Source organism: Flavobacterium kochi (genome assembly GCF_048286715.1).
In the GTDB taxonomy this organism is placed as follows: domain Bacteria; phylum Bacteroidota; class Bacteroidia; order Flavobacteriales; family Flavobacteriaceae; genus Flavobacterium.
Genome location: NZ_JBLVPW010000010.1, coordinates 1 through 57,671 on the forward strand (window position 1 = coordinate 1; position 57,671 = coordinate 57,671).

Annotated in this window: 58 protein-coding genes (1 of these 58 running past the window's edge); 16 read left to right on the plus strand and 42 right to left on the minus strand. The window is 35.1% G+C overall.

The window, feature by feature from the left end; translation table 11 throughout:
• The first annotated feature begins 147 nt into the window (after nucleotides 1-147).
• Nucleotides 148-534, plus strand: a complete 387-nt coding sequence (locus ACNQGH_RS10320) for a nucleotidyltransferase substrate binding protein (RefSeq protein ID WP_417955924.1) — start codon at nucleotides 148-150, stop codon at nucleotides 532-534.
• Nucleotides 535-834 (plus strand): nucleotidyltransferase domain-containing protein, encoded by a 300-nt coding sequence (locus ACNQGH_RS10325; protein ID WP_417955925.1) that lies wholly within the window; start codon nucleotides 535-537, stop codon nucleotides 832-834.
• 33 nt (nucleotides 835-867) lie between these two features.
• Here ACNQGH_RS10325 and ACNQGH_RS10330 read toward each other — a convergent pair whose 3' ends face one another.
• Nucleotides 868-1,053, minus strand: a complete 186-nt coding sequence (locus tag ACNQGH_RS10330) for a hypothetical protein (RefSeq protein WP_417955926.1) — start codon at nucleotides 1,051-1,053, stop codon at nucleotides 868-870.
• Between the two features lie 275 nt (nucleotides 1,054-1,328).
• Here ACNQGH_RS10330 and ACNQGH_RS10335 point away from each other — a divergent pair, with 275 nt between their 5' ends.
• From ACNQGH_RS10335 to ACNQGH_RS10345, 3 genes are all read left to right on the plus strand, one after another.
• Nucleotides 1,329-4,844, plus strand: a complete 3,516-nt coding sequence (locus ACNQGH_RS10335) for an SNF2-related protein (RefSeq protein ID WP_417955927.1) — start codon at nucleotides 1,329-1,331, stop codon at nucleotides 4,842-4,844.
• 696 nt (nucleotides 4,845-5,540) lie between these two features.
• Nucleotides 5,541-5,735, plus strand: coding sequence for a hypothetical protein (locus ACNQGH_RS10340; protein ID WP_417955928.1), 195 nt, complete (start codon nucleotides 5,541-5,543; stop codon nucleotides 5,733-5,735).
• Between the two features lie 188 nt (nucleotides 5,736-5,923).
• On the plus strand, nucleotides 5,924-8,614 hold the full coding sequence (locus ACNQGH_RS10345; RefSeq protein ID WP_417955929.1) for a DNA gyrase/topoisomerase IV subunit A: 2,691 nt from the start codon (nucleotides 5,924-5,926) through the stop codon (nucleotides 8,612-8,614).
• A gap of 56 nt (nucleotides 8,615-8,670) precedes the next feature.
• Here the strand turns inward: ACNQGH_RS10345 and ACNQGH_RS10350 are convergent, their stop codons facing one another.
• From ACNQGH_RS10350 to ACNQGH_RS10395, 10 genes are all read right to left on the minus strand, one after another.
• Entirely contained in the window at nucleotides 8,671-9,330 is a 660-nt protein-coding gene (locus ACNQGH_RS10350) for a 3'-5' exonuclease (protein WP_417955930.1), read from the minus strand.
• A complete protein-coding gene (locus ACNQGH_RS10355; protein WP_417955931.1) occupies nucleotides 9,330-11,249 on the minus strand; it encodes a DUF294 nucleotidyltransferase-like domain-containing protein in 1,920 nt (639 codons plus the stop codon). Before ACNQGH_RS10355 ends, ACNQGH_RS10350 begins: the two co-directional genes overlap by 1 nt.
• Nucleotides 11,250-11,411: 162 nt before the next feature.
• Nucleotides 11,412-12,182 (minus strand): TerC family protein, encoded by a 771-nt coding sequence (locus tag ACNQGH_RS10360; RefSeq protein ID WP_417955932.1) that lies wholly within the window; start codon nucleotides 12,180-12,182, stop codon nucleotides 11,412-11,414.
• Nucleotides 12,183-12,215: 33 nt separating this feature from the next.
• The gene (locus ACNQGH_RS10365; protein WP_417955933.1) at nucleotides 12,216-12,590 is read right to left on the minus strand and encodes a DNA topoisomerase IV; all 375 of its coding nucleotides are present in this window, start codon (nucleotides 12,588-12,590) and stop codon (nucleotides 12,216-12,218) included.
• A gap of 107 nt (nucleotides 12,591-12,697) precedes the next feature.
• Complete coding sequence (locus ACNQGH_RS10370; RefSeq protein WP_417955934.1) at nucleotides 12,698-13,273, minus strand: DUF1572 family protein; 576 nt, start codon at nucleotides 13,271-13,273, stop codon at nucleotides 12,698-12,700.
• A gap of 2 nt (nucleotides 13,274-13,275) precedes the next feature.
• Entirely contained in the window at nucleotides 13,276-13,848 is a 573-nt protein-coding gene (locus ACNQGH_RS10375) for a pentapeptide repeat-containing protein (RefSeq protein WP_417955935.1), read from the minus strand.
• Entirely contained in the window at nucleotides 13,848-14,069 is a 222-nt protein-coding gene (locus ACNQGH_RS10380; protein ID WP_417955936.1) for a DUF6095 family protein, read from the minus strand. Before ACNQGH_RS10380 ends, ACNQGH_RS10375 begins: the two co-directional genes overlap by 1 nt.
• An 89-nt stretch (nucleotides 14,070-14,158) precedes the next feature.
• On the minus strand, nucleotides 14,159-14,974 hold the full coding sequence (gene murQ / locus ACNQGH_RS10385) for an N-acetylmuramic acid 6-phosphate etherase (protein ID WP_417955937.1): 816 nt from the start codon (nucleotides 14,972-14,974) through the stop codon (nucleotides 14,159-14,161).
• A 173-nt stretch (nucleotides 14,975-15,147) separates the two neighbouring features.
• Entirely contained in the window at nucleotides 15,148-15,816 is a 669-nt protein-coding gene (locus tag ACNQGH_RS10390; RefSeq protein ID WP_417955938.1) for a ZIP family metal transporter, read from the minus strand.
• 122 nt (nucleotides 15,817-15,938) lie between these two features.
• Nucleotides 15,939-16,703, minus strand: coding sequence for a class I SAM-dependent methyltransferase (locus ACNQGH_RS10395; RefSeq protein ID WP_417955939.1), 765 nt, complete (start codon nucleotides 16,701-16,703; stop codon nucleotides 15,939-15,941).
• 69 nt (nucleotides 16,704-16,772) lie between these two features.
• On the opposite strand from ACNQGH_RS10395, the gene ACNQGH_RS10400 reads away from it, so the two are divergent.
• Nucleotides 16,773-17,957 (plus strand): THUMP domain-containing class I SAM-dependent RNA methyltransferase, encoded by a 1,185-nt coding sequence (locus tag ACNQGH_RS10400; protein ID WP_417956077.1) that lies wholly within the window; start codon nucleotides 16,773-16,775, stop codon nucleotides 17,955-17,957.
• 61 nt (nucleotides 17,958-18,018) lie between these two features.
• Nucleotides 18,019-18,255, plus strand: coding sequence for a hypothetical protein (locus tag ACNQGH_RS10405; protein ID WP_417955940.1), 237 nt, complete (start codon nucleotides 18,019-18,021; stop codon nucleotides 18,253-18,255).
• A gap of 116 nt (nucleotides 18,256-18,371) precedes the next feature.
• Here ACNQGH_RS10405 and ACNQGH_RS10410 read toward each other — a convergent pair whose 3' ends face one another.
• From ACNQGH_RS10410 to rlmD, 3 genes are all read right to left on the minus strand, one after another.
• Nucleotides 18,372-19,187 (minus strand): DUF6048 family protein, encoded by an 816-nt coding sequence (locus ACNQGH_RS10410; protein ID WP_417955941.1) that lies wholly within the window; start codon nucleotides 19,185-19,187, stop codon nucleotides 18,372-18,374.
• Nucleotides 19,159-19,698 (minus strand): DUF6452 family protein, encoded by a 540-nt coding sequence (locus ACNQGH_RS10415; protein WP_417955942.1) that lies wholly within the window; start codon nucleotides 19,696-19,698, stop codon nucleotides 19,159-19,161. The genes ACNQGH_RS10410 and ACNQGH_RS10415 overlap by 29 nt, the downstream gene beginning before the upstream one ends.
• A 79-nt stretch (nucleotides 19,699-19,777) precedes the next feature.
• Nucleotides 19,778-21,190, minus strand: coding sequence for a 23S rRNA (uracil(1939)-C(5))-methyltransferase RlmD (rlmD, locus tag ACNQGH_RS10420; RefSeq protein WP_417955943.1), 1,413 nt, complete (start codon nucleotides 21,188-21,190; stop codon nucleotides 19,778-19,780).
• 315 nt (nucleotides 21,191-21,505) lie between these two features.
• On the opposite strand from rlmD, the gene ACNQGH_RS10425 reads away from it, so the two are divergent.
• Nucleotides 21,506-22,105: a DedA family protein gene (locus ACNQGH_RS10425; RefSeq protein WP_417955944.1), complete on the plus strand. Its 600-nt coding sequence runs from the start codon at nucleotides 21,506-21,508 to the stop codon at nucleotides 22,103-22,105.
• Nucleotides 22,106-22,159: 54 nt separating this feature from the next.
• Here ACNQGH_RS10425 and ACNQGH_RS10430 read toward each other — a convergent pair whose 3' ends face one another.
• Nucleotides 22,160-22,603 (minus strand): hypothetical protein, encoded by a 444-nt coding sequence (locus tag ACNQGH_RS10430; RefSeq protein WP_417955945.1) that lies wholly within the window; start codon nucleotides 22,601-22,603, stop codon nucleotides 22,160-22,162.
• A gap of 552 nt (nucleotides 22,604-23,155) precedes the next feature.
• On the opposite strand from ACNQGH_RS10430, the gene ACNQGH_RS10435 reads away from it, so the two are divergent.
• Together ACNQGH_RS10435 and ACNQGH_RS10440 are read left to right on the plus strand one after the other, a co-directional pair.
• Nucleotides 23,156-23,335, plus strand: coding sequence for a hypothetical protein (locus tag ACNQGH_RS10435; protein WP_417955946.1), 180 nt, complete (start codon nucleotides 23,156-23,158; stop codon nucleotides 23,333-23,335).
• Nucleotides 23,336-23,418: 83 nt separating this feature from the next.
• Entirely contained in the window at nucleotides 23,419-23,829 is a 411-nt protein-coding gene (locus ACNQGH_RS10440; RefSeq protein ID WP_417955947.1) for an OsmC family peroxiredoxin, read from the plus strand.
• Between the two features lie 126 nt (nucleotides 23,830-23,955).
• Here ACNQGH_RS10440 and ACNQGH_RS10445 read toward each other — a convergent pair whose 3' ends face one another.
• Nucleotides 23,956-26,985, minus strand: a complete 3,030-nt coding sequence (locus tag ACNQGH_RS10445; RefSeq protein WP_417955948.1) for a PAS domain S-box protein — start codon at nucleotides 26,983-26,985, stop codon at nucleotides 23,956-23,958.
• A 626-nt stretch (nucleotides 26,986-27,611) separates the two neighbouring features.
• Here ACNQGH_RS10445 and ACNQGH_RS10450 point away from each other — a divergent pair.
• The gene (locus tag ACNQGH_RS10450) at nucleotides 27,612-28,577 is read left to right on the plus strand and encodes an alpha/beta hydrolase fold domain-containing protein (protein ID WP_417955949.1); all 966 of its coding nucleotides are present in this window, start codon (nucleotides 27,612-27,614) and stop codon (nucleotides 28,575-28,577) included.
• 13 nt (nucleotides 28,578-28,590) lie between these two features.
• A complete protein-coding gene (locus ACNQGH_RS10455) occupies nucleotides 28,591-29,676 on the plus strand; it encodes a pectinesterase family protein (RefSeq protein ID WP_417955950.1) in 1,086 nt (361 codons plus the stop codon).
• Here ACNQGH_RS10455 and ACNQGH_RS10460 read toward each other — a convergent pair.
• The 6 genes from ACNQGH_RS10460 to ACNQGH_RS10485 form a co-directional block, all read right to left on the minus strand.
• Nucleotides 29,664-30,650 carry an aldo/keto reductase gene (locus tag ACNQGH_RS10460; RefSeq protein ID WP_417955951.1) on the minus strand — a complete coding sequence of 329 codons (987 nt, stop codon included), beginning with the start codon at nucleotides 30,648-30,650 and terminating at the stop codon, nucleotides 29,664-29,666. The two genes, ACNQGH_RS10455 and ACNQGH_RS10460, sit on opposite strands and share 13 nt — an antisense overlap.
• Before the next feature lie 25 nt (nucleotides 30,651-30,675).
• Nucleotides 30,676-31,368 carry an SGNH/GDSL hydrolase family protein gene (locus tag ACNQGH_RS10465; RefSeq protein ID WP_417955952.1) on the minus strand — a complete coding sequence of 231 codons (693 nt, stop codon included), beginning with the start codon at nucleotides 31,366-31,368 and terminating at the stop codon, nucleotides 30,676-30,678.
• 138 nt (nucleotides 31,369-31,506) lie between these two features.
• The gene (gene cysM, locus ACNQGH_RS10470) at nucleotides 31,507-32,394 is read right to left on the minus strand and encodes a cysteine synthase CysM (protein WP_417955953.1); all 888 of its coding nucleotides are present in this window, start codon (nucleotides 32,392-32,394) and stop codon (nucleotides 31,507-31,509) included.
• A gap of 1 nt (nucleotide 32,395) precedes the next feature.
• On the minus strand, nucleotides 32,396-33,187 hold the full coding sequence (gene epsC, locus ACNQGH_RS10475) for a serine O-acetyltransferase EpsC (protein WP_417955954.1): 792 nt from the start codon (nucleotides 33,185-33,187) through the stop codon (nucleotides 32,396-32,398).
• Nucleotides 33,188-33,398: 211 nt separating this feature from the next.
• On the minus strand, nucleotides 33,399-34,700 hold the full coding sequence (locus tag ACNQGH_RS10480; RefSeq protein WP_417955955.1) for an ATP-binding protein: 1,302 nt from the start codon (nucleotides 34,698-34,700) through the stop codon (nucleotides 33,399-33,401).
• A gap of 323 nt (nucleotides 34,701-35,023) precedes the next feature.
• Nucleotides 35,024-35,302: a DUF2752 domain-containing protein gene (locus tag ACNQGH_RS10485; protein ID WP_417955956.1), complete on the minus strand. Its 279-nt coding sequence runs from the start codon at nucleotides 35,300-35,302 to the stop codon at nucleotides 35,024-35,026.
• A gap of 102 nt (nucleotides 35,303-35,404) precedes the next feature.
• On the opposite strand from ACNQGH_RS10485, the gene ACNQGH_RS10490 reads away from it, so the two are divergent.
• Nucleotides 35,405-35,587: a hypothetical protein gene (locus ACNQGH_RS10490; protein WP_417955957.1), complete on the plus strand. Its 183-nt coding sequence runs from the start codon at nucleotides 35,405-35,407 to the stop codon at nucleotides 35,585-35,587.
• A complete protein-coding gene (locus ACNQGH_RS10495) occupies nucleotides 35,580-36,131 on the plus strand; it encodes a Smr/MutS family protein (RefSeq protein WP_417956078.1) in 552 nt (183 codons plus the stop codon). Before ACNQGH_RS10490 ends, ACNQGH_RS10495 begins: the two co-directional genes overlap by 8 nt.
• Before the next feature lie 129 nt (nucleotides 36,132-36,260).
• Here ACNQGH_RS10495 and ACNQGH_RS10500 read toward each other — a convergent pair whose 3' ends face one another.
• Complete coding sequence (locus ACNQGH_RS10500) at nucleotides 36,261-37,217, minus strand: hypothetical protein (RefSeq protein WP_417955958.1); 957 nt, start codon at nucleotides 37,215-37,217, stop codon at nucleotides 36,261-36,263.
• A 193-nt stretch (nucleotides 37,218-37,410) separates the two neighbouring features.
• Here ACNQGH_RS10500 and ACNQGH_RS10505 point away from each other — a divergent pair, with 193 nt between their 5' ends.
• Both ACNQGH_RS10505 and ACNQGH_RS10510 read left to right on the plus strand, forming a co-directional pair.
• Nucleotides 37,411-38,331 (plus strand): EamA family transporter, encoded by a 921-nt coding sequence (locus ACNQGH_RS10505; protein ID WP_417955959.1) that lies wholly within the window; start codon nucleotides 37,411-37,413, stop codon nucleotides 38,329-38,331.
• 18 nt (nucleotides 38,332-38,349) lie between these two features.
• Nucleotides 38,350-39,474 (plus strand): cysteine desulfurase family protein, encoded by a 1,125-nt coding sequence (locus ACNQGH_RS10510; protein WP_417955960.1) that lies wholly within the window; start codon nucleotides 38,350-38,352, stop codon nucleotides 39,472-39,474.
• A gap of 75 nt (nucleotides 39,475-39,549) precedes the next feature.
• Here the strand turns inward: ACNQGH_RS10510 and ACNQGH_RS10515 are convergent, their stop codons facing one another.
• The 19 genes from ACNQGH_RS10515 to ACNQGH_RS10605 form a co-directional block, all read right to left on the minus strand.
• Nucleotides 39,550-41,772, minus strand: coding sequence for a glycosyltransferase (locus tag ACNQGH_RS10515; protein ID WP_417955961.1), 2,223 nt, complete (start codon nucleotides 41,770-41,772; stop codon nucleotides 39,550-39,552).
• 9 nt (nucleotides 41,773-41,781) lie between these two features.
• On the minus strand, nucleotides 41,782-42,819 hold the full coding sequence (locus ACNQGH_RS10520) for a glycoside hydrolase family 130 protein (RefSeq protein WP_417955962.1): 1,038 nt from the start codon (nucleotides 42,817-42,819) through the stop codon (nucleotides 41,782-41,784).
• A gap of 45 nt (nucleotides 42,820-42,864) precedes the next feature.
• On the minus strand, nucleotides 42,865-43,842 hold the full coding sequence (locus ACNQGH_RS10525; RefSeq protein WP_417955963.1) for an MlaD family protein: 978 nt from the start codon (nucleotides 43,840-43,842) through the stop codon (nucleotides 42,865-42,867).
• An 8-nt stretch (nucleotides 43,843-43,850) separates the two neighbouring features.
• Nucleotides 43,851-44,603 carry an ABC transporter ATP-binding protein gene (locus ACNQGH_RS10530; protein ID WP_417955964.1) on the minus strand — a complete coding sequence of 251 codons (753 nt, stop codon included), beginning with the start codon at nucleotides 44,601-44,603 and terminating at the stop codon, nucleotides 43,851-43,853.
• Nucleotides 44,604-44,609: 6 nt separating this feature from the next.
• Nucleotides 44,610-45,392, minus strand: a complete 783-nt coding sequence (locus ACNQGH_RS10535) for an MlaE family ABC transporter permease (RefSeq protein WP_417955965.1) — start codon at nucleotides 45,390-45,392, stop codon at nucleotides 44,610-44,612.
• A 199-nt stretch (nucleotides 45,393-45,591) separates the two neighbouring features.
• Nucleotides 45,592-47,502, minus strand: coding sequence for an SPFH domain-containing protein (locus ACNQGH_RS10540; RefSeq protein ID WP_417955966.1), 1,911 nt, complete (start codon nucleotides 47,500-47,502; stop codon nucleotides 45,592-45,594).
• 186 nt (nucleotides 47,503-47,688) lie between these two features.
• Nucleotides 47,689-47,982: a chaperone modulator CbpM gene (locus ACNQGH_RS10545; protein ID WP_417955967.1), complete on the minus strand. Its 294-nt coding sequence runs from the start codon at nucleotides 47,980-47,982 to the stop codon at nucleotides 47,689-47,691.
• The gene (locus ACNQGH_RS10550) at nucleotides 47,979-48,887 is read right to left on the minus strand and encodes a DnaJ C-terminal domain-containing protein (protein ID WP_417955968.1); all 909 of its coding nucleotides are present in this window, start codon (nucleotides 48,885-48,887) and stop codon (nucleotides 47,979-47,981) included. The genes ACNQGH_RS10545 and ACNQGH_RS10550 overlap by 4 nt, the downstream gene beginning before the upstream one ends.
• A 213-nt stretch (nucleotides 48,888-49,100) precedes the next feature.
• Nucleotides 49,101-49,535: a universal stress protein gene (locus ACNQGH_RS10555; RefSeq protein WP_417955969.1), complete on the minus strand. Its 435-nt coding sequence runs from the start codon at nucleotides 49,533-49,535 to the stop codon at nucleotides 49,101-49,103.
• A gap of 236 nt (nucleotides 49,536-49,771) precedes the next feature.
• Complete coding sequence (locus ACNQGH_RS10560) at nucleotides 49,772-50,371, minus strand: YceI family protein (protein WP_417955970.1); 600 nt, start codon at nucleotides 50,369-50,371, stop codon at nucleotides 49,772-49,774.
• A 99-nt stretch (nucleotides 50,372-50,470) separates the two neighbouring features.
• Nucleotides 50,471-51,064 (minus strand): ester cyclase, encoded by a 594-nt coding sequence (locus ACNQGH_RS10565; RefSeq protein ID WP_417955971.1) that lies wholly within the window; start codon nucleotides 51,062-51,064, stop codon nucleotides 50,471-50,473.
• Nucleotides 51,065-51,325: 261 nt separating this feature from the next.
• On the minus strand, nucleotides 51,326-52,387 hold the full coding sequence (locus tag ACNQGH_RS10570) for a reverse transcriptase domain-containing protein (protein ID WP_417955972.1): 1,062 nt from the start codon (nucleotides 52,385-52,387) through the stop codon (nucleotides 51,326-51,328).
• A 185-nt stretch (nucleotides 52,388-52,572) separates the two neighbouring features.
• Nucleotides 52,573-52,698 (minus strand): hypothetical protein, encoded by a 126-nt coding sequence (locus ACNQGH_RS10575; protein WP_417955973.1) that lies wholly within the window; start codon nucleotides 52,696-52,698, stop codon nucleotides 52,573-52,575.
• A 197-nt stretch (nucleotides 52,699-52,895) separates the two neighbouring features.
• Nucleotides 52,896-54,053: a phospholipase D-like domain-containing protein gene (locus ACNQGH_RS10580; protein WP_417955974.1), complete on the minus strand. Its 1,158-nt coding sequence runs from the start codon at nucleotides 54,051-54,053 to the stop codon at nucleotides 52,896-52,898.
• Nucleotides 54,040-55,143 carry a site-2 protease family protein gene (locus tag ACNQGH_RS10585; protein WP_417955975.1) on the minus strand — a complete coding sequence of 368 codons (1,104 nt, stop codon included), beginning with the start codon at nucleotides 55,141-55,143 and terminating at the stop codon, nucleotides 54,040-54,042. The genes ACNQGH_RS10580 and ACNQGH_RS10585 overlap by 14 nt, the downstream gene beginning before the upstream one ends.
• 99 nt (nucleotides 55,144-55,242) lie before the next feature.
• Nucleotides 55,243-56,232 carry an NAD(P)-dependent oxidoreductase gene (locus ACNQGH_RS10590; RefSeq protein WP_417955976.1) on the minus strand — a complete coding sequence of 330 codons (990 nt, stop codon included), beginning with the start codon at nucleotides 56,230-56,232 and terminating at the stop codon, nucleotides 55,243-55,245.
• Between the two features lie 12 nt (nucleotides 56,233-56,244).
• Nucleotides 56,245-56,370 carry a hypothetical protein gene (locus ACNQGH_RS10595; protein ID WP_417955977.1) on the minus strand — a complete coding sequence of 42 codons (126 nt, stop codon included), beginning with the start codon at nucleotides 56,368-56,370 and terminating at the stop codon, nucleotides 56,245-56,247.
• Nucleotides 56,367-57,521, minus strand: coding sequence for a dihydrolipoamide acetyltransferase family protein (locus ACNQGH_RS10600; protein WP_417955978.1), 1,155 nt, complete (start codon nucleotides 57,519-57,521; stop codon nucleotides 56,367-56,369). Before ACNQGH_RS10600 ends, ACNQGH_RS10595 begins: the two co-directional genes overlap by 4 nt.
• Nucleotides 57,514-57,671 carry the final stretch of an alpha-ketoacid dehydrogenase subunit beta gene (locus ACNQGH_RS10605; RefSeq protein WP_417955979.1) on the minus strand. It continues 841 nt past the right edge of the window, so only the last 158 of its 999 coding nucleotides appear in the window; the start codon falls outside the window, past its right edge; it ends in the stop codon at nucleotides 57,514-57,516. The genes ACNQGH_RS10600 and ACNQGH_RS10605 overlap by 8 nt, the downstream gene beginning before the upstream one ends.

Below are 57,671 nucleotides of genomic sequence, written 5' to 3' on the forward strand. Positions count from 1 at the left end.
TATATATTAAATTTAATCCCCCAAAAGGAGTGACATTCTTCGAAGATGTTATAACTTTGTCCATAGTCGCATTTTGAATTTTCGCAAATACAATTTACACCTTTTTGGTGAGACTATGACTGCCCTAAAGCTTGATTTATCAACACTTTGGGGCTTTTTATTTTATTCAGTTGCGACTACTGGGAGCAATTAAAAAATGCTTTTGAAATATATAAAACAAGAGAGTTAACAGTATTGGAAAATCAAGGTGTTATTCAGGCATTTGAAGTTACACAGGGACTTTCTTGGAAAGTGATGAAGGATTTTCTAGAATATCAAGGATATGATGAAATTTACGGAAGTAAAAATGCCGTTAGATTAGCCTTTAATGTTAAGATAATTAACAATGGTGAAATATGGATGGATATGATAAAATCACGAAATTTAATGTCTCATACATATGATGAAGATGAGATGCTAAAAATAATCAAAATAATTTTTGAGGATTATATTCAAGAATTTGAAAATTTTAAAGTAACAATGTTAGCTATATAAATGTTTGGAATTACTCAAAATATAATAAACGAATTGAATAATATTTTCTATAAATATGAAAATATTGAGAAAGTAATTATTTTTGGTTCACGAGCGAAAGGTAATTTTAGGGAAGGATCAGATATTGATTTGACTATAATTGGAGATATTGAAAGAAAAGATTTAATGAAAATTAAAGATGAAATAGACGATAGCTACATCCCTTATTTATTTGACATTTCAATTTATAATCAATTAACTTCTGAAAGTTTAAAAGACCATATCAACCGAGTAGGAAAAATTTTTTATAAAAGAATTTGAAATGGTTCAGGGTTAAATTAGAATTCGGCTGTCCTACAAAACGTAATCATATTGTTGGAGCAATTTGTAAATATCTTCAAAAAACTCAACTTTTCTATTTTTGTTTGCATCGGACAAAATGCTTCGTTTGGGAATATGACTCAACTGAAAATGTTCTGTTTTTCCAGACAATCCAAGCATTCCACCTGCAACTTCACGTAAAGAATTACACTTAACCAAACTACATAAATTATGCTAAACAAATGGTCTTTTATTTTTGAAACGTTTTACATATCTATCTGAATCATGCTTCTTAACAGCGTCTTTTATTATCGAATCATCTATTAAAGAAATCATCTATTAAAGAAATCAGCTGTCCGAAAACCGATTTAGTCGAAAAACACTTATTTTTGCTCATCTTTTTAATTTTGCAAAGCTAAAATCCGATATTTCTAGAGCCATTAATTTTATCGGACAATAATGAAAACAAATAATAAATTATAACAAATAAAAATATGTCAAGTAATTTCGGAAAAACCTGGTGGGGTCAGCAATGGCTTCAATCGTTGAGCAATATTGATTACGAAAACAGGTTGGATCGGGGAAAAAGTTATGCCAAGAAAGGTGCTGTTACCAAAATTATTTTTAAGACCAACAGAATAGAAGCCAAGGTTGCGGGAAGCAGACCGAAACCTTATAATGTGGACATTACTTTACCTCCGTTTTTCGAACCACAATTGGGGGAGTTTATCATTGCTTTGGCAAAGAAACCAACCATTATTTCTAAATTGTTAAACAGGGAACTCGACCCCGAAGTATTGACCATTGCCGAAAATTTGGGCTTGAAAGTATTTCCAAAACAATGGACTGATTTTAAGATGCAATGCAGTTGTCCTGATTGGGCGGTGCCTTGCAAACACTTGGCGGCAGTAGTGTATAAAGTAAGTGCCGAGATTGATAATAATCCGTTTTTGGTGTTTGAGTTACACCAAATGAATTTGATTGAAGAATTGAATAAATTGGGGATTTTTGTAAACGCCACGACGTCTGAAATCCCAAAGATTACCGATTTGTATTTTGATGCCAAAAAGAAAAAAACAGCTAACTACAATCCCGAAAATGCCTATAAGAAATTATCATTTTCTAAATTGTCTCCCATACACGAACCGTTAACGACCTTGCTAGCCGACTTTCCTGCGTTCTATCAAGGTGCTGGGAATTTTAAGGAAAAATACAGTTCTAAAATTGCCAGAACGGTAAAAGTAGCCCAAAAAGTAGTTCAAGGCAAAATATCGCTAGAGAATTTGTTTTTAAAAGCGAGTCTTCAAGATCAAAAAATAAATCCACACAGTCACAACAAAATCACGATAGATGAAACCTATCAATCGAAAATTTTTGTAAATGAAACCCAGTTTTCGTTTCTTTGTTTTTTACAACAAATAGCCCAAATTAATTCGTCTAAAACGCTAGATTACCAACCTTCCACGGCTTCGTTGCATACAATTCTGCATTTCTCGGTGCATCTTTTGGCAAATGGTGCGGTAATACCCCAAATTGTGCAATTGAAAAACAAGGAATTTGCAATACGTTGGTTGCCCGCAATGTTGAGCAAGGATGTTCGAAGTTTGGTCGAAAAATTAGAAGAAATTTTGCCGCCAGCCATTTTTCTTTGGGAAGAAAAAAAAGGGCAAAAAGCGATTAATAACAATCAAGCATTCAATTTACTGTCGTTGTTTCTGACCGAAATGATACACATTCTGGAGGATGTACCTAATCAAGACTTGTTTTTGAATTTGTTTTTTAGAAATGAAATTTACGGGTTTAAAAAACCTGGGGAAGATGCCTTGAGTGGTGGTATTTCGGCTTGGATTCAAAAATATTTCATTACCCAAGGCAATTACAAACCGCAAATTGTGGTCAGTGAACTAGCAAATGATGATTTTTTGATTACGCTAAAGATCAAAGACAATCAACAGCAGCCCGACGAAACACCTTATGGTTTACATGATATTTTAAATTTGAAAAAATTCAATAAAAACAGGTACGAAATCCTTCAAAGTCTTACCCAATTAAGTCCATTTATTGCAGGATTAGATGGATATATCAACAGTCAAGGTGCAGATAAGATGATTATGAACAATGCTGTTTTTACTCCTTTTTTGATGGAAATGATTCCGGCCATTCAGCTTTTGGATATTGATATTTTGTTACCAAAAGCCTTGCAGGAAATTTTGAAACCCAAATCGAGCCTTAAAATTAAACGGAAATCAGAAGGGAAATCGTTTATTAATCTCGGACAATTGTTCGATTTTGATTGGCAAATTGCCATTGGTGACAAGCTGATGAGCGAAGAAGAATTCAATAAATTGCTTAAAAAATCAGACGGATTACTTAAATATAAATCCAGATATATTTATGTAAATCAAAAAGAATTAGAAAAAATACACAAGCATTTTACATCAACCAAAGAACTTTCGGCTTTTGAAATGTTACGAGCGGCTTTGAGTGGCGAATACCAAGGAGCAATAATTGGCTTGACCGATGGAGTACGAGATTTGATTGCCGAACTGACTAATTTTTCCGAAATCGAATTGCCAAAAGGTATCAATGCCCAACTGCGTCCGTACCAACATCGTGGGTTTTCGTGGATGTATCGCAATGCCAAAATTGGTTTTGGGTCGGTCTTGGCGGATGACATGGGATTGGGGAAAACGTTGCAAGTCATTACCACTTTATTGAAATACAAAGAAGACGGATTACTCGAAATAGAAAAAGCTTTGGTGGTTGCTCCAACAGGACTTTTGACGAATTGGCAAACCGAAATTGAGAAATTTGCTCCAACTTTGAAAACAAAAATTTATCACGGGGGGAATCGGAAATTGGATAAGGACGATGATTTTGACGTGTTAATTTCTTCTTATGGAATTGTGCGTAGCGATGCCAAGGAGTTGAAAAAGAAAAAATGGCATTCGCTCGTAATTGATGAAGCACAAAACATCAAAAACACCAATACCGAGCAAACCAAAGCCATTAAGACCATTGGAGCCAATCATTTTATAGCTATGAGCGGAACGCCAGTAGAGAATAGATTGAGCGAGTTTTGGAGCATTATGGATTATAGCAATCGTGGTTTTTTGGGCAATCTCAAAGAGTTTAACGAAACCTACGGCAACCCGATTCAGCAGTTTAATGATGTAGAAGTTGCCGAAAATTTGAAGAAAATAACCGCTCCGTTTATGATGCGACGCTTGAAATCCGACAGAACTATTATATCTGATTTGCCTGATAAAATTGAGATGGATTGCTATACAACTTTAGCTAAAGAACAAGCCAGTTTGTATGAGCAAACCTTGCAAAAAGCAATGGTCGATATTGATAATTTGGAAGGCAATGACAGCAAATCACTATTTGTACGCCAAGGTTTGGTATTGCAAATGATATTGGCTCTGAAGCAAATTTGCAATCACCCCACGCAATACCTTAAAAACAATATTTTGGATGCGACTATCAGTGGCAAAATGGAATTGCTATTTGATAAATTGGACAGCATTATAGAAAGTGGCGAAAAAGTGTTGATTTTTACCCAATTTACCGAAATGGGAAAATTGTTAAAACATTTTATCACCGAACGATACAAAGAAGACCCGCTGTTTTATCACGGTGGTTGTAGCCTTAATCAACGCGCAGCAATGGTCGATGGTTTTCAAAACAATCGTGCTGACAAAGTGTTTATCCTTTCGCTGAAAGCCGCAGGAACAGGTTTGAATCTTACTGCGGCAAACCACGTCATTCATTTTGACCTTTGGTGGAATCCCGCCGTAGAAGCACAAGCCACGGATAGAGCCTATAGAATTGGACAAAAAAGTAACGTAATGGTGCATCGTTTCATCACCAAAAACACCTTTGAAGAGAAAATAAACGATATGATCCAAGCCAAAAAGGCACTCGCCGAAATGACTGTTTCCACAGGTGAGAATTGGATTGGGAATTTAAGTAATAAGGAGTTGAGGGAGCTGTTTGTGGTGAGCTGATTTATTTTGTAAGTTTGTATAGGAAAATAATTATGAATAATATTATAAAAAGTTTTAAGGTTGAAGGGGTTGTTTGGTACAAACGATGTTAATATCATATTTGATGAAATAAAAAAAATCTCATCGGTGAAAATGGATTAGGAAACTCAAAGACTTAATTTATTATATATGCACTTAAAAGAAACTTTCTAAGATTAAACGATTTTAATTTCGAAAAATTAGTTGTTATATTTGAGAAAGATGAAATAGAAATAAAAAAAGATGAAATTAAGAAATCGATAGATAAATTATATAAAGAGCCTGAAAATAAAGGAATTTATTAAAGAATTTTGATATGTCCAATTTGAGTCTTTAAGTAAAAAAAATAATTAAAATAAAAGCCTGTGAATTAGAAAGAATGCTTGAGGCTAATTCAAAGTTTAGAAAATATACGATTCACAGATTATTTAGATATTTTCAGGATTTTGAAAAATAGTTTATGTTTAATTCTCTTTTTAGGGAATTTGATTTTAACATTAAAAAAGAGGTAAGGGAATAAGGAATCATGTTTTTTTCCAACCTATCGAAGAGTTGAGGGAGATTTACAAAACTTAGGTTATAATGAAGATGAATTTTTGGAAGAAGAAACCACTTTAATTCGGAATAGATGATATTCAGCGAAAATTTACTCAGTTAGAAAATAAAATTGATTGATTATTGAAAGAAGGATTAACACAGTTTACTAAGGATGTTTTAAATATTGTTATTGATGGTAATGATTTTGAAAATAATGATCTTGAAAAAACAAGTGAAGAAGATATTAATTTGATATTTTCGAGAGTTGACACTTTACTTTCTGATATTCAAAAAGAGTCTATCAAGACTATTGTAATTGATAAAAAAAGTAAATAACCATTATCGATTCATTTGCTTAATAAGTTGGTTTAAAGTTATGAAAAGCAAAAGTCTTTGGATAAATTGATGAGAATTTTCAGAGATGTTTGGAATAAATACCTTGCGAATAAAGAAGTTTTAAATCTCAAAATTCAGGAATTTAATAATTATAATAGTTTAAAGTAAAATTTAAACATTCAGCATAAATGAAAGACGAAGAAGACGAAAATACAATTCCAGAAGGTCAGGAAGAAGATAATGCAACTGATGAAAATCAATCCGTAGAAAAATCTTCTGAAGGACAGCATTTTTACGATAATCAAGAAGACGAAAACGACACTATTACCAAAGTTACGGGAATGTATAAAGACTGGTTTTTGGATTATGCTTCCTATGTAATTCTGGAACGTGCGGTTCCTGCGATTGAAGATGGTTTTAAACCGGTACAACGCCGTATCATGCACTCTTTGAAAGAATTAGATGATGGCCGTTATAATAAAGTTGCCAATGTTGTAGGGCACACTATGCAGTATCACCCGCACGGAGATCAAAGTATTGGTGACGCGATGGTGCAAATCGGTCAAAAAGAATTATTGATTGATTGCCAGGGAAACTGGGGAAACATCCTAACGGGAGATGGTGCTGCGGCTTCTCGTTATATCGAAGCGCGTTTGTCTAAATTTGCGTTGGAGGTTATTTATAGTCCTAAAATTACCGATTGGGGCGTTTCTTACGATGGAAGACGAGCAGAGCCCAATAATCTTCCGGTGAAGTTTCCATTGCTTCTGGCACAGGGAGCAGAAGGTATTGCGGTTGGTCTTTCCACGAAAGTATTACCGCATAATTTCAATGAATTAATTGATTCTTCGATAAAAATATTGAAAGGGAAACCTTTTACACTATATCCTGATTTTATGACACAAGGTATTGCCGATGTGTCCAATTATAATGATGGATTGCGTGGCGGACGTATTCGCGTACGTGCTAAGATTGGTCAGTTAGACAAAAATACCTTAGTGATTACCCAAATTCCGTTTTCCACAAATACGACCACTTTGATTGACAGTATTTTGAAAGCGAATGAGAAAGGGAAAATCAAAATCAAGAAAATTGAGGACAATACCGCTGCTGAGGTTGAGATATTAATTCACCTTTTTCCCGGTGTTTCTCCGGACAAAACGATTGATGCATTGTTTGCTTTCACGGCTTGCGAAACTTCTGTGGCGCCATTAGGTTGTGTAATTGAAGACAACAAGCCGCTGTTTATCGGCGTTTCTGCGATGTTGAAAATTTCAACCAACAGAACCGTTCAACTGCTGAAAAGCGAACTCGAAATTCAGTTGAGTGAATTCGAGGAACAATGGCATTTTCTTTCTTTGGAACGTATTTTTATTGAGAATAAAATCTATCGTGACATTGAAGAAGAAACCACCAGAGAAGGCGTAATCAGGTCTGTTGATGATGGTTTGAAACCGCACATTCAACATTTGAAACGAGCAGTAACTGAAGAGGATATTCTGCGTTTACTGGACATCCGAATCATGCGTATTTCTAAATTTGACAGCAATAAAGCACAGGATAAAATCGAATCGCTGGAAGGTGATATCGAACAGGTAAAACACAATTTAGAACACCTGATTGATTTTGCAATTGCCTACTTTACCAAGTTAAAAGAGAAATATGGAAAAGGGAGAGAACGTCAAACAGAACTTCGTGTTTTTGATGATATCGAAGCCACCAAAGTTGTTTTAAGAAACACGAAACTGTATGTAAATAGAGAAGAGGGTTTTGTAGGAACGAGTTTGAAAAAAGACGAATACGTTACGGATTGTTCAGATATTGATGATGTAATTGTTTTTCTGCGAGATGGTAAAATGATGATTACCAAAGTGGACGCTAAAACCTTTGTGGGTAAAGATATTATTCACATTGCTATTTTTGACAAAAGCGACAAGCGGACCATTTACAATATGATTTACCGCGACGGAAAATCAGGTCCTTCTTATATAAAAAGATTTAATGTTTCTGGGGTAACCCGAGACAAAGCCTATGATTTAACCAATGAAACTGCAGGTTCTCAAGTAGTGTATTTTTCTTGTAATCCAAATGGAGAAGCGGAGGTTATTACCATAATATTACGCCAGGTTGGAAGTGTGAAAAAATTGAAATTCGATATTGATTTTGCCAGTTTAACCATAAAGGGACGTGCTTCGAAAGGAAATTTGGTAACCAAATATCCAATTAAGAAAATAGAATTGAAAGAGAAAGGAATTTCTACTTTATTGCCTCGAAAAGTTTGGTTTGACGATACCGTCCAAAGACTAAATGTGGATGGAAGAGGAGAGTTGTTGGGCGAATTCAGACCAAGTGATAAGATTCTTATAATATCACAATCTGGAAAAATAAAAGTAATTACGCCTGAATTATCGACTCATTTTGATGAAGATATGGTAGTTTTGGAAAAATGGGTTCCTAAAAAACCAATTTCAGCGATTTATTATGATGGTGAAAAACAGCGTTATTATATTAAACGTTTCCTGGTAGAAACGGAGAACAAAGAGGAAAGTTTTATTACAGAACATCCTAATTCAAATCTTGAAATTGTGTCGACGGATTATCGTCCCGTTGCCGAATTGGTTTTTGCGAAAGTAAAAGGAGTCCAAAAAGAAAATATGACCGTAGATATTGAGTCCTTTATCGCTTTAAAAGGCTTTAAAGCTTTGGGAAATCAATTAACAGCCGACAAGTTAAAACAAGTAAACCTTTTGGAATCTTTGCCTTACGAAGTTCCTGAGGAAATCATTCCGGAAGAATTAGAAGTAAAAGGAGAAACTGACGCTGATGATGTGGATATTCAACTGGAAGATGATGGTCAAATAACTTTATCTTTAGAATAAAAAAAAAAGTTCCTTTAGGAACTTTTTTTATGCGTTTTTACCATTTTTCAGGTGTTTTATTTGAACAACTGTTTTAAGGTAAGTGGCTTTTTTTCTCTCAATTTGTTTATAATTTTCAAAAAAACAATTGCAGTAATATAGGCGTCACCCATTGCCGTATGTCTGTCTTTTTTGGATATATCAAATTTATCAGCAAGCTCGTCCAAACTATAGTGATCCTTACGTTCCAATAAATGAGAAACCAGTAAGGTCTTTTTATAAAGCACCGCGGTGTCCAAAGTTTTGTTTTTTAATTCCGGCAATCCATTTCTCTCCAGTGCCCTGTTAATCATAGTAATGTCAAATGTAGTATGGTGAGCAATTATAATGGAGTCTCCTATGAAGGCCAAAAACTGTTGTAAGGCATCTAATTCAGTGGGACGGTCTATGACAAATTCCTTCAGAATTCCATGAATTTTTGCAGTTGCCTGATCATAATGTTCCTGTTGAATAAAAACTTCAAAACTATCATGAATTGGAATCGTATTGTTTTGCAGAATGATGGCCCCAATACAAAGTATTCTGTCATTGGTATAATCAAAACCCGTGGTCTCCGTATCCAATACAATAAAACGCGTAGTATCAATATCGTTCGATTGTTCGTCATCGGATGATTTTTCGGATTTGTTCCAAAATTTAAATAAAACAGCTTTACTTTTTTCAAAGAAGTTCATCATTATAATATGTTTGAAGCATTAAATCGGATAGTAATAAGTTCCTGAAGTTCCTTTATGGTTTTAAAAGTTCGCTTTAGTTTTATTTTTTCTAATTTGGATAGTGCTTCCAAGGCAATAAACTGACCGGAATCATGATGCAAAAGCCCTTGTTTGGTTCTGAATTTCAATAAGGCCTTGTACGAATAAGAACAGGCTAAATACAATTCTCTGTTGTGGGGTTCTAATTCTGCTAATTTTTCAAAACGTTCCGGGGTATTGCTAATGGATTTTACTGAATGGGAGAGAATCAATACTCTTGCGGCATCGGTCAATGGCATTAGAGCCCGTCTTTTTATGTCAAAAAAATCTTTGTGGGCACCATCCTGTTCTACGAGAAGTTGTCTGAAGAATCCTGTAGGAGAAGGGCTCTGCAATGCACCACTTACTAAATGAATATAAAATACAGGATTGGCTTTTATATTTTCAAAAATAAAATCGGACAGATTATTAACGAGTTCTCTATCCCCATAGGACAGACTGTAATCAAAAAATATGAAGGATAATAATACTTCGTTTTTTCCCGGATTGGTGATCCAATGGTAAACCAGGCTTTCCCATTCACCAAGGCTCAAGCACCATTTTGGATTGGAAGCCATCATTTCTGCCGGACAATAATCATAGCCGATGTCAAAAAGTCCTTTATTAACATGAGTAGCCAATTCTAAAAAATACGTCTTAGTCTCTTCTTTTAATTCTTCCGGGACATCCTCATAAACTAAGGCATTGTCTTGGTCAGTATGTAATAGCTGTTCACTCCTCCCTTGACTTCCCAATGCCAGCCATGCAAATTTTACAGGTGGAGGCGTTTTCATTTTCTTTAGAGCAATGGCGATCACTTGCTTTATACAGACATCGTTTAGTTCTGTTATTATTTTAGAAGTCAGTGTCATGGGGATATTTTGATCTAAATATCCTTGCAGCAATTGCATTATACTGGCTCGTATTGGCTTTATCTGTTTGGATTTTTTAGCTCTTTTGACCGCTTTTATCAAAACCGCAGGGTTATTACCAAGTTCCACCATAACATCATGTTTGGACAGGATTCCAACAGCTTTGGAATTGGCCGTGCCATCTTTTGTAAGACATAAATGGCTGATGTTGCTTTTCATCATTGCCATTTGCGCCAGCGTAATGGTCATTTTTTTTGGATATGTAATAACCGGAGAGGTCATTATCATGTCAGCAGTTGTGGTGATCGGAAATTCTCCTGTCACAATTTTGTTCCTTAAATCCTTATCTGTGATGATGCCAATGGGAAGCTTATCTTCTATAACGAGAATGGCACCCACATTTTTTTTTGTCATGATTTCAGCAATCTCTTTTGCTGTAGTTGAAGAATAACAGGTTATTAATTTTTTGGAGTATTTTACAGGCTGTATATCGAGTAGATTTTTATCAAGGTCCAAAGTTTCACTTCCTATTGTTTCGCCATATAGTTTTCCGCTATGACTTTTGGAATAGGGATTGCGCGTATTTGAGGCAAAGCTTTCTATTAAAAAATTTCCTACGGCTCTGTTTTCCAGTGCGTACGGTTTGAAGATGCTGATCGGAACGGCATAAAGGATACTTTCTTCATAGGTTCGGGCTTCCATCTGATAGTTCTCATTGGCGATAAGTGGCCTCAATCCAAAAATATCTCCTTCATCACACATGTCCAAAATATCGTTTTTCTGGCTATTTTTAAGTGTTACAGCGCCTTTATGAACCACATAAAAACAGTTGTGTGTTTCTTCATTTTCGGCAAATACTACGCTGTCTTTTTCTTTATAAATGATAGATATTTGTTCAGAAAGAGTTTCGATATCTTTTTGATGTAAAAAGTTAAAAGGAGGGAAGTTTTTTAAAAAGTCTGCAACTCTATGGGAGATAGTATTTTTCATGACGCTTATTTGCACCTAAGTTAATTTATAAAACAAATATATAAAAAGAAAAAAGACCAAATTGGAGTCTTTTTTGTATTTCGTTATTTTAGTAGGGCGGTATGTTTTCCAGAATAAAAAAAGCTCCTTAGGGGAGCTTTTTCATGAAAACATGTTTTTTGTTTACTTATTTTTCTTCATTTTCATATTTAGTACTTCAACTAATAAAGAGAAAGATATGGCAAAGTATAAATAGCCTTTTGGTACTGGTGTAACGTGGTTTCCAAAGATTAAAGCACCTGATAAATGAGCACTTTCAGTAAGTAACATAAACCCAATTAAAATCAAAAAAGATAATCCCAGAATTTGAATAGAGGGGTGTTTGTTGACAAAATTCCCAACAGGAACAGCAAATTGCATCATAATTAATACAGAAATGACCACAGCAGTAATCATAATATACATAGCACCTTCAACACCATTTGTCATACCTACCGCAGTAAGGATACTGTCAAAAGAGAATACTAAATCAATCATAATGATTTGTAAAAGTACATTTTGAAATGATTTCGTAGCTGCTTTGCTTAATTCTTTTTCTTCATGTCCTTTCTCATCTACTTTCTCCCGGATTTCATTCGTACTTTTATAGATCAAAAATAATCCTCCTGATAACAGAATGATACTTTGACCCGTAATATCAGCTGAAAACCAACTCAAATCGATATGAAACCAAGGTTCTTTCATTTGAATCAATAAATTAATTCCAAACAGCAGCCCAATTCTCATGAACATAGCAAGAAACATTCCCACTTTGGTGGCTTTTTTGCGTTGTTCAAAGGGTAATTTCCCAGTAGCAATCGATATGAAAATAATGTTGTCTATTCCCAATACAATTTCCAAAAAGGTCAATGTTAATAAGGCAATCCAGGCATCGGGATTTAAAAATACTTCCATTTTATTTAGTTATGATTTGTTAGTCTGAAATTATTAATCAGCGATCTTAGTAACAGTTCCTTTTTGTTTTGTGTCAACGCCAACCATTCCAAATTCAAAGGTATAGGAATTTTTTGATGTTGTCAAAATTTTCATGTCGATTGCCTTTTCTTCCGCCCTGCTTTTGGGATGTAATTTTTGCAAAATATACTCACAATCATTTACCCAACGAATCGCAGCGGTATCAGTTTTGCCTTCAAAAGTTTCAATTTCCAGGCTGTTATTTCGCTCGAAAATGGTTGTTTTTTTTACGCCATTGACTTCGTGTTCAAATTTGAATTTCCCCGTTTTGAAAGCTTTGCAATTGCGCTCCACATCATAACACGACAGTAGCAATAGTAGTGGGAGTAGCAGTATTATTTTTTTCATTTTTTAAGTTGAGTTTGTTTTTAATTTTGGAACTATTTACCTCGTCAGTTCGGTTCGTTTGCGGCCAGTTTTTCGCCACAGTGAAATAAGCAGGCTTAGTTATTAGTTTATTTTAATCGTTTTAATTCGTCATCAGTAAAATTCCTGATGCTTTTCTCTTGTGCAAATTTATCGGCATTGTAACTATTAGATTTATTTTTCGGAATAGACAAACTTTCCCAATGGCCATTCTTTAATTGTTTGGCGTAAAACACTATTTGTCCGACATGATAGGGATAATGTGCTAATTGCCTGTTGATGGCTTCGACCACCGTATGGCCTTCATTTCGGATATATAGTATTTGTGACAGTTGTTCTGGTTTCAATTTGTTTAGGGCATCGAACAAACAATCCCAGCCTTTGTCCCAAAAAACTAAAATAGCTTCTTTTGATTCTAAATCATTTTCAAATTCAGCATCGCGGTTGCGCCATTCTTTTTCTCCATCACTAATCAGGAAATCCGTCCAGCGAGAAAGCATATTTCCGGAAAGATGTTTTACAATCGTGGCAATGCTATTCGTGTCTTCATTTATAACGATAAAAAGTTGCTGTGGTTCGAGTTGTTCCATCGCTTTTTCTCCCAGTGTTTTATAATACAAAAACTGTTTTTTCACACTTTCAAGATAGGCAACACCTGTTTCCATAATTATAGGATTTTAATATCGTATTTGTCCAAAAGTCCAATGATTCCCTGCGTAGAAAATTTTGCTTTTTTCATGGGATTGAATTCAGGATCAATTTTAAAATTAGTGGCTTTTGAAAAATCAGCTGCGGCTAATTGGGTATTGTTAAAAACAGCACCCTCCAGATTACTGTTGTCAAAAATCGAATTCGTAAGATTGGCTCCAACAAAAGTTACCTCTCTCAACGAACAAGAATTGAATTTTGTCTTGGGCATCTTTTTATTGGCAAACGACGAATAATCCAAAACGCATTCCTGAAAATTGACGTTGAACAAGAAATCATCGCATTCCTCAAATTGAATGCCCAACAATTTACAGTTTTTAAATTGTACCCCTTTTAAGCTGGTTCCTGATAATTTGGTCATGGCCAGATTGCAATCTATAAATTCACAATCCATAAAGCTACTATAGGAGAAGTCACTATTTGATAGATCACAGTTTTTAAAAATGCAATCTTCAAATTCCCTGTTGTTTATTTTCTTGTCGGTATAAACGATTTTTTCAAATGTTTTTTGAACGTGAATTAGGTTTTCCATTAGTCGTTAAATAAGCTTTTCATAATTGTTTTTAATCCCAAAAACATCAGAAACATGGCTGCAAGACAAGCAACAATTCCTATTGCCAAAACTAAATAGTGCCACGCATTTTGCTGATTCATAAAGGCATTGTAAATCACTGCCGGACCAATAAAAAGAAGAGGTAAAGCACCCGCTAAATATTTGATTCCCTTAGACAATAGTTCTTTGTTGGTTGCCATTATTTTTATTTAAAGTTTTAAAAATTTTAAAAATTGTACTGTTTAAAGTTAATCGATATATTGAAAAAATTATTGTTCTCTATCCTGTTTTACTGCCCTTTAAAATAGTCAACTGCTTTTCTCACACTTCCATGTTTTTTCAATAGTTCGGCAGCTTGTTGGTAAGAGACGGGAATTTCTTCCATAATCATTTTCACGCCACGATCTACCAGTTTGCTATTAGACAGTTGCATATCGACCATTTTGTTGCCTTTCACTTTTCCAAGTTGAATCATGGTGGCGGTGCTAATCATATTCAGTACTAATTTCTGGGCTGTCCCGGCTTTCATACGGGAGCTTCCCGTTACAAATTCGGGTCCTACAACTACTTCGACGGCAAATTTTGCAGTTTGAGAAAGCGGACTCGCTGCGTTGCAGGAAATACTTCCGGTGCTGATATTGTTTTCGTTGCAAGCCTGCAATCCTCCAATTACATAAGGAGTTGTGCCTGAAGCTGCAATTCCTACTACTACATCATTTGCATTAACATCGAAAGCTTTCAAATCAATCCAGGCTTGAGTGGCGTTGTCTTCGGCATTTTCTACTGCTTTTCGGATTGCGGTGTCGCCACCAGCAATAATTCCGATTACTAAATCGAAAGGAACGCCAAATGTTGGCGGACATTCCGAAGCATCAAGGATTCCCAAACGTCCTGAAGTTCCCGCGCCAATGTAGAATAATCGTCCGCCTAATTTCATTTTGGAAACGATTTCAGTTACTAAACGTTCTATTTGTGGCAAGGCTTTTTCTACAGCAAGTGGAACGGTTTTGTCTTCCTGATTGATATTAGAAAGCAATTCGGAAACCGACATTTTTTCTAAATGTTCGTATTTTGAGGATTGTTCGGTAGTTTTAGTAAAAGTCATTTTTTTAGTTTCAAAGTTGCAAAAATTCAAAATTTAAATAAAGGAACAATTTATGAGCTGTTCTCGATTTTTTTGCGTGAGCAATTACAGCGGAAATACTTTATATTTTTCTTTATGAAATAAAAAAACAGCGAATACTCCGACCCTTGTGGTCCCACGTCCAAATTGTAAAATTATATAAAATATGCCAATGCAATTCCTAAAATTATCATCGAAACCTTGGCGATATTGAATTTGTGGCCTTCGCTGGTTTCAAAAATAATGGTAGATGAAATATGAAATAATATTCCTATTACAATGGCTGTAATTTCAGTATAATATACGTTTAAGATGGGCATATAATCAGACAAAAATGTTCCCAGCGGAGTCATAATTGCAAAAGTTACCATGAAGAAAAGAATGGCTTTTTTATCCAGACTTGCATTGATGAAAAAAGTGGTCAGAATAATGGCAATCGGCAAATGATGAATCGCAATTCCAATGGCTAAATCATGATGGTGACTTACGGGAAATCCTTCCAAAAAGGCATGTATACAAAGACTAATGAATAGTAACCACGGGATCTGGGTCATTATTTCATGTCCGTGAACGTGACCGTGTTCGGCACCTTTTGAAAAAAATTCCAATATGATTTGGAATAAGATTCCCAACATTATAAAAATTCCAATTTTAGGACTGGCGCTTTCGTACACTTCCGGTAGTAGGTGCATTACCGTTAAAGAAAGCAAAAAGGAACCGCTAAATGCCAATAAAAGCTTTAAGTTGGTTTTGTTTTTTGGTCTTAAAACCAAAGCGAAGATATATCCTATAAGTACGGAAAGTAAAGGTAAAAGATAATTCATATTATTTGTTGAATCGTTAATTACTGCGCGAATTCGCTAACGCATAGGTGTTGAGCCGTTTATTTGCTGAATGAGGTAATTTTTACATAGGGGTTAAACCAATTCACAAATAATCGAAGCACCTATTTGAAAATCATAATGAGTCGTTCACTATCTGTTTTATGGAATTTTTTCAATTTGTAATCGCCAAAAATATCCAACAAGTAAATTCCGGCTTCTTCCATTAATTCCTCAAAATCTTTAAGCGTCAAGGCTTTTACTTTTTCGGTAAAATGAAATTTTTGTCCTTTGTCTTCAAAGTCAATTTCTTTATAAATATGACCGTCTTTTAGATACCTTTTGATATGAAAATCGATTCCTTCGACTGTTTTTGTTTCTTCGGGAACCAATGTTTTCAAGACTAGGTCAACATTCATGAAGTCAATCACAGCAAAACCATATTCTGAAAGACTTTCTTTGATGGCTTTTAATGTGGTAAGATTGTCTTCGTCATTCTCGAAATAGCCAAAACTGGTAAATAAGTTGAAAATGGCATCAAATTTTTCTTCAAAGGGTTCACGCATATCGTGAACTTTGAAATGCAGTGTTTCATTGGTGTTTTTACTAGCTTCAGCAATGCTGTTTTCAGATAAGTCTGCACCAAGAACATTAAATCCCAATTGGTTCAAATAAATAGAATGACGGCCTTTGCCACAAGCTAAATCCAATACTTTTGCCTTTTCAGGAAGATTTAGGTAATGTGTAAGATTATCCATAAAAACCTGGGCTTCTCTATAATTTCGTTCTTTGTAAAGGATGTGATAATAGGGAGAGTCAAACCAAGAGGTATACCAGTTTTCAGTTGATTTTAGTTGATTTTCAGTTGGTGGATTTTGTGCTGCAGACATTTATTCTTTTTCAATTAATTCGATTCATGCAAATTTAGTGTATTTTTGCAACGAATACTTGATTTTACAATGGAAAATAATTATAAAATGGTTGCCAAAACCTTTTTTGGTTTTGAAGAAATATTAGCGAAAGAATTGCAAATGCTGGGCGCACAAAACGTAGAGCAAGGTGTGAGAATGGTGAGTTTTAAAGGAGATAAAGGGTTTATGTACAAAGCGAATTTGGCGTTGCGCACCGCTTTGAAAATCCTGAAACCTATTTATTTTTTCAAAGCAAACAATGAACAGGCCTTATACAAAGGTATTTCAGGAGTGAATTGGTCTAAATTACTGAATGCCAATCAGACTTTTGTGATTGATACAACAGTACATTCTGAATATTTTAACCACTCGGAATTTGTTTCCCAAAAATGTAAAGATGCAATTGTCGATCAGTTCAGAGAAAGAACAGGGCAAAGACCAAGTATTGATAAAGTGCATCCTGATTTGAGAATTAATATCCACATCGACAAAGATCAGGTTTCAGTGGCACTGGATACTTCCGGGAATTCATTGAACCAACGTGGGTATAGAACCGCAACCAATATTGCTCCTATAAACGAGGTATTGGCAGCAGGAATTCTTTTGCTTTCAGGTTGGGATGGTCAAGGTGATTTCTTGGATCCCATGTGTGGTTCCGGAACATTCTTAGCCGAAGCGGCCATGATCGCCTGTAATATTCCGGCAAACATCAACCGTAAAGAATTTGCATTCGAAAAATGGAATGATTGGGACAATGATTTGTTTGATAATATTTCCGACAGCTTACTGAAACGTGTTCGTGAATTTCATTACACCATAAAAGGCTATGATAAAGCGCCAAGTGCAGTTCAAAAAGCCAAAGACAATATCAAAAATGCCAATCTTGATGAGTACGTTACGGTTGAGGAACAGAACTTTTTTGATACCGAAAAAACATCAGAAGGGAAATTGCACATGGTTTTCAATCCACCTTATGACGAGCGTTTGGATATCCACATGGAAGAATTCTACAAAAGTATTGGGGATACCTTAAAGAAAAATTACCCGGGAACAAATGCCTGGCTTATCACAGCCAATCTTGAAGCCTTGAAATATGTCGGACTGAAACCTTCCAGAAAAATTAAACTTTTCAATGCTGGTTTAGAAGCGCGATTGGTAAAATATGAAATGTACGAAGGAAGCAAGAGAACCAAATTTCAGGTGTCAGAAAGTGGTGATCAGGATCAGATTTAAGATATTGGTCTGAAGATTTCTGACCAAACAAATTCATACTAACTCAAAAGCATAATTTATTATGACCAAATTACAAGTACGGGCATTTATTTTTCAACTTGGTTGTTTTGCAATATTATTTACGTCCTTCCGATACATAGTGGATCAATACACTAATTTAACAGGCTACTGGGTTCCATTGACCGCTTTTGCAGTAGGCACACTTTTATCCCCTAAATTTCAGGCAGTAAAAACGAAAGAAGGTGAGAAATTATTTATGAAATGGATTTTTATTAAAGGACTTCGGGTCATTGGATAATCTTAAAAATTTCGATATGTGAAGTACAGGGGTTAAGGTTTAATTCGTTTTACCCAAAAAAATAGCGCAAAGAGAACTGTTGTTTTCTTTGCGCTATTTTTTATTCTAAATCCCTATTATTTCTTCTCTACTTTTTTAGTAACGACTTTTGTCGTCTTTTTTTTGTAAAAAGGGATGAAGTAGGTTACCGTATAATTGAATCCTACCCCAAAAGTACCATTATAGGTTCTATTGAAACCCGGAATGTACAGATTGTCAAAATTGTCTGGTTTTTTATTGGTAATCAATGTGTTCAGGCGAAGGCTGAAACCCACAAATACATTATCAAAAACTTTAGCCTTTACTCCAGCCACGACTTCAATCCAACTGGCCGTTAATCCACTGTATTTAGTTCCTGATGCAATTGCCGGCAATTCACCAAAATAAGGGTTGGCATTGTAGATTTTATAATTGTTCAGTTGTTGACTAAAACTACTCAAACCGTATCGCATTCCGATTGAAATAATATTTTCCATATTCAGCCAGTTTTCATAGCCATTGTAATCAAAACCCGCTTTTAGGTAAGTCCCTTTTGCAGTGCTATTCAACCGGTCGTCTTCAGTTGTTTTATTTTCATTTCCAACTTCAGCTGCCAGGAAATATCTTTTTGTCAGACGATAGTCACCGACTAATTCTAAGCCTTTATAATTTTTATCATATAAAGCACGAGTCAATTTGTATAAATCGACACCTACACGAAAACCGTAACGATCCGTTTTTACAATGGTATCGTTCTTTATTTCTTGAGGGATTTTTTTAGTTATTGGTTTTTGGGCTTCTGGAATCACCTGATCCATTTTTTTTCTTTGGATGGTGTCGGTATCTTGTGCTTGTGCCAAAAATAGAGACAACATGAGGCAAAAACTAAAAAAATATTTTAATGTGTGTGTCATTTTCGTTATCTATATTACTTTTTTCAACCGAGATATATTGGATCCATTTTTCATCTGGAATCGCTGCGTCAGTATGCGTATAAGGATTTGAAGTGTTTAGTGTAAAAAGCGTCTTAAAACCACAGGCTCTTGAGACAAATACGTTATTTCTGATATAATCAAACTTTATAATGTCTTCGTTTACCAATGCTGGATTTGCATTTCCGGAATTTAAAATGAAAGTATAAGTGGTCGTATCCTCGTTCGTTTTCAATGGAATCGAAATTGTGCTTCCGTTGGTGAGGTATTTTGAATCCCCTGTTGCACTGGCATTAAAAATAATTCCATCGGTCATTCCACCACCAACTACTTTTAGATTTGTCACATTTTTCAAAACCGAAGGATTCAAGTAATCATAAAAACCAATTACCAAGCGTGGCGTTGTGGGGGTATTTGCATCGCAAATATCATCTTTCTCACAACTGGAGAATGATAGTGCTACTACGAATACCAATAAAATTATTTTTTTCATATTTTTTTAATGAAGATTTTTGATTGCAGTTTCATTAAAAGCTGCAATCAAAAATCGTTAATCTTCAATCAAAAACTAATTATCTTCTTTCCAAAAGTACTACATTTTCGACGTGATGCGTTTGAGGAAACATATCCACAGGACGTACACGACTTACTCTGTATTTCTCGTCCATTAAAGCCAAATCACGCGCCTGTGTAGCTGAATTACAACTTACATAGACCACTTTTTCAGGAGCAATTTTCATAATTTGTTCGATTACATCTTTGTGCATTCCGTCTCTTGGCGGATCGGTAATAATCACATCAGGATGCCCATGCTGAGCGATGAAACTATCGTTAAAAACAACTTTCATATCTCCCACAAAGAACTCGCAATTCGTAATTCCGTTGCGTTCTGCATTTAATTTGGCATCTTTAATCGCTTCAGGAACACTTTCCACACCAATTACTTTTTTTGCTTTTTTTGAAACAAACTGTGCAATAGTTCCCGTTCCGGTGTATAAATCATAAACGATTTCATTTCCAGTCAATCCGGCAAAATCTCGTGTTATTTTATACAATTCATACGCTTGGTCGGAATTGGTTTGGTAAAAAGATTTGGCATTAATGCTAAATTTTAAACCTTCCATTTCTTCCAAGATGTAATCTCTTCCTTTGTACAATTTAATATCAGTGTCGTATAAAGTGTCGTTGGCTTTATTATTCACCACGTATTGCAGCGAAGTAATTTGCGGAAATTTTTCGTAAATATGGTCTAAAAGTAGCTCCCTGTTGGCTTTGTCGTTTTCAAAAAACTGAATCAAAACCATGATCTCACCAGTCGAAGCGGTACGCAACATCAAAGTTCTAAGCAGTCCTTCGTGCGCTCTTGGATTAAAGAAAGTCAATCCATGCTCGTTAGCAAAGGCTCTCACTTCGTTTCTAATCGCATTTGATGGATCTTCCTGCAAATGGCATTTGTTGATGTCCAGGATTTTGTCCCACATTTTCGGAATGTGAAAACCGAGTGCATTTCTGTTCCCCAAATCTTCGGTGCTGTCAATTTCTTTTTCAGTCAGCCAACGGCTGTTTGAAAAAGAAAATTCCATTTTGTTTCTGTAAAAAAACTGTTTTTCTGAACCTAAAATTGGTTCAAATTCAGGAAGTTCTATTTTTCCGATGCGTTGCAAATGATTTTTCACCTCATTTTGCTTGTAATACAACTGCTGGCTGTATTTCATATTCTGCCATTTACAACCACCGCAAACACCGAAGTGCTCGCAAATAGGATCAACACGGTGGGCTGAATATTCATGAAAATGAACCGCTTTTCCTTCGTAATAGGCCTTGCGCTTCTTGAAAGTCTGCACATCAACCACATCGCCCGGAACCACATTGGGGATAAAAACTACTTTTCCGTCGGGAGCCTTTGCTACCGAAACACCTTTTGCACCAGCATCAAGGACTTTTATTTGATGAAAGACAACTTTGTCTGTATTTTTCTTTGCCATACCGCAAAAATAAGCGTTTGGATGGTTTTTTAAATTCAAATTGGGAAATATTTTTAATATGGGGTGTTTTTTATTGAGACTAATCCAGTTTTTCTCTTCAAATCCTCGTTCTGCAGTCAGCGGCACCCTAATGGAGCTGCTTCTGGTCACTCTTTAAGACAAGTGTTTCAAGGTTTTCGGAACCGCCAATAGCATTTTTTGGTTTTTAATATTGTGCTTGGTTGAAATAGCATTGCAATGGATAACTTATTGAGCCTTAATGTTTTATTTTTAATTAACTATTTAGTAAATTTGAATAACTAAAAAAATGATGCTATGTTTAGCTATATCATTTCACAGAGCCCTATAAGTTATTTAGGTGTTTTTATTTGGTTTCTTTTCCTGGACCAATTAACTCCCATTCCTGAAGAAGTAACCTTGTTGTCCATCGGCTATATTGCAGAACACCATTTAATTAATCCGTATTTTGCAGGTTTGGCCGCATTTATGGGGCTTACCATTATTGATAGTGTCTTTTATTGGCTGGCCTATTCAGGGAATAAATTGATCAATCGCTTTAAAAATAATATCAGTGAAAAGCTACAGGAAAAATATCTGAAAGGATTAAAAGAGCACAATGTTCGAACCATACTATTGTTGAGTTTTATTCCTAAGGTGCGATTTTTTAGTCCAATTTTTGCAGGAATGTTTCATGTGAGATGGCAAACCTTTTTTGTGGTCAATGGTATCGGAACCATTATTTTTATAATAGGCTATATCGCTGCCGGGATGTTATTTAACAAAAGTTTGGAATACCTTTTAAAAGAAGTGGAGCTACTGCGGCACTCCATTTTTATTGTGTTTATGATTCTCTTAACAATTGGTGTTTTTTTTAAGTTCACCCGTAAATTAATACGCAAAAATAAAGAAGTTTAAATCCTTTGGATAGATGCTATGTCAAAAAATCTAAGACAGTAAGCCGGAAGGCAGTCATTTTTTTTGCTTGATTAATTCATAGTTAATTATGGAAAACAAGTAGAAAAACAAATCGGACGTAATTTTTCCAAGTATAATTCCGGGGAGAAAATTTCCGACCAGGATTGGCATCCAATACATACAAAACGGGCGAATAAAAAAGAAATCCAAAATGGCGGGGTAACCAAATTCCAATATCAAATTTTTTATCAGTAAAAGAGTTTCTTTTAAAGTAATTTTTTGATTGAGCTGTTTCTTTGCTTTAGCCAGTTTTCTATAGGACGTCACGATTATGATTGCATAAAATGCAAAATATTCGGCAGACGTAATCAAATATGCAGTGGTCAGGCCGCTAAAAATCCTACTGAATTGGGAACTAAGCAAGGCGGCACTTGTAGCAGCTATTTCTGCATATTTGTATCGGTCCAACCATTCTTTATAATTCGCTTTGTTAAACACGGATTGGATTGATTTTTATCTATTAAAAATAGGCTCCCTAAAACAGCAATTTTTATTTTTTGTCGGTTTCCATTATAATTTTTCTGCATAAAGTAGCAATTGAATTCTAATGAAAGGGAGTCAGTTGCTACAGGAAGTCTGCAAAATTAGGGGTTTTGATTACCAAAACCAACTAAAAAACAGTTACAAGATGCCTTGTAATTTTTATAGGCAATTGATTTTAGATACTCAAAATTGGAATTGACTCTAAAAAGAGTTGCTATTTACGGTGAAATTAATGGGATGGGTTTTATGCTTTTCATTTTTAACATATATATTTACAGTACTAACAAATACGGCAGTTTATGGAATTGCATGGTAAATTATCAAAAATCAGTTTTCTTAAAAACAGTTATGTATACAAATTTTTTATTGTTACGTTTATCGGGATCCATATTCCGTTGATTGCATTACTTTTTTGTTTTATATGGTAAACAGTCGGTTTCGCATCATTCGATTGTTTTTTTTACATTCATTGTGACTTTGCTGGCGACAGGGATTACTTTATGGGTATTGAAAAAATTAATAAAACCTATTGAAGTGGCCTCAAAAGCATTGGATAATTACAGAAACAATAGAATTGTATTCGAATTGTCAACAGTCTTTAAAGACGAGGTTGGTTTGTTACTAACAAACATTCAGGAATCAATTACGGAAAATGAAAAATATAAATTGATTGCAGTTAAACTTTAAATATTCATTAAAAAAAAAACGAAGTTCGCTAAAACATATTTTTTAAAAGAACTAAATTTGAGAAAACTAAAAAAACTATAATTATGAAAAGAAATGCAACAGCAGTTTGGAATGGTTCACTTAAAGAAGGAGCCGGGAAACTAACAACACAAAGTAAAACTTTAGAAAACACACAATATTCTTTCAAATCGCGTTTTGATGAAGGAGTAGGAACAAATCCCGAAGAACTCGTTGCAGCAGCGCATTCCGGTTGTTTTACGATGCAACTCTCCGCTTACATCACCGAAGCAGCATTTGAAATTGAAAGTATCGAAACCAAATGCGATATTGATTTGGTGGAAGGAACAATTATAACTTCACACTTAACAGTAAGTGCGAAAGTAAAAGGAATAACGGATGAAGTCTTTCAACAATTAGTTACAAAGGCGGAGAAAACCTGTCCTGTTTCTAAACTATTGAATGCAGCAATTTCTACTACGGCTACTTTAGTATAAAAACAGAGCAAATCATTTATCTTGATAAATTTAGATGTTATAACTCGTAAAAAAGGCTCGATTTAAGTATAAAATCGAGCCTTGTTCTATCATGGCTTTTTCTTAATGCTCATTTTTTTAGGTTGTTTAATTATAGTTATTCACTTCCTTTTTTTTGAAATACTTATACAGCATTGCGATTAATTCCTCTTTTTTTACAGGTTTTGAAATATAGTCATTGCATCCTGCCGTTATTGCTTTTTCTTTGTCACCGGTTAGTGCATAGGCTGTTTGGGCAACAATAATTACATCTTTGTTAAATTCACGTATTTTTTTTGTGGCTTCATAACCGTCCATTATAGGCATTTGAATGTCCATCAGTACCAAATCGATATCGGGGTTATTATGACAGATTTCAACCGCTCCAATTCCCGTTTTTGCTCTTAAAATTTCTGTGCTAAATTTCTTAATTGTTCTTGTAAGTAATTTTCCTGATATTTCGTCATCTTCGGCAATTAATATTCTCAACCTTTTGATTTGCTTTTCATCGCCCTCCACCAAATCAGTAATTTTTACCGACTTTTTTACTTCCTGTTCGCAATGGTAAGGAATAGTGAAATAAAATATGGAACCTTTTCCAATTTCGCTTTCTACCCAAATTCTTCCACCTAACATTTCCACAAAAGCTTTTGAGATCGATAATCCCAATCCGGCTCCTTCATAATTTCGGGTCAATGATTCGCTGCCTTGTCGGAATCTTTCAAAAACGATTTCCAACTGTTCTTGCCGAATGCCAGTGCCAGTGTCCTTTACAAAAAATTCCAGTTCGAACGGGGCAAAAAGATGACCGGACATACCCGTTGCGTTTGGTTTCGCGAGCTTTAAGTTATAGCCAAATTCAATGGAACCGTTGTGGGTAAATTTTATGGCATTTTTAACCAGATTGGTAAGAATGGCATAGATTTTTTCCCGGTCAGTTTTAATCAGGGCCTCTTTTGATGGTAAGCTGTTTTTAAAGGAAAGCTGAATGTTTTTAGCATCAATCTCTGGTTTGAAAAAGGTATGGATGTATTCAATTTGCTGATTGATATTTGTTTCTGAAATTAAAATTTTCATTGATCCCGATTCTATCTTTGAAATGTCAATAATGTCGTTGATGATATTGAGCATACGCGTACCACTTCGCTCTATAATGCCAATATACTCCTGCTGTTCTTCACCGGTTAGGCTAGGTTCTTTAAGTAATTCGGCAAAGCCTAGAATACCGTTCATAGGAGTGCGGATCTCATGGCTCATATTGGAAAGGAATGCCGATTTTAAACGGTCGCTTTCTTCGGCTTTTTCTTTGGCAATTATAAGTTCTTCTTCAATCCGCTTACGCTCGGTAATATCTTGAATGGTACCAATCATTTTTATTGGCTGATTTTCTTCATTGTATAATACTTCACCCAATGCGTGAACCCACCTTTCTTCCTTATCGTTTTTTCGGATAATTTTATATTCTTTATCAAATTTGCGTTTATATGCAATCACTTCGTTCCTAAGATAATCCAGTATTCTTTGTAGCCATTCCGGATGAATAATTGAATTCCAATCCTGCATTGATTTATCACAATTCGAATTAATTCCCAAAATAACATCTAAAATATCAGAACTTGTCCAAGTGTCATTTTCAATATTTATGGTGTACGTGCCAAGACGTGCAATTGTTTGCGTCTCTTTTAAAAACATTTCGCTGTTCTTTAACATCTCTTCAGCCCGTTTGCGCTCAGTGATGTTACGGGTATGGGCGAGGTATGCCACCTTACCGTGGTATTGCAAGGGCACAGCATTGGTCTCCAGCCAGTGATGCCCACCCTTAAGACCCATCAATTCGAATTCCATTTGTGCTGATTCTCCTGCGATTACCTTTTTATGCATTTTTATAAAAGCAGTGCGGTATTGCTTAGCAACTAGACCAAAGATCTCCCGCCCGGCTACCTGTTCCATCGAATCAGCTTCAATCATAGTCAACCCAGCCGGGTTCATCAGTAACAATCGACCTTCTGCATCCACTATCTTGATGCATTCGGGCTCCGCTTCAATGATAGTTCGCAGGTGGTATTCACTTTCGATAAGCTTAGTTTTAGATAGTTTACGCTCGGTTATATCGCGTAGTGCTCCATCGATATGTTTTGGATTGCCATCGTCATCTAATATTAGTCTGGCGTTAATTGAAACATGCTTTACTGTGCCGGTTTTTGTTTTAAGTTTTAATTCATAATCCAGGAGTTCCCCATTTTTCATTAGTGCTTCAAGCAGGATATTCCTGTCGTCAGGGTTATAATAGAGATTATGCACAGGGGTGCTTATGATTTCTTCCCTGACGAATTCGGAGAAATATTGAATTGATGGACTTATTTCGAGAACGACCCCTGCAAGGTCAGTTTGATAGAATACGTCTTGTATATTTTCAAAAATGGTGCGGTACTTTTTCTCGCTTTCTCTTAACTCATTTTCAGTCAGCCGATGCTTTGCATTATCATACTTAAGCATTTCATTCTTAGCATTTATTATAAATAATAAAAGGGATGCCAATAGTAATAGCACAATTAACGCACCCGATTTAATTATTTTGAATACTAAGATACTGTCCCACGACTTTGCATTAAAATCCATTGCAAATACGGCAGTGGTCTTTCCTGTAATTTCATCTTTTATAGGTATAAGCACGCTTATCCATGTCCCCCATCTATCGGTAACGGAACCTGTGACAAATTCTTCTCCATTATTAAAAGGCAGGCTGTAAGCCAAGTTAGCTTCCGAATATTCCTGTCCGGGAGGTGAATAATCTTTTGATTCGGCGGGTTCAGAATCTGCAATAAAGTATATTTTTCCGTGTTGTTTGGTATATAAATAAGCAAATCGGGCTTTGGGATTGGCGCGAATTATTGCTATCAACGTGTTTTTTAGAATATTATACTGCGGCTTATCAATATCGCTTGGTTTAACTTTAAGTGTTTTTAAATTCTCTTTTGGCAAAGTTGTTTCAATGGATCTTGCAATTTGCAATACTTCTTCGGTCTGTTCACTTTTAAATTGTTTCCAGGTATAATGAAGATAGATTACACCTAAAATTAGAATTAGGAATAATACTGTTTTTTGTAGGGGTGCTTTTTTTAATTTAATTTTTTTCATAAACACCTGAGATTATCGTTTGTTTAATTACAAGGTACTGTGACAATTGTCGCGATATCGTTATAAGTATTGTGATTTGTGCGAATGAATTTTTAGCACTGCTACAAACATAGTGATTTTACTTACTAAAATCTAAATATAATTATTAACAAAATCACGCTTGAATTTCTTTAATGATTTGCTAACGAACAAGAAACAAGTATTAAGATGCAATATGTTTCCCATTGCCGGCTGTTAGACTATTTTTTAAATTAAGGACCTGATTACCGTTCTTCGAATCTAACTTCTAACTTAACGGTAAATTCAAAAAAAATAAGAGGAATAACAGATTTTACAATAATAGGCTACAAAAGCAGAGATAACGACATAGTATTGAATGAAGTAATTTATTTGACTGTCCTAAAAAAAGCCCCGATTTAAATTTATCGAAAAATTTTCTGTTCAAAATACCACAATATGATTTGGATTCAAATCCGGTATTGTTGTCTTTTGTAAGTTGTTAGTTTAGTAAATAAACATTTCAATTGTTTATATTTGTTTTTAAGTGGTATCTAAAATAGATTAATATGAAACAGTTGTATCTTTTTTCTTTTAAGCAATCAGATCTAAACCGATGTGTATATTTTATGATGATCATTTTACAAATGACATTGGTTTCAAATATAAAGGCCCAATCATTAAAAGGGATTACTCCAATTGGTGATACTTCTTATTCTACTGCTGTTGCCTATGAAAAAACTAAGAAAGATTTTCCAAACATTAAAATTGTAAAGGAATTTAATTTTGAATCCGTAAAGGAAAAAAGGAATGTTACGTTTTGTAGAGTTGGTGAAAGAGCGTTAAAATTAGATGTTTTTTATAACATTGAAAAAGAGAAGCCACTAAAAACTGCCATTATAATTATCCACGGAGGAGGCTGGAGATCAGGTAGCCGAATACAACATTATCCATTAGCCCAAAAATTGGCCCATTTAGGTTATGTCTGTTTTACACCAGAGTATCGACTTTCGACAGAGGCACTTTTTCCTGCGGCAATTTATGATGTAAAATCAGCCATTAGATGGGTAAGAAAAAATACTTCGAAGTATTCTATTAATCCGAACCGCATTGTGATATTGGGATTTTCTGCTGGTGGAGAAATGGCCTCTTTTATGGGAACTACAGGAAATATGCCATTATACGAGGGGACAAATTGTAATGCAGATATGCAATCCCATGTAAATGGAGTGGTAGACATTGATGGGACTTTGTCCTTTGTTCATCAAGATAGCCGGGAAGGGGATGATAGTAAACGAATTTCAGCGGGAACTTATTGGTTTGGATATTCAAAGAAAGAAAATCCTAAATTATGGGAAGCAGCATCGCCCTTAAGTTATGTAAGTGCTAAAACGCCTCCGACACTTTTTATTAATAGTTCTGTGCCATGGATGCATGCCGGAAGGGAAGAGTATGTAAAGGTGTTGAACGACAATAAAATTTATTCAGAGATCCATACATTTGATGGGGCGCCACATTCATTTTGTTTGTTTGATCCTTGGTTTGATCCTACGGTAAATTATATTAACGATTTTTTAAAAATAATTTTCAATTAATACCCTTAGAACAATGCTTAGAGCAAATATTTATAAGATTGTATGTTTCTTTTTATTTATTTCAAATACTATTTTTTCGCAGACGGCTAATCCAGATAAGTACAAGTATGTTTTTACGGTTGCCAAAGATGGTAGCGGTGACTATAGTAATATTCAAGATGCCATAGATGCGATGCGAGTGTTTTCTCTGGCTCCCATTACTTTATATATTAAAGCCGGTGTTTACAATGAAAAGATTGACTTGTCTGCCAATAAAACAGATGTTCGATTTATAGGGGAGAATGCGGACAAAACAATTATCACCTTTGATGATTATTCAGGAAAAGGAAAATTACAAACATTTAATTCGTATACCGCTAAGATATCGGGCAATCGATTTGTGGCTGAGAATATTTCATTTGTAAATTCAGCCGGGCGGGTAGGTCAGGCGATAGCGTTATATGTGGATGCTGATGAAGCAGTTTTTAAAAAGTGTAAATTTATAGGGAACCAGGATACGATCTATTTAGGAGGCGAAGCTTCGAAGCAGTACTTTGTTGATTGTCATATTGAAGGCACGACTGATTTTATCTTTGGGCCTGCAACGGCAGTGTTTCAAAATTGTGAAATCGTATGTAAACTAAATTCTTATATAACAGCTCCCAATACCACAAAAGGAAAAGAATTTGGCTTTGTGTTTTTGGATTGTAAAGTTGCGGTTATTTCAGAAGTGAGTAAAGTTTATCTGGGAAGACCCTGGCGCGCATGGGCAAAATCAGTTTTTATTCGCTGTGAGTTACCAGGCCAAATTGCTTCGGAAGGATGGGATAATTGGTCAAATACAGAAAATGAAAGAACTGTTTTTTTTGCTGAATACAACTGTACGGGGGTTGGATTCAAACCCAAAGAAAGAGTAAGTTGGTCTCATCAGTTAAAAAAGTCTGAAGCCAAAAGATATACCCTTAAGAATATACTAAGCCCAAAGTCTAAAAAAAAAAGGGGACTGAATGGTACCTTTATTAAAAGTCGTGATGGAATTAAATGTATTGGAAAAGGCTCTATTTTTGCAATAAAAACGAGCCTTTTTTATAAATATATCAAAATGAATTACCAAAGCTGATGTACTTCGGGTTTGATATAGCGTTCATAAATTTCATTCATCGCGGCAATTTTTTCGTAGGTCAATTTTGGTAAATCGTAAACCGATAAATTGGACAGTACATGGCTTTCGTTTGATGCGCCAGGAATAATACAACTCACTTCATCGAAACTCAAAATCCATTGCAAAGCAATAGGAGCTAAATTTGTTGCTTCAGGAAATAATGCTTTCAATTCTTCTACGGCTTTTAAGCCAAGTTCGTAATTAATTCCAGAGAATGTTTCGCCTTTGTCAAAAGCGGCACCATTCCGATTAAAATTTCGGTGGTCCTGAGCGTCAAAAGTGGTTTCAGCATTAAATTTTCCTGTCAGAAGTCCACTCGCTAGTGGAACTCTTGCAATGATACCAATATCACGTTTTAGCGCTTCTTTGAAAAATAATTCAGATGGACGTTGACGAAAAAGATTAAAAATAATTTGGACTGTCGTTACGTTTGGGAATTCAATAGCTTTTAGTCCTTCTTCTACTTTTTCGACACTAACGCCAAGATTTAAAATTTTCCCCTGTTCTTTTAAGCGGTCAAACATTTCAAAGATTTCCGGGCGGTAAAATACTTCGGTTGGAGGACAATGCAATTGTATTAAATCCAATGTTTCCAATCCAGTCCTTCTCAGACTGTCTTCTACGAATTTTTGTAACACTTCTGGCTGATATCCTTCATTGACATGCGGATTGATATGTCGGCCGCATTTGGTTGCAACATAAATTCGTTCAGAACGGGAACGAACTACCCGGCCTACGGCAGTTTCGCTTAATCCGTTTTCATAAACATCAGCAGTATCAATAAAATTCACGCCGTTATCGATGGCAGTATTGATTAACTCATCTGCGGTTTTATCATTAAAGGGAGAACCCCATTTTCCGCCAACTTGCCAGGTGCCAAGTGATATTTCGGAGATTTCAAAATCTGTTTTACCCAGTCTGCGATAGTTCATTTTTTGTATTTTTTAAAGTGATCGTTTATTTTTTTAATAAAATTTTGGTTAGCGCTTCTTCGGCTAGAGGAGCCATGATCTGATAGCCTGCTCTGTTGGGATGCACACCATCATCAGAGTAGGAGGCCAGCAGTCCTTTTCTTTGATCTACCATTGCGGAATAATAATCAAGATATACGATGCCATTGGTGTTGGCGTAATTTTTTAATAGTGCATTTAGGGCTATAATTTTTTCAGCTGGATTTTGATTGGGTTTCCAAGGAAAATCGAAAGCAGGTAATACGGAGCAAAGAATTACTTTAATCTGGTTTGCTTTTGCCAATTCTGCCATCGAAAAAATATTGTTTTTAATCATATCCAATGTTGCAGGACCTGTATTGCCTGCAATGTCATTTATTCCAGCTAAAATCACCACTGCGGCTGGTTTTAAAGCAATAACATCAGCTCTGAAGCGAACTAGCATCTGAGGCGTAGTCTGGCCACTTATTCCCCTATTTACATACGGTTTTCCTGTAAAGTATTCCGAATTTACCGTAGCCCAAAATTCTGTTATGGAATCTCCCATGAATACAATCCTTTTTTGTCCCGCTTCAGTTGGTTTGAGATTCATATTTTCGTTTTGGTATTTATTTAAATTTGGCCAGTCTTGAGCCTGTGTTTTTCCTCCCATAAATAGTGCTAAAAATAGAATGCAATAAATTAGTGTTATGTTTTTCATTTGTAACCAGATTATAAAGTTGAAATTCAGAAGATTTCATTGGATTAATAAAAAAGGCTCTCTCAAAATGAAATCAGCCTTCCTTTTTATATCCGAAAGATACTGATAAGGAAGGCTGATTTATAAGGTCAAAATAATTTAATCAAACAAATCCGAAGATAAATAACGATCGCCACGATCACAGATAATAGCGACAATCACACCTGATTCTAACGTATTGGCTATTTTTATGGCTGCTGCCACAGAACCACCGCTGCTCATTCCTGCAAAAACACCTTCCTCCAAAGCCAAACGTTTGGTCATCTGACGTGCTTCTTGTTCGGTGACTTCCATAACTGTATCTACTTTTGAGGCATCAAAAATTTTAGGTAAATATTCCTGAGGCCATTTTCTGATTCCCGGAATTTGGGAGCCATCACTAGGTTGTGCGCCTACGATTTGGATTGCTGTATTTTTCTCTTTCAAATAAGTGGAAGTTCCTATAATCGTTCCCGTAGTTCCCATAGCGGAAACGAAATGCGTTATAGTCCCCTCGGTGTCATTCCATATTTCCGGACCTGTCGTTTTATAATGTGCTTTCCAGTTGTCGTCATTTGCAAATTGATTTAACATGATATAACCGCCTTCGGCCACTTTTTTATCAGCGTAATCTCTGGAGCCAATAATTCCGGTATCAGCCGGCGTTAAAATCACTGTGGCACCATAGGCACGCATAGTTTGGGTGCGTTCTTTGGTAGAATCTTCCGGAAGAACCAATTCGATTTCGATATTAAATAATTGGGCAATCATCGCCAAAGCTATTCCGGTATTTCCACTGGTCGCTTCAATGAGTTTGTCCCCTTTTTTGATTTCGCCTCTTTCCAGTGCGGATTTAATCATATTGTAAGCCGCTCTGTCTTTTACACTGCCTCCAGGATTGTTTCCTTCGAGTTTTAGTAAAAGTTTTACGTTTTTATTTTTAACCAAATTAACAGTCTCCACCAAAGGGGTATTTCCAATCAGGTCTAATAATTTTTGTGGCTTCATGCTAATTTATTTCTTTTATTTTTACTTCTGTAGTTGTGGTGTTGAGTACCATTGATTTTGCCGGAATAGATTTGGTAACCCAAGCATTTCCGCCAATAATACTGTTTTTACCAATGACAGTTTCTCCGCCGAGGATAGTTGCATTGGCATAAATACAAACATTTTTCTCCACAGTGGGATGTCTTTTTGCATTTTTCATGTCTTTGCTCACACTTAATGCTCCTAAAGTAACTCCTTGGTAAATTTTCACGTGTTTTTCAATCACGGTAGTCTCTCCAATTACAATTCCGGTGGCATGATCTATAAAGAAAGGGGATGCAATAGTTGCCCCTGCATGGATGTCTGTACCTGTGATACGATGTGCATATTCACTCATTAATCTGGAGAAAAGCAACAGGTCTAATAAGTACAATTCATGACTTAATCTGTAAATGGCAATTGCGTAGAATCCTGGGTATGCTAAATAAACTTCTTCAATGCTGTTTGATGCAGGATCGTTTTCTAAAATGTATGCAGCGTCCTGATTCAGTTTTTCAAGAACAGAAGGCAAGGTTCTCAGATATTTATCCCAAATAGAATCACACAATGCATGCGGTTTTTTACAGGCAATAGCTGAGATTTCTTTGAATAGTACTTCCAGTTCATCGATGCTTTCATTCAAAGGGGCATTGGCATCAAATAACGTATAGAATAGTTTTTCAGTAAAGGCTTCTGTTTTTGTCTTGATTCCGTAGTTGATAGAAAAATGGCTTTTTAAAGCGCTAATATTTTTGATAATCAGATCTTTTGTCACGATTATTGGGTTTGAATTATTAATTTAAAAGGATAAAAGTAAGGCGTTTTTTAGAAACAGTTGCAACAATGAAGCAAAGAAATTAGCAGATTGGCTAAGAATGGAATGTTTCTTTTAATTGGTAACATTTTTGAACAAATTCTAAAAAAATATAACAAAAATATGGGGTCTGCCTGAAGTTATCTGATTCTCTGCAAAAGACTCAAATATATTAAACCATCGTTTTTGGTTTTTTAGGAATGGTAAAAATAAAACTAGTACCATCGTTTCCATCAGATTCAATATGAATGCTTCCCGATTTCCCTTCGATAATTTTTTTTACAATAGAGAGCCCTATACCGGTACTTTCTTTAGTGTCTCGGGCTAAAATGGTTTGGAAAACACCAAATACTTTTTCCTGGTATTTTTTAGGAATTCCAAATCCATTGTCTTTTATGGTAAATTGGTGAAAATGTACTAACGAAGCATAAATACATTCAATTTTCCCGATGGATTTGTCGTTATATTTGACCGCATTGCCTATCAAATTGCTGAAAACCTGATGCATTAATATTTTTTCGGTAGTAATAATTGGGAAATTGTTGCCTATAGTTACTTCGAATCCTTCATTGGGAACAATCGTTTCAACTATTTCTTCCAGCATTTTGCGTAAATCGAGTCTTTCAAGTTCGATATTCGTTGTTCCAATGCGGGAATATTCCAGAATACCATTAATTAAGTTTTCCATTCTTAGAATTCTTCCCTGCAATAATTTGAAATTTGAATTTGTCTCGTCAGACATATCGTTTAAATCTTCAATAATCCATTCCGAGAGACTGTAAATGGCTCTTAATGGGGCCTTCAGATCATGAGAAACGATGTAGGCAAATTGATCCAATTCATCATTTTTCTTTTTAAGTACAGATAACGCAGTATGTAATTTTTTTTCTTCTAGTTTTCGATTAATAATGTCATAATTAAGGATTTTATTCTTGTCTGTTATTTTGAACAAGAAAAGTGATGTCATTAGGAATAGGAGTACTAAGAGACTGGATTCCACTACTTCAAATAATAAAGCATTATTCCATGATTTTGCGTCAAAATCCATCCCATATACGGCAATAGTTTTACCGGAAACTTCATCTTTTATGGGTATGTAAGCGCTAACCCAAGTTCCCCATCTGTCAGTAGAAGGTTCTGTGATTATATCCTCTCCGTTATTGATGGCTTTAAAAGTAGGTCCGTCCGCTTCTGTATATTCTTGTCCGGGAGGAGAATAATCTTTAGAATTTTCAGGTTCAGAATCGACCATGAAGTATATTTTACCATTTCTTTGCGTATATAAATAGGCAAAGCTTGCTTTGGGATTAATACTGACTATTGATCTCAGGCTGTTTTTTAAAGCAGTATACTCGGGTTTGTTACTACCGGATGGCTTTACTTCAAGTTTTTTTATAGCTTCTTTAGGTAAGGAAACTTCAATTGATTTTGCAATTTGTAATACACTTTCAGTTCGGTTATCTTTAAAATGCATAAAGATAAAATAAAGGTAAATTAGGCCTAAAATAAGTATTATAAAAAAGACAGCTTTTTGTAGTGATATTTTTTTTAGGTTAGTTTTTTTCATAAAGGATGAAATAAAAGTAGAGGCAGGGCTGTTTTTATTTTAATAGATTAACTTCAAATCCAATTCAGAATCGAAATTAACTGCGATGTAGTTATGCCTTCAAAAATAATAATTTTTATGACTTAGAGAGAATTTAAATGGTTAATTTCTGGATTACTTTTTTAAGAATCGAAAATCGATTTTTTGATTCTTAGTGATTTTCTCTCTGAATAAAAAAACAGAATCATTGTTTAATAGTGCTTATAAAAATAACCAACAATCATAAATAACCCATTTATGATTGCCATTCCAACAATGTGTTTTTGATAATTATTTCGTTTGTCAATACAATTTAAACTAAGAATTCCCAGAAATAATAGTGTAGTATAAATGGCGGGATACATCTTAAAAGCTGCAACAAAATTGCCTTGTAAAAGCAGTAAAAAACCGCGTTGAAAACCACAGCCCAAACATTCCACTCCGAAGAGTGTTTTGCTTAAACAGGGGAGCATGTATTTTTCTAAATCCAATGGTTTTTGTTTTTACAATTTTACGAAAAAATAAGAAACGATTGCGATAATAAATTGATGCAATTTTAAATTCATTACTTTTGGAAACTGATACCTGAAGAGATGAAAAAAAATTTAATTCCCATAATGATTATTGCAATCATTATCGCTTTGTACGAGCAAGTGAAAGTAGAGAAAAATATATATGTAATGGTAGTGGCAATTGTTGTTTTTATGTTTGGAATGATGCAACTGAGTGCTAAGACGCCGAGTAAAAATCAAGATAAAGAAGATGAAAATGTTTAATAAAGGAGATAAAGTTTCAGTGCTTGATGAAGCCATGAATGGAGTAGTCCTGTCAGTCAAAGACGACCAGGTTACGATAGAAACAGCGGATGGATTTACGATGACATTTTTTGTCAATGAATTGCTTAAAATAAACGATTCCAGCAATTTAATGGATTCCATTAGAAGGGTTAATATAGATGAAGTTTCAAAAGAGAAAGAAATCCCCAAACCACGAAGTTTTGTCAAAGAACGCAAAGATAAACACGAAATTTCAGCTCCGGAGTTTGATTTACACATCGAAAAGTTAGTTCCAAATAAGCGCGGAATGTCTAATTATGATATTCTGACCTTGCAAACAGATACCGCTAAAAGACACATAGAATTTGCCATTCGTAATCGCATTCCAAAGATTGTTTTCATTCATGGTGTGGGTGAAGGAATCCTAAAAGCAGAACTGGATTTTTTATTAGGGCGTTACGATAATATTGTTTTTCAAGAAGGTAACTATCAAAAATACGGTCAGGGCGCAACCGAAGTTTTTATAAAACAAAGCACCAAATAATTCTCGTTTTAGATTTTTTAAAGGACGAAAAAAAGCGTCGATTCCAGCTATTTTCAATTGAAAATTATCTTAGGAATCGACGCTTTTTTTGAGGATAAAATAAACCTGATTTTAAACTTGTAATTGTGTTTAATTAGTGGTTAAAAGTTCGCCATAAATGAAGCTGTCTCCAAGCTTGAAATCGTTCGTTCCTTTTTGCATGGTGACATTTTTAAGCACGATGACATGTTTAAATCCAGTACCCAAAGTAGTTGTTGTTACTTCAATAATGCCACTCACATTTGAAACTCCTGAAGCAGCGATCCACTCTTCACTTTTTGCTGGAGTTGTAGGAACTGGAGTTGTGCAGAAATAGCTTGCGGTAAGTAAACCTGAAAATAATCGATACGTAAGTTTGTTGATGGTGGTGCCAATAAGTCCAGTTCTTGGAGTATTTAAAGGAGTTGCTGCATTAACAATCAAAGCAGGGTCAATGTCTAATAGTAGTGCTTCACTACTGGTATAATTGTAAATTTGTTTCGAAGAGCTGCATTGCTCTACCGTTTGATCAAATAGAAAAGGCAATGCCGTTGCTGAGGTAACATAGTCTCCAAAAGGAAATGTTTCGTAAACCTGGGTGCCGTTACTTTTTGCAAAAGTAATATTCTTGAAAACTATATTATGATTGTAACCCGTAATTCGGGTACTGTTATCCGTAGTGTTTGTTGTTTTTACCGCGGTAGTAAATATTTCTATTTTACCATCAGTGGCAGTCCATTGATCCGTTACAATAGGAGTTGGCGGGGGAATAGTTTCACAAATGTTGGCTGCTGCTACTGTACCGCTATAAAAACGATACACTACTCTGTTGGCACTGGTAATGTCTAGTACGGTTGGTTCACCGATTGTGCTGGGCTCATTTGTAAAGGATGTTTGAGGAATTTCCAAAAGTAATGATTCCTTGTCTTTCAGTTTATAGAGGATGTTATTGATACTGCAGTTTTGTGTAGTAATGTCTTCAAAATTAATGTCTTCTTGGGTTAAATTACCGTCATCACAACCATTTAGTAGCATTACTAAGACTAATATACTTACAACTCTTTTCATTTTTATAATATTTGAAACAAAAATAGAATTTTTAATTTGTTCCCATTGCATTCCTATTCAAAAACATAGAATTTAACAGGATATTAGGCTTTTAAATTTCTAATAAAGACTGTCGGACAGTATTGAAAATGGAAAGATCACAACAATTCAAAGCGGATAGAAAACATTATCTTTGCTTCAATTTATAGCATATATGAGACTTAACAAATATTATTTAGCCGCTTTTTCTGCCTTTTTTGTATGGGGTTTTTTTAGTTTAGCATTAAAACCGTTGCATAATTACCCGTCTTTGGATATTTTATTTTATAGAGTTTTTTTTAGCGTTATTACCATGCTATTAATTAATCTTTCCTTTCGAAGAAAAATTTTAAAAAAAAATTGGAGTCAGTTCAAAAGTATGACTGCAAAACAAAAACGAAGTGTTGTCGGGTTGACGCTTGGAGGTGGGATTTTTTTGTCTTCAAACTGGTTTGTTTTTATTTATGTGATGAATCATATAAGTGTAAAAGCAGCTTCGTTAGCGTATTTAATATGCCCCATTTTAACCACGATATTGGCTTTTTTTATATTGAAAGAAAAATTGAGCAAATGGCAATGGTTTGCTGTAATTATAAGTGTCTTTAGTTGCGTTTTATTATCATTCAATCATTTTGAAGATATTTTCTATAGTCTTATTACAGCAGCAACTTATGCGATGTATTTAGTGAGTCAGCGAAAAAATAATGAATTGGATAAATTCCTTGTTTTGACAATTCAATTGGTTTTTACAGCCCTAATTCTACTGCCTTTTTATCCAAATTATAGTAGCGCTTTACCCACGGAATCATTGTTTTATGGCTGTTTGCTCGTAATCGTAGTCTTTTTTACGATTATTCCTTTATTTTTAAACTTGTATGCCTTAAAAGGAATTAACTCATCAGCGGTCGGGATTATGATCTACATTAATCCAATAATTGGTTTTTTATTGGCCATATTCTATTACAGTGAACAGGTTACTTACCTTCAACTGTTTTCTTATTTTCTGATTTTGGTTTCGATAGTTGTTTTTAATGAAAAACTGATCTTCCCAAGAAAATGGAAAGCGGCACCATCAGAAATGGAAGCTTCAAAATAATTTTATAATTTTCAAAAAATGAAAAAAGTATATCTCGATAATGCTTCTACAACGGCAATTCGTCCCGAAGTTGTCCAGGAAATGACACGAGTGATGACAGATGATTATGGAAATCCATCGTCAACGCATAGTTTTGGTCGCAATGCCAAAAGTATTTTAGAACTTTCCAGAAAATCAATTGCAAAACATTTGAATGGTACTGCGCAGGAAATAATTTTCACTTCCTGTGGTACCGAAGCCAATAATTGGATACTTCGTTCTGCCGTTAAAGATTTAAAAATAAAACGTATCATAACCAGTAAGATAGAGCATCATGCGGTTTTATATACGATTTTGGCTTTGCAAAGCGAATACGATATTCAGGTAGATTATGTGGCTGTTAAACCAAATGGAGAAATTGATATCACTGATTTAGTAGAATTGCTTTCGCAGGAAAAGAGAACTTTAGTAAGCCTGATGCATGTGAATAACGAAACTGGAACCGTTTTGGATTTGGATAGAATAGGCGTTATTTGTCAAGAAAATAATGCTTTGTTTCATTCCGATACCGTGCAGTCCATTGGAAAAACAGCAATAGATTTAAAAACAGTACCCGTTAATTTTATTGTAGCAAGCGCTCATAAATTTCACGGTCCCAAAGGTGTTGGGTTTGCTTTCATTCGAAAAAATTCTGGTTTGCAACCCTTGTTTTTTGGAGGCGAACAGGAAAAAGGATTGCGAGCAGGAACTGAAGCCTTACATCAAATTGCGGGAATGGCAAAAGCGCTGGATCTTTCCTATGCAAATTTAGAAACGGAAAGAAATTATATCTCCGAATTGAAAAATTATTTGATTACCCAACTCGAAATTGAATTTCCAGCTTTTTTAATCAATGGAAGTGCCGATGGATTTTACAATATATTAAATGTTTTATTGCCTTTTTCAGAAGATAAGACAGCGATGATTTTATTTCATTTAGATATGAAAGGAATTGCAGTTTCTCGGGGAAGTGCCTGTCAAAGCGGAAGTATAAAACCCTCGCATGTATTAGCAGAAATGCTTTCTAATGAAGATTTGAAAAAACCAAGTTTGCGCATTTCTTTAAGTCATTATAACTCGAAAGAGGACATTGATTTATTTATTGAAGCATTGAAAAGTATTTAATAAAGAAGGATAAGCAAAACGAAAGACTAATTTTAAAGACACTAATAAATAGTTTTTTAGGTAGGGTTTTAAAGCTTAGCTTTTGGAATATTTTTCCATAATTAATCTCGCTTTGAAATAGCACAATGTAGATTCCGCACCTTGATTTATATTGATGTGTTTGTCTTCTAATCCATCATAGGAAGCACCATTTTCAGGATTATACATGATTTGTTTCAGATGATTGTTTCCTAAAAACCAGATAAAGGCAAGTTTTAATTGGTCTTTGTATTTTTTATTTTTGGTTACTCCATAAAATAAATCCAATGCAATAACGGTAGTGGCTACTTCGATAGGCTGCTCTCCATAGAAGATCCTTTCGTTTTCTTTTTTAAACCAGCCTCTGTTTGAGATCACTTTTAATTGTCCTTTCATAAAATAATGAGAAAGGAGAAAATCAAATGTGATTACTGCAATTTTTTTGTATTTGGAATTTTTTGTAACCAAATAACTGTACAACATAGCCTCAGGTAAAACATTATTGGCATAGGTCATATAATCTTCATACCAACACCAGTTTTCTGCTGAATTAATATGATAATGATGCAAAAGTTCATTAGCAAATTTTTCTATATTCTGCCGTATACTCTCGTCTTTATAAGCTGAATAATAATGATACAGTCCTTTCACAGCATAGGCAATGGCTCTTGGGGACTTAATGTCCTCAATTCTTTTGATTGCCTTATTCCAACATTTTTCTGCCCGTAAAATCATTGCAGCAGGTAAAGATTCTCTATGTGCAATTACGGTTCCTAAACTCCATAAGGCTCTCCCGTTTGCATCTTCAAGATTTACTTCTCCATTTTGTTCTGTTAACTGATTGTCAAAGTCTTTGTAATTATCAAACCAACCATTCTTCTGTTGAATCCCCTCTATAAAATTTAAATAGGTATTTGCTAGTTTTAAAGCAGTTTTGCTTGGAAAATCTTTGTTATACAACACCATATTGATTAACGCCCTGGCATTATCGTCTAAAGTATAGCCTGATTCAGGATCAGGTTCACTGAATTTTGAAAATTGAAGTATTCCAAAATTGGTGGTGAGTTTCTCAATATGGTCTAATTTTATTGGCGGAAAATTAAACTTTAAATCGTCTTCCCGATTCGTCAATTGGTCGAATAGTAATCGGTATTGAATAGCAATATTTTCCCATGTTGTGGCATGCGCCAATGAAAATGCATTTTTACCTATAGTAACTCGTTCCTCTTTGTTTTCGATGAGGTACAAAATTGCTTTTTTGAATTCTTCTGGTTTATCAAATCCATTCAATAGTATTCCGTTACCATTTACCAGAGATTCAACAGCATGCGGTATTGGAGTGGAAACAACGGCACAGCCACAGCTCATGGCATAAGCAAAGGTTCCACTGACCGTTTGATTGGGATCTTTAGAAGAAAATAAATAGATATCTGATACCGTCAAATATTCCAGTAGTTGCCACAATTGAAGATATTCATTGATAAAAATAACATTGTTTTCCAAATGGAGTTCATGCACAATGGCAGTAAGTATATCCCGATATTTTTCCCCTTCACGACGAATTATTTCAGGATGTGTCTTGCCAATCACTAAATAAATGACTTCGGAGTGTTTCTTGACAATTTCCGGTAAGGCACGTAATACGGTTTCTATGTTTTTGTTCTCACTGATTAAACCAAATGTGGACATTACTATTTTATCTGAGAAATTATATTTATTTTTTAATTTCTCTTTTTGTTCCCATAATACAGTATGATTACCATGCGGAATGACCATTGTTTTCATCTTGGGCAATTCGTAATCTCTATTCAAAATTGCTTCTGAATTTTTGGTAAGCACAATGATTCGGTCGGATAAATCTGCTATCGCATGAACAATTTTCTTTCTTTTTTCATCTGGATTTGGGAGCACAGTGTGAAAAACGGTGACAATTGGTTTGTTTAGTGCTAATATAAAAGAAAGGATATAATCACCATATTCTCCGCCGAAAAGGCCAAATTCATGCTGAATACAAATCAGGCCGATATCATTTCGGTCGTTTATTTTCTCTGCAACCAGCCTATAATGTTCTACTGAATCAACTGGCAAAATATAGGTTACTTCAGAATTGTATGAGAAGTTTTGGTCACTATTTTGCAAAGCACAAACCTCCACAGGAAGTGTTTTTCCAAAAACTATTGCCACTGCATTTACAATGTCATTAGAAAAAGTTGCTATCCCGCATTCTCTTGTCGGATAAGAACTTACAATTAGCATTTTTGTTACTTTTTCAAATTTCATGACGCAGGTTTAAGGTTGCTGTCTTAATTCAAGAAGCAGTTCGTTAATATTCATTTTAGCAACGGCAATATGTTTGTCAGCTGCGCCATAATATATATAAAGGTCATTTTCGAACAATGCATGACCGGTTGGGAATACAATGTCATTGACTTCGCCTTCTATTTCCCATTGTTTGGTGGGAGAGAAGAGCGGATACGGTAATCGGGATATCTCCATTTCAGGTTTTTCCAAATGTAATAAAGCAGCCTTGGCATGATAGATTTTTCCCCTTGTTGTTTCGTGAACCCCATGATAAATTAGCAACCATCCATAAGGTGTTTCTATTGGTGGACCTCCGGCTCCAATGTAACTCATTTCGTAAGCATCTTTTGGATCTAAAATAATATGATCGGTTAAATTCTGTAGATAATTTTCCCAAAAAGATAAGCTTAATTTGTTCCAGTTGTCAAACTTTACAATTTGAATACCTGGCCAAATTCTATGCAAAAGGACAAATTGCCCCTTTATTTTCCTTGGAAACAATACCACATCTTTATCACGTAGCAAGCGTGTTTCATCAGTTTCCAGCCCTATTTGTGCAAAAAGATTATAATATTCATGGTATTTTGGGTTTAGTTTACTCGCATTGCAAAAATTTACATGCGTTTCATATTCCTGATAGTTAACTTTAGGAGTAATTATGCCGTGTTTTTCAAAATGAATCAAATCTTTTGAAGTAGCAAGGGCACCCATGGCGTTGATACCATCATAAGCGGTATAGGTTATATAATACGTATCTTCAATTTTTACAATTCGGGCGTCTTCCACTCCTTGTTTTTCATAATCAAAGTCTTGAGTAATAATGGGTTTTTCTGTTCTTTCAACTATTTTTATCGGCCCTTCTGTTCTGGCGTAGCCTATGGTGGAGCGATTTCCTTTTTGCACCGCTCTGTATAAAAAATGGACTGTATTTCCCTCCTGGTAAACCCCAGGATTTAAAACTCCCGTACTTTCAAATGCTCTTTCAGTCGGACTTAGTATGATACCAAGTTTTTCTATAGTAACCATGATTTGATTTTTTGTGATTTCTGTATCTGATACGGATTCAATTTTTTATTTTTTCTGCTCTTTCAATTTTGCTTTTTCCTGTTTTTTAAAATATCCCCTAAATAAAAAATTGTGTCTCAAAGCTTTCATATTTTCATTTAGCAGTGAACTGGCCTGATTAATATTAGTCATTGTAGAATCTATTTTCCGTACTAGTTTTGGGTCATTTGAAAGGTAGTTTATAGCGCCTTTTCCGTCTTTTATATTTTCAATTGTTGCGTTAAGTTTGGTTACCATTTTGTTTATATCTGTACTCGATTGATCTAAATTTTGGATTATCGTTTTGATGTTATTGGCAACAGCGGTATCTTTCAAAACACCTATCACATTGTCTTTATTGTTCAATGAAGAAATGAGTCTGCTTAATTTTGTTACGGCCTCTGAAGTCCCTTTTCCTGTAATTTTTAAATAATGCACAGTTTCTTTCAGGTCTCCTGCCAGGATGGAATCTTTAATTAATAAACCCACCGTTCCTTTTCCGTCATTGATTTCCTTTGTAATTTTAAGTAAATCAGACGTAAGATGCGCTGCGTTTTTATTGGTTACACCGAGTGTATTGAGCAGATCATCTGTGCGAACACGACTTAAGGAATGAATTTCATCTCCTGGTGCTACAGGCGCTTCGGTCCCTTTCCCGGGAATAATATTTATGATCATATTTCCCACTAAACCGTCAGAGCCTATGGAGGCAACAGCATTTTTTCTAATGTGAGGAAAAATGGCTTTGTCAATAAGCATATCCACTTTTATGGTAGAATCATTAATCATTTCTATGGCACGTACGGTCCCAACATTTATTCCGGAATAACGCACATTATTGCCTAATTGTAAACCGCTGACGTTATTGAAAATCGCATTTAAATGATTCGTTTTTCCAAACATTTTTTGCTTGTCGCCAATGAAATAAACAGCTAGTATGAATAGTAATAACCCGATTATTACAAAAAGGCCAAGACGCAGTTTTTGTGATGTCGTTTTTTCCATTTTTACTTTTATTTAAAGAAAGCTTGTACTTTAGGATCAGTTGAGATTGATAATTCCTCAAATGTACCTTCGATATAATTGATGCCGTCGACCAATAAAATCATTCTGTTCGAGATTACTCTGGCACAATCCACATCATGTGTTATGATTATTGCCGAAGTGTTGTATTTTTTCTGGATAGACATCATCAGCAATAAAATCTCCTTCGCGGTGATAGGGTCTAATCCGGTAGTTGGTTCGTCATAAAGGATAATTTTTGGCTGGAGGATTAGAGTCCTTGCCAAAGCAATTCTTCGTTTCATTCCCCCCGAAAGTTCTTCGGGCATTAAATTTATAGTATGAGCCAGACCTACGTTTTCCAAAGCCTCCATCACCAATGGTGTGGTATCTTTTATTTTTCCGAATTTTTTTTTATGACGACGCAACGGGAATTCCAGATTTTCTCTAACAGTCATGGAATCGTAAAGTGCACTTCCTTGAAAAAGAAAACCCACTTCTGTTCGGAGTTCATCTAATTCCTCGTGGTCGAGTTCACTAATATCTTTTTCCATGACTACTATAGAACCGCTGTCATGCTCTTCCAATCCAATCAAACATTTTATCATTACTGATTTACCAGAACCGGATTTCCCCATGATAACTAAATTTTCGCCTTCATACAAAACCATATTAAAACCATCCAAAACATGATTATCACCATAGCTTTTCCGTAAGTCTTTGATTTCTATGATAGGTTTTTTATGTTGTATTGATGTACTCATAATCAGTTATAGATCATAAAAAATATCAGTGACAAAAACAGCAATAAAGTCAATAATAAAAAGCAACATCGAGGTAAAAACCACTGCAGAATTGGCCGCCAATCCCACACCGGCAGTTCCTTTTTTACAGTAATATCCCTTAAAACAGCCCACTAATCCTATAGCAAATCCAAAAAAGAAAGTTTTAACCGTTGCAGGGATTAAATCACCAAATTCCAATGCATCAAAAACCTGATTATAATACAATAAAAAAGATACATTCCCTTTGATATTTTCCACCAGAAAAGAACCAAAAATTGCAATAGCATCTCCAAAAAAAACCAAAACAGGAAGCATAAAAGTGGTTGCTAATATGCGTGTAACCACTAAATATTTAAAAGGATTTGTCCCTGAAACTTCCATAGCGTCAATTTGTTCTGTAACTCTCATCGAACCTAATTCGGCGCCAATACCGGAGCCGATACGTCCCGCACAAATCAAAGCTGTAATAATAGGTCCAATTTCCCTTATAAGCGAAATACTAACCATAGATGGCATCCAGGAAACGGCACCAAATTCCTGTAATGTAGGCCGTGACTGTAAGGTGAAAACCAGACCAATGATAAATCCAGTAACCGCAACAAGAAGCAAAGAACGGTTTCCCATATTAAAGCACTGTCGAAGAAATTCCCTAAATTCAGAAGGGCGCTTAAAAACTTCTTTAAAAAAACGACCGGCAAAATAGGAGAGTTCACCAATTTCAAGTAAAAAACCTTTGAGTATTTCGATTATTTTGGAAAAACTATTCATAAGTAAATGAATTAATTTTTAACAGAAAATGGCTACCCAAATATACGATTATTTCGTTGATTTTCAGGGGTTTTAGGTGTGGTTTGGCTTTTTTTTGATGATTTTGTCAGGAAAATACACTGAACAGTAATTAGTTACTAAAAAGGCAAAAAAAATCCGCTAAAAAAGCGGACTTTTTGATGATAATTTAAAGAGGAGATTATTGTGTGCTGGAGGCGTCTTTTCCGTTTTTAGTATCCATCATTTCCATTAATTTCATCCCCAGAAGACCACTTATTCCTCCATCAGAACCGGTATTTCCTGAAATTAAAACATCTGGAATCACTTTGATTTTTCCTTTACCAATTTCCTCCGTTATCTTATATTTTGTGAAATTATCGCCACCCATTGCCGAAACTTGTAATTGATATGCCTCGGCAGTAGATTTACCAATAGCCATAATTTTTTCTGCTTCGGCTAAACCCGTTTTTGAAATTCGTTCCGCTTCTGCGGTTGCGGTAAGTTTAGTGGCTTCGGCTTGTGCTCCGGCTCTTGCTTTTGTAGCTTCAGCTTCTGCATTGGCCCGCATTTTTGTAGCTTCGGCTTCAGCATTTACATTTAGCTTTAAACTAGTTGCATCGCCTTCGGCTTTTTTAACTGTTGCATCAGCTGTACGTTGAGCAATTTCAACACTTTGTGATGCTTTTACAATTTCTTTTTGCATATCAGCAATAGCGGTTTCTTTTTCTACACCTTGACGTTGTTCTTGTGCCATTCTTTGCGTCTGATAGGTTTTTTGCTCTTCCTCGGCAATTTTTCTATCAGTTAACGTTTTCATTAATGATTCCGGCGGAACAATATCACCTATTAATGTGTCAACAGCATTTACATTGTATTCATCCAAAACGGTTTTGATATGATTTTTGGCTGATTCTTGTCGTTCTTTTCTAGTGGAGAGAAACGAAATTACATCACTGTCCTGTGCTGAGTTTCTAAAGTAGTTTCCAATTGTAGGTTCTAAAACCTGAGAGACAAGATTAGTCATGCTGCCAAAACGTGCAATAACTTTTGGAGCTTCATTGGCAGGAACATGGATGATTTGTGAAACATCTAAATTGAAAGGAAATCCATCTTTTGAGCGCACCGTAATCGTAGAAAGATTTTTATCTAAATTATGGGATTCGCTTCTTGCATCGGCCCAATTCAAAACTAAATTCGTTGTGGGAACAGCTTCCAGTTTTGTAGTATATTTATTTAAAGCATATTTTCCAGGACCAAAAGGCTCCATCCAAACCCCGCGTTGTCCTTTTGAAACTATATTCCCATGCTTGAAAGTATCTCCAGTAACATCTTTTCCGTCTTCTCCAATATAAGAAATTACCACGCCAACGTAACCAATGGGTACATCCGTCATTGGGTTTTGTTCAATTTGTATCGCCCATGTATTGATATAGTACGAACCGGCCAAAATTACTTGAGGTTGTAATCCCCTGTTGCCACCATTTTTTAGAAACTGGTCAAAATCTTGAAAGTTATTGTGGTTTTCTACAAATTTACCGGCAATTTGACCTATTGGAATAGGTTCTCCATCCATTGCAGTAACAATTCCAACCATATTTTCAAAAATCACTATTTGTGGAGTCATCACCACTTCAAATAAATGGGTGTTTATTCTATAAGACCCTGTTGTGATAAATGCTGATTGTCGTCCTTTTTGCCCCCCATTATTTAGAAATAAAGTGGCATCCTGAAAATTATCAGAGTTTACTTTTTGTGCCAAAATTCTTCCTGTAGGGATTTCGGCTCCATCTTTACTCAATAGTAAACCGATATTTCCTTCAGGGATAATGGTAAAGGAGTTCATGTTTACGGCATATTGCCAAGGCCACATAGCCCAATATAATCCTGGTGCAAGTGTTTTAGCCTGAAAACCCGCTTCTCCTTTGGTAGCAATAATTCTTCCATCGGGTAATGATTTTTCAGCTCCGAAGAGAACGAATTTTTTGGTTACTAAACCAATTTTATCTTCCGGTACTATTACCATTCCGAAGAAAACGCGTAAAACGAATTTGTAAAAAACGATAAATAAAACTAAAAGTAGTACCCACCAATAATCTGTAAGATTTGCCATATTAAAATAAAATTTTGATTTTAAAATTAGTATGACTTTATGGTTTTTTGTTACAAGTAAAAAAAGGTAATGTCTGAATAATCTTTCTAACCTATTTCAGAATAAGATAAGGTAGTGTCCTGGAAAATAAGATGTTGAGGAGGTGTTTTTTGTTCTAAAAAAGGGTAAACTAAAACGGAATTCATATCAACTTTCGTACAACCGCAATCTGTTTTTGATCGTGATTATTTCATTTTGCAAATGTTCTATTTTTTGTAAGAGATTGAACACGACATCAATTCCTTCAATATTAACTTCTAATTCCTGATGCATCCGAATTATTTTTTCAATTTCAAAGATGGCTTTAGGATCAACATATTGCGTTTCTTCGATTGTTTTTATTTCAAGTAAACCCATTTCGCTTAAATTGTTAAAAAAAGCAATTTCTACTTTGTAATGGGTACTTAGTGTTGGTAAGGGGATGAGATTTTCTGTGTTCATGTCGTTCTTAACTTAGCAAGTTCGGTAAATAATTCTTTTTCTTTTTCAGTAAGGTTTGTAGGGATCTGTATATGATATGTAAGGTATAAATCGCCAAATTCCCCTTCTTTTTTATAGATGGGAAATCCTTTTCCTTTCAGTTTTACTTTAGTTCCGTTTTGCGTTCCGGGTTTTACCGTAAGTTTTACTTTACCGTCAAATGTATCTGCAGTGATTTCACCACCTAGCAAGGCAGTATATAAATCCAAATCCACTGTAGCATATAAATTGTGTTTGTCCAGTTTAAAATGAGTTTGGTTTTCAACAGTGAAAGTGATATACAAATCTCCTTTTGGTCCGCCTCCGGAGCCTTCTCCTCCAAGCCCGCTGATTTTTATTTGCTGACCATTCTCCACTCCGGCAGGAATAGTAATTCGTATGTTTTTGCCATTGATTGTTAAGGTTCGTTTGTGGGTGGTATAAACGTCTTTTAGGTCCAGATGCAGTTCAGTACTGAAATCTTGTCCTTTAAATTGTGCACTGCGACGACGTCCGCCACCTCCTGAGGTTCGGCCCCCAAACATGGATTCAAAAAAATCTGAAAAATCGCCACCACCATCACCGCCACCAAATCCTCCAAAACCATCTTGTCCGCCTCTCGAATATTGCCCTTGCTGTTTTGCTTTTTCATATTGCTCAGCATGCTGCCAGTTTTCACCATATTCATCATATTTTTTACGATTTTCGGCATGGCTTAATACTTCGTTGGCTTCATTGATTTCTTTGAATTTTCTTTCGGCTTCCTTATCGTTTGGATTTAAGTCGGGATGGTATTTTCGGGCCATTTTACGGTATGCCTTTTTAATATCAGCTTCGCTTGCTTTTTTATCCACTTCAAGGATTTTGTAATAGTCTATAAATGCCATCCTGGATTGTTTTTATAATTATCATTGTTGCAATTATCAAATGGTATAGGTTTTAAAATTAACCGTTTGCACTATTTTTATTTTCAGCTAAATTCTCTCCTGAAAAAAACAAGTGTTGCATAAATATTGATCAAAATAACCGCTCTGTAATATATTGTTTTTACAATTGACCTTCGCATTGTTTCTTCCGCTATGCGTGGAAGAAGTTTTTTATCAGGGCTTAATTGGTATGATGAATACCGGTACTTCTGAATGCCGGACTATCTTTTCAGCGACACTCCCCATAATTAAATGCGAAAAACCAGTTCTGCCATGGGTACCCAAAACAATTATATCTGCATCCCATTCTTTTGCCGTCTTCAAAATTACTTCATATGGGTTTCCTTCTTCTACGAAAGTCCTAACTTTAGATTCCTTGAATATGGTATCCACAAGCATTTGTTGGTTTTTTTTGCAGTCGTTTATTGTGATATCTGCAAATTCCTTGGGAGTGACAGCACCTTCAGTGATAAGGAATGTAAGGTCAACAACGCTTAGTAATGCAATTTCAGCATTGAGTTGAAGACCAAGTTGAAAACCATTCAAAGCAATTTTTTCTGAAGTGGGATCATTGTCAACTGCGATTAATATTTTTTTCATGCTGTCCATGTTATTTTATTTACAATTGTTGTTGATGATTCCTTCTTATGTCCAGAAATACAAAAAAACATCCCAAAAATGGATTATTTATACTATCAAATTTAAACAATTTTTTGTTGTTAAAATAGGAATGAGATGTTTAATTGTAATTGATTATTAGTGAAGTAGTGCTTATAAAGTAAGCCTTTTTTTAGTCTTTAACAAAAGGGACGACTATTATTTTACTACATCATCGGCAAAAGCTTTTACATTCCATCAGGAGGAACCTGCTGTTTTATAAATTCAGCATCCGCTTTAATTTTTACTTCATCGCTAATCATTGGCGCGGGAAATTTGGGGCCAATATCAAAATCTGACCGTTTTAGAACACCGCTAAACTGAAAGCCGGCTGTGATTGCTTTTGATTGTGGATTTACTATAGTTCCCCTATACCACATATTGACAGTCACAGGCTTGGTAATTCCGTGCAGGGTCAGGTGGCCCATCAGTTTGAATTTCCCTTTTTCTTTTCCAATTTTTTTTATAGAGGTACTTTTAAAAGTCATTTTTGGATATTTTTCAACTTCAAAGAATTCAGCACTTCGTAAATGATTATCTCGCATTTCCACTTCCGTATTGATCGAGGCTAGTTCTGTTGAAAGCTCAAAAGTGGCATCACTAAAATCAGCTTTGTTGGTTGTGGCGGTTATTTCAAATATTTTGAATAATCCGGCAATATCAGAAATTCCATGATGCACGGTGCTAAAAGTTAGTTTTGAATGCATCGGATCTGCTTTCCAAGTCGTTTGTGCCAATAGAAAAGTAGAGAGAAATAGGGCTATGATACTTACTGTTATTTTTTTCATGTTATATAAATTTTAAAGTTAGTTGACTGGATTTTTAATGCAGAAGGAAGTTGGACAAATTTTTTACTTTTTCACTTTGTATTAAGTAGCCTATACGTTTTATTGAGCTAATCCTATTTGTTTCATAAATGCCTGATTATCCCAAAATAAATATTCTTCAATCATTTTACCTTTTTTCCAATGACCGATTGTTGCCATTGAAAGTTTAAATTTTTTACCGGTTGGAGGTATAGTTTTTCCGTTACCAGTGGGCATTGGTTGAGAAAAAGTCCCTTCCATTTCACCAATCACACAGGTCCAGTCACCTGTTCCAAATTTAACAGGATGTTTTTTGATTTTTGTATCAGGAGCAAATACAAATATAGGTTTCAGCATGTCTATATGTTGTGGTGCTAAGCCTTCTGTTGTGGATCCGTCCGGATAATACACTTTTATATTGTCAGCATGACTTATGGCTAAAGCATCCCATTTTTGTTCGCTATAAAAATTAAAGTCTAATGAATCAAATCGTACAAGACGCATTTCAGTAAGTGCTTTTTCATCCGTAATTTTTTTGAGTTCCATTTGCAGAGAATCGATTTTCGTTTGCAATACAGTTGTATCAGAACTATTTTTAGAACAACTTGTTGTTGTAGCAATCAAAATACAACTAATTAGGATTGCAGTGATGCGAGTGAAGCGTTTTTTTTTCATTATCCAGTTCTTTTTAGTTATTAATTATAAAAAAGTTCAGAAGTGAAGTAGCATCTTAATCAAGTGATAGCTCCTACATTAAGATGTGGGCCTAAAGTTCAAATGATAATAATCGATCAGTATTTTATACGATCAAATTTAAACAATTATTTAATTATGAAATGAAATAAAGTATTTTATTTCAGTTAGTTATGAATTTTAAAAAGCTCCAAAACGGAGCTTTTTAAAGTGTCTTTTTTCAAATTGGAAGTGTATGTTTTTTTATATCGGCAATAATTCATCTTCCATAGCTTTTAAATCTTGTTTCTTTTTTAAGTCAATGAGTATGGATTTGTAGTGTATAAATTCCGAGTCTCTTGGATTTATTTGCAGTACAAAATTTATTTTTCCTAACAGGTGTTCCAGATAATTCTTTTGGTCAATCTCTTTGTATTCGCGATGTTCCTCGAAACCAAATTTCTTGATGTAATACATGGCTTGTCTCAAATCATTGCGTTTATGAAAGGCTACCTGTGGTTTTTCATTGACCACAATACCTGTAACCGTTTGGCGGCTGTTGGGTGTCATGAGTTTGGTTTTGTTTTTATTGATATGAAGATTTAATTTTTCGACGGTTTCGGTTACTTTATGGAGTAGCTTTTTCTCATCAAAATCTCCGGAAAAACTCAAATCATCTGCATAGCGGGTATATCTTATTTTTTTTTGCTTACAATAATCAGAAATAATGGCATCGGCCTTTTTTAAAATCAAATTTGAAAGATAGGGGCTCGTTGGTGCACCCTGTGGCAAACATCCGTCACGAGTGCATAGTTTTGTCAGCAGTTTCGATACCATTTTGGAATACCCCAATTCAAGAAATTCTTTTTCAACGGTTTCAAAGCCAATGGATGGAAAGAAATTTTCTAAATCCAACGTGAAAACTTTGGGTTGGTTTTTATGGAATCTCAGATTTTCTAAAATACTTACATTGGGTTTATACGCTTTGGCGAAAGGACTAGTGGGTACTTTGTAAAGGATATTTCTTAGAATCCAGATTTGGATTTCTTTCAAACTGGGAAGTGGCTCAGAAATAAGTCGTCTGCTACCATTCCTTTTGGAAATCTCAAAATCCCGATAATAACGTTTGGGATAGAGCGCTGCTTTTTTGAGGAATTCTTTTTTGTAGCCAACCAGAAGAGAAAAATGAGTTGGATTATAAATTACAGGAACATCATGCGCAAATAAAACTTCAGCATAATTCAGGCAGCGTTGAATATTCTGTTCTAAATACCCTTTTTTATGGGCATCATGGCCAAAGGTTTCTTTATATTGACTAAAATCCATAGGGTTTAATCGTTAATGGAGTAGGGACTATTATGCCCCTAACCCCAATTAAGAATACCGGTTTAAAAGTTTGGAGCTCTGCGGAGAATCTTTTAAACCTGGTGCTTGAAAGAGCATTCAATTACAGAACAGTGACTCACGGTTCCGTCGTTAACCTGGGCTAACAAATTTATTTGAGAAATAAACTAAAAGAACAATTCATCCTGACTGGGAAGAAATAGTGTTTTTCGGTCTAATTTCGGGATTTTACTCTCGCAATCCTTTTGAATCCATTCCTCTTTTTTTTTAGTTTTTATTCGATGTGGTTCCATTTTTTTTAAATTCTAAATTTGTATTTAAAAAAATCATAAAATGCTTGTTTATAGTGTTTTATGTGTTTAAAATGCGTATCTAAAGTTACAAAAAATATTTAATTAACAGTAGTGATAATGATAATTTTTTTAACATCATTTTTAGTATATAAAACTAAAATAACCTTTTTATGTTTTGCGCAAAATTACTGGCGTATTTATGAATTATAGAAGCGTTTATGGGGTGTATAAGTGACAATCAGTTCTATTATTCGAGTAATGCAATACGATAGCAGGTTGATAAATTTTGAGAATACATTGGTTTTCATTTTCAGAGATTCCAGAGTTATTCTCTCACACTGTGCAATAATTTCTTCGAGCTGTGTTTGATACATTTTAGAAAAAACAGTAGAATTTATTTCCACGTTCATTTCGAGACTTCCGTAAGAACTTAAATTATTCAGGTTAAAAGAACCTATCGTAGTCCAATATCGATCAATAACCGCTGTTTTTCCATGTAAAACAGATTTGTTCCATTCATATAATTCAATGTTATAATCAAGCAGTTTGCCATAGAGAAAGCAGGTAGCACGTCTGGTCAATGGAAGATCTGAAATTCCAGATAGAATTAATTTAATTTTCACATTGTTTTTGGAAGCTTTTTTCAAGGCCTGAATGATTCGTATGCCCGGAAGAAAATAACTTCCTATTATAATTATTTCTTTTTTTGCATTCCGAATGGATTTAATATACGCATCACAAATTTCATTTTTTCTTTTTAACCAGTCATTCTGAATGATGCGTACCAAAACATCTTCCTGAACATGAAATGCCGTTATTATTTTTTTGTTTTGAAAGCGTCTTTTCTTAAAATAAATAGCCATGCATTGTTCCTGAAGTGGTTTGGCAATTGTACCTCTCAGTAGAACAGCATAGTCGAGCCATGGCGCTTCTGTTGGTGTTCCGCAGTACTTATCGGCTATATTAATACCTCCAATTAGGATGGTTTCGGCATCAGCGACAACTAATTTTCGATGTAATCTTCTGCCAAGATAAAAGGTGTATGCAGAAAACAAGGGCGCAAAAAAGCGAATGTTAATACCGCTTTGTCTCATTTCGTCTATGGTTTCAGAGGGAAATGTTAAAGAGCCCAAACCATCTAAAAGAATATAAATTTTAACATGGCGGTATGCTGCTTCTTTTAATGCCGTAATGATTCTGTGTCCAGTTGTATCCGCTTCAAAAAGATACATTTGGATGTGGATTTCAAATTGAGAATTATGGATAATAGTTTCTAATCGAGAAAAATAATCGTCGCCACTGTAAACAAGCTCAAGGTTTTTAGGAGCAGTAAGGGCATTATTACTTTTCTTCATGGGCTTTATTTATTTTGACCTCATTAATTAAAATGAATTCGATAAGATTTTCTATATCCAAAGTTCCTGCCAGTTCATTGTTTTCCATAACCAGCATTAATGTTGATTTATTCTGCTGTATCAACTCAAAAACGTTTTCTAAAAGCGAATTACTGTCTAGAAATATCAAATTTCGATCCATGACATTATAGATGAATTCGTCATCTCCTTTTTTTGAAAGTGCCATTATAATCTGATCCCGATTAAGTGTTCCAACGGCAATATCATTTTCAGTGATCAAAAAATTCTTGTTTTGGCTGTCCAGTAGTAATTCGACTGCTTTGTTTACTTTTTCATTCGCATCAATTCTTTGGTAATCTTTCATTAGGACATCATGGACCTTAAAACCTTTCAGCATGAATTTCGATTCGGTATAATCGGCTTCGGTTTGAGCTCCTATAATAACAAATATACCTATAAAAATCAAAAAAGGGGAGGTGAAAAAACCCAAAAGAATAAAAGCCAGTGCCAATATCTGACCAATTCGAGCTGAAATTCTTGTGGCAACATGGCGTTGTAATTTAAAAGATAATAGTGCTCGTAAAACTCTGCCACCATCCATAGGAAAAGCCGGAATTAAATTGAAAAGTGCCAGCCAAAAATTAACTAAAAAGAAATTAAGTAAAAAATTATGTGCATTTACACCGTTGGCTAATTCAGCCATCAATTTTTCTGAAGTATCGGGAATCGTAATAAAAAAACCTATTATAAAGGCCAAAGTGATATTTACCAGGGGGCCGGCCAAAGCGACAATCAATTCTTCCGATGGTTTTTCAGGTATTCGCTCTAGCCGGGCTAAACCACCAATAGGTAAAAGCGTGATGTCTTTGGTTACTATATTATAGTTTTTTGCTGCCAAAGCATGTCCTAGTTCGTGTAATATAACAGTAACAAAAATGCATAGAACAAAGGCAACGGACCACATTATCTGATTCGTATTCTGACCTGCTTTGTAGTTAATGAAAATGATAAACAGAATAAGCAAGGAGAAGGTCCAATGAACAAATATTCCAATACCTGCTACTTTTCCGAGTTTAAAGGATCCTTTCATTTTTTGAATTTTTTAATACTATTAATCATAGTATGATTAGAAAAAAAATAGGCAAATAATAAAAATAAATAGTTTTTATTAGTTTAATACAAACTGCAATCAGTTTATTTCATTTTCAGAAATACCTGTATATGCCCAGGCATTTAAATTAGCGATGGTGGTATGGGCAATTCCTTCCAGTACTTCCTGAGTCAAAAAACCCTGATGTCCGGTAATCATAACATTTGGAAAAGAGCGAAGTTTTAGAAACAAGGGATCGCTTACGGGGGAGTCTGTATGGTCTTGAAAAAATATCGGTTTCTCCTTTTCATAAACATCTAAACCAACTGCTGATAGGGTCTTATTTTCTATCGCTTCTACTAAATCTTCCGTATTTACAATACTTCCCTGAGCTGTGTTAATAAAAATCATCCCTTTTTTCATTTGTGAAAAAGTGTTTTTATTAAACAAATGTCTCGTGGTCTCATCTAATTGAGAATGCACGGAAATTACATCTGAATTTTTGCAAACCTCTTCCAATGACGCATAAGTGATTGAAATTTCATCCGTCAACTCCTTGTTTTCTTCTTTATCAAAAGCCAAAAGGCTGCACCCAAAACCATTCATTATTCTTGCAAAGGCAGCACCAATTTCGCCGGTTCCTATGATGCCTATTGTTTTTCCATGCAAATCAAAACCCACTAAATGATCCAAACGATAATCGCCTATTTGCATTAGCGTCTGACCTAAAACAAGTTTCCTGTTTACTGCCAATAATAAAGAGACCGCTAATTCCGCAATAGAATAAGGCGAGTAAGCAGGAACGTTTGCTACCTTTATTGCTAAGGATTTTGCCCTTGCCAAATCAACATTCTCGGAATCTGTACTACGCAGGGCAATGTACTTAACACCGTGGATGTATAGTTTTTCCAATACTGTTTCTGAAGCATCATCAGAGGTAAAAAGTGAAATGGCATCAAACCCTTTGGCGAAGTTTACCGTGCTTTTACTCAAAGACTGGCCCGTAAAGACCAATTCATGATTTCCATGTGCTGCTTTTTTTAGGAAAGGTTTATCAAAACCAAATATGCTATATACTAATACTTTCATTTTTGTTGTTTTTTATTTCAACGTATCAAAGGAATCGATAGCTAATGTTTTCCGAATATTTTCGTCGGTTTTCAATTCTGACGACTTCGTGGCAGGGGCAATTTTTTTTATGATAGCTTTATTTTCTTCTTCGGTCATAATGCTTCAGGAATTTGTAAATATTTGTTTAAAGTAATTAAAAACCGGCTCCCTATTAATCCATCTGTGGCGCGATGATCACCAGCTAATGTAACAGAAATGGAAGGTCTGATGCCTATCATTTCGTTTTCGGCAAATGGCTGTTCCAGAATACTTCCAAAACCAATATTGGCCACTTGCGGAGGATAGATTATACCAAAAATAGAATCGGCTCCACCATCAATTACATTAGTCAGGGTTATCGTAGAATCGCTTAGTTCCGAACTTCGTAATCGCAATGCCCGTGCTCTCGGAATAATGTCATTTAAGGTAGTCATGATTTCATCAATACTTTTTAAATTGACCTGATGAAGGGCTGGAACGATAATGCCACCGGTACGTAACGATACTACTATACCAATATTAATATCTTTTTTCAGCTGCAAACCATTATCCCAAATAGCATTCAGATCCGGAAATTCTAGAAGCGATTTAGCTGTTGCTTTTATCAATAAAGCGATAGGAAGCAATCGTTGTTTTGCGCTACGTTTGCTATTCACCACGTGCAACCATGCCAATGCATGTGTCATATCAATTTTTTTCTCCAGGTAATAGTGTGGAATTTCGCGATTGGATTTACTCATGGCAGTGGCAACCGCGGAGCGAATTGCTTCAGCAGGGGTTTCTCGTTTTTCTATTTCAGCAGGTATTTTTTCACTCTTTTTTATTTCAATTTTGTCTTGTTCGGCCATCGCGGCGTCAACATCTTCTTTGGTAATGACACCCTCGGGTCCAGTTCCTGTTATTTGCGAAAGGTTAATATGGTTGTCTTCAGCAAATATTTTCGCTAATGGAGCGACTTTGGAAGGTATCGTACCCACTTTTTCAACGGGAATTGGTTCCAGTATTTTTTCTTCTTTTGTTTCCAATGCAACTCCGTTTGGATTTATTGTAGCCATTACAGTTCCCACCGGCACTTTAGTACCTTCCTGAATCAGTAATTCCCCGATAATTCCCTCGTCGGAAACTTCGATTTCAATCAGGCCTTTTTGCGTTTCTACTTCGGCAATAATATCGCCAGGCTTAACTGCATCGCCAGGTTTTTTTTTCCATTCGAGCAATATGCCGTCTTCCATAGCAGCGCCCAAACTGGGCATTAGAAATTCAATCATGACGTATCATTTTTTTAACTGCGTTAACAATATCTTTTTTCTGAGGAATAGCAGCTTCTTCCAGATGAGTAGAGTAGGGAATAGCTGCTTCAACACCACATAGCCGCTGTACGGGAGCATCTAGATCATGAAATCCCTTTTCCATAATCC

Bases quoted from the DNA above. Each gene is read 5' to 3' on its own strand.
- ACNQGH_RS10325 (WP_417955925.1), top strand. From the start codon at position 535: ATGTTTGGAATTACTCAAAATATAATAAACGAATTGAATAATATTTTC.
- ACNQGH_RS10335 (WP_417955927.1), top strand. From the start codon at position 1,329: ATGTCAAGTAATTTCGGAAAAACCTGGTGGGGTCAGCAATGGCTTCAA.
- ACNQGH_RS10345 (WP_417955929.1), top strand. From the start codon at position 5,924: ATGAAAGACGAAGAAGACGAAAATACAATTCCAGAAGGTCAGGAAGAA.
- ACNQGH_RS10350 (WP_417955930.1), bottom strand. From the start codon at position 9,330: ATGATGAACTTCTTTGAAAAAAGTAAAGCTGTTTTATTTAAATTTTGG.
- ACNQGH_RS10355 (WP_417955931.1), bottom strand. From the start codon at position 11,249: ATGAAAAATACTATCTCCCATAGAGTTGCAGACTTTTTAAAAAACTTC.
- ACNQGH_RS10360 (WP_417955932.1), bottom strand. From the start codon at position 12,182: ATGGAAGTATTTTTAAATCCCGATGCCTGGATTGCCTTATTAACATTG.
- ACNQGH_RS10365 (WP_417955933.1), bottom strand. From the start codon at position 12,590: ATGAAAAAAATAATACTGCTACTCCCACTACTATTGCTACTGTCGTGT.
- ACNQGH_RS10370 (WP_417955934.1), bottom strand. From the start codon at position 13,273: ATGGAAACAGGTGTTGCCTATCTTGAAAGTGTGAAAAAACAGTTTTTG.
- ACNQGH_RS10375 (WP_417955935.1), bottom strand. From the start codon at position 13,848: ATGGAAAACCTAATTCACGTTCAAAAAACATTTGAAAAAATCGTTTAT.
- ACNQGH_RS10380 (WP_417955936.1), bottom strand. From the start codon at position 14,069: ATGGCAACCAACAAAGAACTATTGTCTAAGGGAATCAAATATTTAGCG.
- murQ (WP_417955937.1), bottom strand. From the start codon at position 14,974: ATGACTTTTACTAAAACTACCGAACAATCCTCAAAATACGAACATTTA.
- ACNQGH_RS10390 (WP_417955938.1), bottom strand. From the start codon at position 15,816: ATGAATTATCTTTTACCTTTACTTTCCGTACTTATAGGATATATCTTC.
- ACNQGH_RS10395 (WP_417955939.1), bottom strand. From the start codon at position 16,703: ATGTCTGCAGCACAAAATCCACCAACTGAAAATCAACTAAAATCAACT.
- ACNQGH_RS10400 (WP_417956077.1), top strand. From the start codon at position 16,773: ATGGAAAATAATTATAAAATGGTTGCCAAAACCTTTTTTGGTTTTGAA.
- ACNQGH_RS10405 (WP_417955940.1), top strand. From the start codon at position 18,019: ATGACCAAATTACAAGTACGGGCATTTATTTTTCAACTTGGTTGTTTT.
- ACNQGH_RS10410 (WP_417955941.1), bottom strand. From the start codon at position 19,187: ATGACACACACATTAAAATATTTTTTTAGTTTTTGCCTCATGTTGTCT.
- ACNQGH_RS10415 (WP_417955942.1), bottom strand. From the start codon at position 19,698: ATGAAAAAAATAATTTTATTGGTATTCGTAGTAGCACTATCATTCTCC.
- rlmD (WP_417955943.1), bottom strand. From the start codon at position 21,190: ATGGCAAAGAAAAATACAGACAAAGTTGTCTTTCATCAAATAAAAGTC.
- ACNQGH_RS10425 (WP_417955944.1), top strand. From the start codon at position 21,506: ATGTTTAGCTATATCATTTCACAGAGCCCTATAAGTTATTTAGGTGTT.
- ACNQGH_RS10440 (WP_417955947.1), top strand. From the start codon at position 23,419: ATGAAAAGAAATGCAACAGCAGTTTGGAATGGTTCACTTAAAGAAGGA.
- ACNQGH_RS10445 (WP_417955948.1), bottom strand. From the start codon at position 26,985: ATGAAAAAAATTAAATTAAAAAAAGCACCCCTACAAAAAACAGTATTA.
- ACNQGH_RS10450 (WP_417955949.1), top strand. From the start codon at position 27,612: ATGATGATCATTTTACAAATGACATTGGTTTCAAATATAAAGGCCCAA.
- ACNQGH_RS10455 (WP_417955950.1), top strand. From the start codon at position 28,591: ATGCTTAGAGCAAATATTTATAAGATTGTATGTTTCTTTTTATTTATT.
- ACNQGH_RS10460 (WP_417955951.1), bottom strand. From the start codon at position 30,650: ATGAACTATCGCAGACTGGGTAAAACAGATTTTGAAATCTCCGAAATA.
- ACNQGH_RS10465 (WP_417955952.1), bottom strand. From the start codon at position 31,368: ATGAAAAACATAACACTAATTTATTGCATTCTATTTTTAGCACTATTT.
- cysM (WP_417955953.1), bottom strand. From the start codon at position 32,394: ATGAAGCCACAAAAATTATTAGACCTGATTGGAAATACCCCTTTGGTG.
- ACNQGH_RS10480 (WP_417955955.1), bottom strand. From the start codon at position 34,700: ATGCATTTTAAAGATAACCGAACTGAAAGTGTATTACAAATTGCAAAA.
- ACNQGH_RS10490 (WP_417955957.1), top strand. From the start codon at position 35,405: ATGAAAAAAAATTTAATTCCCATAATGATTATTGCAATCATTATCGCT.
- ACNQGH_RS10495 (WP_417956078.1), top strand. From the start codon at position 35,580: ATGTTTAATAAAGGAGATAAAGTTTCAGTGCTTGATGAAGCCATGAAT.
- ACNQGH_RS10500 (WP_417955958.1), bottom strand. From the start codon at position 37,217: ATGAAAAGAGTTGTAAGTATATTAGTCTTAGTAATGCTACTAAATGGT.
- ACNQGH_RS10505 (WP_417955959.1), top strand. From the start codon at position 37,411: ATGAGACTTAACAAATATTATTTAGCCGCTTTTTCTGCCTTTTTTGTA.
- ACNQGH_RS10510 (WP_417955960.1), top strand. From the start codon at position 38,350: ATGAAAAAAGTATATCTCGATAATGCTTCTACAACGGCAATTCGTCCC.
- ACNQGH_RS10515 (WP_417955961.1), bottom strand. From the start codon at position 41,772: ATGAAATTTGAAAAAGTAACAAAAATGCTAATTGTAAGTTCTTATCCG.
- ACNQGH_RS10520 (WP_417955962.1), bottom strand. From the start codon at position 42,819: ATGGTTACTATAGAAAAACTTGGTATCATACTAAGTCCGACTGAAAGA.
- ACNQGH_RS10525 (WP_417955963.1), bottom strand. From the start codon at position 43,842: ATGGAAAAAACGACATCACAAAAACTGCGTCTTGGCCTTTTTGTAATA.
- ACNQGH_RS10530 (WP_417955964.1), bottom strand. From the start codon at position 44,603: ATGAGTACATCAATACAACATAAAAAACCTATCATAGAAATCAAAGAC.
- ACNQGH_RS10535 (WP_417955965.1), bottom strand. From the start codon at position 45,392: ATGAATAGTTTTTCCAAAATAATCGAAATACTCAAAGGTTTTTTACTT.
- ACNQGH_RS10540 (WP_417955966.1), bottom strand. From the start codon at position 47,502: ATGGCAAATCTTACAGATTATTGGTGGGTACTACTTTTAGTTTTATTT.
- ACNQGH_RS10545 (WP_417955967.1), bottom strand. From the start codon at position 47,982: ATGAACACAGAAAATCTCATCCCCTTACCAACACTAAGTACCCATTAC.
- ACNQGH_RS10550 (WP_417955968.1), bottom strand. From the start codon at position 48,887: ATGGCATTTATAGACTATTACAAAATCCTTGAAGTGGATAAAAAAGCA.
- ACNQGH_RS10555 (WP_417955969.1), bottom strand. From the start codon at position 49,535: ATGGACAGCATGAAAAAAATATTAATCGCAGTTGACAATGATCCCACT.
- ACNQGH_RS10560 (WP_417955970.1), bottom strand. From the start codon at position 50,371: ATGAAAAAAATAACAGTAAGTATCATAGCCCTATTTCTCTCTACTTTT.
- ACNQGH_RS10565 (WP_417955971.1), bottom strand. From the start codon at position 51,064: ATGAAAAAAAAACGCTTCACTCGCATCACTGCAATCCTAATTAGTTGT.
- ACNQGH_RS10570 (WP_417955972.1), bottom strand. From the start codon at position 52,387: ATGGATTTTAGTCAATATAAAGAAACCTTTGGCCATGATGCCCATAAA.
- ACNQGH_RS10575 (WP_417955973.1), bottom strand. From the start codon at position 52,698: ATGGAACCACATCGAATAAAAACTAAAAAAAAAGAGGAATGGATTCAA.
- ACNQGH_RS10580 (WP_417955974.1), bottom strand. From the start codon at position 54,053: ATGAAGAAAAGTAATAATGCCCTTACTGCTCCTAAAAACCTTGAGCTT.
- ACNQGH_RS10585 (WP_417955975.1), bottom strand. From the start codon at position 55,143: ATGAAAGGATCCTTTAAACTCGGAAAAGTAGCAGGTATTGGAATATTT.
- ACNQGH_RS10590 (WP_417955976.1), bottom strand. From the start codon at position 56,232: ATGAAAGTATTAGTATATAGCATATTTGGTTTTGATAAACCTTTCCTA.
- ACNQGH_RS10595 (WP_417955977.1), bottom strand. From the start codon at position 56,370: ATGACCGAAGAAGAAAATAAAGCTATCATAAAAAAAATTGCCCCTGCC.
- ACNQGH_RS10600 (WP_417955978.1), bottom strand. From the start codon at position 57,521: ATGATTGAATTTCTAATGCCCAGTTTGGGCGCTGCTATGGAAGACGGC.